We start from the raw sequence: 55,279 nt of genomic DNA, 5'->3' as shown, positions 1-55,279 counted from the left end.
CGCAGCAGGACGGCGCGACGCTCGGGAAGTCCGACCGCCTGCGCGCCGACGCGTGGCTCGACCTGCGCTGGCAGCCTCGCGAGGCGCCCCGGATCGTCGCGACGCCCGTGCCCGACCTCGGCATCGTGCACGACGACGCCGACATCGTCGTCGTCGACAAGCCCGCCGGCGTCGCCGCGCACCCGAGCGCGGGCTGGCAGGGCCCGACGGTCGTCGGCGCGCTGGCGGCGGCGGGCTTCCAGATCGCCACCTCCGGCGCCGCCGAGCGGCAGGGCGTCGTGCACCGGCTCGACGCCGGCACGAGCGGCCTGATGGTGGTCGCGAAGAGCGAGCGCGCCTACAGCGAACTGAAGGCCGCCTTCCACGACCGCGAGGTCGAGAAGGTCTACCACGCGGCGGTGCAGGGGCACCCCGACCCGCTGTCGGGCACGATCGACGCGCCGATCGGCCGCCACCCGGGCAGCGAGTGGAAGTTCGCGGTGGTCTCGAGCGGCAAGCACGCGATCACCCACTACGAGACGCTCGAGGCGTTCCGCGGCGGCAGCCTGCTCGAGGTGCACCTCGAGACGGGGCGCACGCACCAGATCCGCGTCCACATGGCCGCCCGGCGCCACCCCTGCATCGGCGACACCATGTACGGCGCCGACCCGACGGTCGCCGCCCGGCTCGGTCTCGAGCGGCAGTGGCTGCACGCGAAGCGGCTCGGCTTCCGGCACCCGGGCTCCGGCGAGCAGGTGGTCTTCGAGTCGCCCTACCCGGCCGACCTCGCGCGGGCGCTCGAGATCCTCCGCGAGGACTGATCCTGCCGCCGCGCCCGGCTCGGCGCGTGGGCCCCCGCCCGTAGGATCGAGGGGCCATGGCAGACTCCTTCGCGCACCTCCACGTCCACACCGAGTACTCCATGCTCGACGGCGCAGCTCGCATCACCGAGCTCATGCAGGCCGTGCAGCAGGAGGGCATGCCGGCGGTCGCGATGACCGACCACGGCAACGTGTTCGGCGCCTACGAGTTCTGGCGCGCGGCGAAGGCGCAAGGCGTCAAGCCCATCATCGGCACCGAGGCGTACATCACGCCCGGCACCCACCGCTCCGACAAGACGCGCGTCAAGTGGGGCGGCAGCGACGCCGCGCCCGGCGACGACGTCTCCGGCGGCGGCGCCTACACGCACATGACGCTCCTGGCCGAGAGCAACGAGGGGCTCGCCAACCTCTTCCGCCTCTCCTCCTACGCGTCGATGGAGGGCTTCTACTTCAAGCCGCGCATGGACCGCGAGCTGCTCGAGCGGCACGCGAAGGGCCTCATCGCCACCACCGGCTGCCCCTCCGGCGAGGTGCAGACCCGCTTGCGGCTCGGCCAGTTCGACCTCGCCATGGAGGCCGCCGCGAGCTACCGCGACCTCTTCGGCGCCGAGAGCTACTTCCTCGAGATCATGGACCACGGGCTCGAGATCGAGCGGCGCGTGCGCGACGGGCTGCTCGAGATCGGCAAGCGGCTCGGGCTGCCGCTGCTGGCCACCAACGACCTGCACTACACGCACGCCGCCGACGCGAAGAGCCACGAGGCGCTGCTGTGCGTGCAGTCCGGCTCGACGATGGACGACCCGAACCGCTTCCGGCTCGAGGGCGGCGGCTACTACGTGAAGTCGGCCGCCGAGATGCGCCACCTCTTCCGCGACCTCGACGGCGCGTGCGACAACACGCTGCTCGTCGCCGAGCGCTGCTCGGTCGAGTTCGACGAGTCGGCCAACTACATGCCCCGGTACCCGGTGCCGGAGGGCCACACCGAGGACACCTGGTTCCGCCACGAGGTCGCGGTCGGCCTCGAGCGGCGCTACCCGGGCGGCATCCCCGAGCGCGTGCAGCAGCAGGCGAACTACGAGATGGACGTCATCTCGAACATGGGGTTCCCCGGCTACTTCCTCGTCGTCGCCGACTTCATCAACTGGGCGAAGGACAACGGCATCCGCGTCGGGCCCGGCCGCGGCTCCGGCGCCGGCTCCATGGCCGCCTACGCGATGCGCATCACCGACCTCGACCCGCTCGAGCACGGCCTCATCTTCGAGCGCTTCCTCAACCCCGACCGCGTCTCGATGCCCGACTTCGACATCGACTTCGACGACCGGCGCCGCCCCGAGGTCATCCGCTACGTCACCGAGAAGTACGGCTCGGAGCGCGTCGCCCAGATCGTCACCTACGGCACGATCAAGTCCAAGCAGGCGCTGAAGGACGCATCCCGCGTGCTCGGCTTCCCCTTCGGCATGGGCGAGCGGCTCACGAAGGCGATGCCGCCCGCGGTCATGGGCAAGGACATCCCGCTCTCGGGCATCTTCGACTCGTCGCACGAGCGCTACAAGGAGGCCGGCGACCTCCGCGCGCTCATCGAGACCGACGCCGAGGCGAAGACGGTCTTCGAGACCGCGCGCGGGCTCGAGAACCTCAAACGGCAGTGGGGCGTGCACGCGGCGGGCGTGATCATGTCGTCCGAGCCGCTCATCGACATCATCCCGATCATGAAGCGCGAGCAGGACGGCGCGATCATCACGCAGTTCGACTACCCTGCGTGCGAGGCGCTCGGCCTCATCAAGATGGACTTCCTGGGGCTGCGCAACCTCACGATCGTCTCCGACGCGCTCGACAACATCCGCGCCAACCGCGGCGAGGAGCTCGACCTCGAGACCCTGCCGCTCGACGACCGCGGGGCGTACGAGCTGCTCGGCCGCGGCGACACGCTCGGCGTCTTCCAGCTCGACGGCGGACCGCTGCGCTCGCTGCTGCGCCTCATGAAGCCCGACTCGTTCGGCGACATCTCGGCCGTCATCGCCCTCTACCGGCCCGGCCCCATGGGCGCCGACTCGCACACGAACTACGCGCTGCGCAAGAACGGCCTGCAGCCGATCACGCCCATCCATCCCGAGCTCGAGGAGCCGCTCGCCGACATCCTCGACGAGAGCTACGGCCTTATCATCTACCAGGAGCAGGTGATGGCGGTCGCGCAGAAGGTCGCCGGCTACACGCTCGGCCAGGCCGACATCCTGCGGCGCGCGATGGGCAAGAAGAAGAAGGCCGAGCTCGACAAGCAGTTCGAGGCGTTCTCCGGCGGCATGCGCGAGCGCGGCTACTCGGCCGGCGCCGTCAAGGCGCTGTGGGACATCCTGCTGCCCTTCTCCGACTACGCCTTCAACAAGGCGCACTCCGCCGCCTACGGCGTCATCTCCTACTGGACCGCCTACCTGAAGGCCCACTACCCGGCCGAGTACATGGCCGCGCTGCTCACGAGCGTCGGCGACTCCAAGGACAAGATGGCGATCTACCTGTCGGAGTGCCGGCGGATGGGCATCACGGTGCTGCCGCCCGACGTCAACGAGTCGTCGCTCTACTTCACGGCCGTCGGCGACGACATCCGCTTCGGCCTCGGCGCCGTGCGGAACGTCGGCGAGGGCGTGGTCGACGGCATCATCGCCGCGCGCACGCGCGAGGGCGCCTACACGTCGTTCCACGACTTCCTGAAGAAGGTGCCGCTCGGCGTCGCCAACAAGCGCACCGTCGAGTCGCTCATCAAGTCGGGCGCCTTCGACAGCCAGGGGGCGACGCGGCGCGCGATGCTCGAAATCCACGAGGATGCGGTCGACGCGGCCGTCTCGATCAAGCGCAACGAGGCGAACGGCCAGGTCGACCTCTTCGGCGACATCTTCGACGACCTCGACGCGGTCGCCGACCGGGTGCCCGACCGGCCGGAGTGGGGCAAGCGCGACAAGCTCGCGTTCGAGCGCGAGATGCTCGGCCTCTACGTCTCCGACCACCCGCTCGCGGGCCTCGAGCTCGAGCTCGCGAAGCACGCGACGCATCAGATCCAGGACCTCGCCGAGACCGCCGAGGACGGCGACACCGTCACGCTCGCGGGCCTCATCACGAGCGTCCAGCACCGCGTGGCGCGCAACTCCGGCAACCAGTACGGCATCTTCGCGCTGCAGGACTTCGGCGGCGAGCTCGAGGTGATGGTGCTCGGCAAGTCGTACACGGAGTTCCGCACGAGCCTGCAGCCCGACCAGGTCGTCGTGGTGCGGGGCCGGGTGCGCACGCGCGACGACGGCTTCACGGTGCACGCGAACAGCATCGACACGCCGGATGTGCAGCCGGTCGACGAGACGCGGCCGCTCGAGCTGCGCATCCCGGAGCGGCGCGCGTCGATGACGGTCATGCGCGAGCTGCGCGGCCTGCTCGAGCGGCACTCCGGGCCGACCGACGTGCGCCTGGCGCTCGAGCGGCCCGAGGTCGAGCGGGTGTTCTCGCTGCCGCAGCGGGTGCGCGTCTCGAGCGACCTCTTCGGCGAGATCAAGTCGCTGCTGGGCCCCGCCTCGATCGCCTGACCCGCCCCCCCGCTCGGCGCAGGGGGCGTCGCGCGGAGAGGGGACCGCGGCGCGGCGGGCGCTGCGCGGTCGCCGTACGATGGAGGCCATGCTCCGACGACTCGACCTGACGACGCTGCCCGACGAGCACGAGCTGCGCGCGCTGCTGCCGCGGCCCGCCGTCGACGTCGACCGCGCGCTGCCGGCCGCCCAGGAGCTCATCGCCGACGTGCGCGAGCGCGGCGCCGAGGCCCTGGCCGCGCAGGCCGAGCGCTTCGACGGAGTGCGCCCCGCCGAGCTGCGGGTGCCCGCGGCCGCGCTCCAGGAGGCGCTCGCCGCGCTCGACCCGGCCGTGCGCGCCGCGCTCGAGACGGCGATCGAGCGTGTGCGGATCGGCTCCGCCGCGCAGGTGCCGGCGCCGACCGCCGTCGAGCCCGCCCCGGGCGCCGCGGTCGAGCTGCGCTGGCAGCCCGTCGACCGCGTCGGGCTGTACGTGCCCGGCGGCAAGGCCGTCTACCCGTCGAGCGTCGTCATGAACGTGGTCGCCGCGCAGGCCGCCGGCGTCCGCTCGATCGCCGTCGCGAGCCCCGCGCAGGCCGAGCACGACGGCCTGCCGCACCCGACCATCCTCGCCGCGTGCGCGCTGCTCGGCGTCGACGAGGTCTACGCGATGGGCGGCGCCGGCGCGGTCGGCGCCTTCGCCCACGGCGTGCCCGGCATCGGGCTGGCTCCGGTCGACGTCGTCACGGGCCCCGGCAACGTCTTCGTCGCCGCGGCGAAGCGCGCCGTCGCCGGCAGCGTCCGCGTCGACTCCGAAGCCGGCCCCACCGAGATCCTCGTGATCGCCGACGGCACCGCCGACGCCGAGCTCATCGCCGCCGACCTCGTGAGCCAGGCCGAGCACGACGAGCTCGCGAGCGCCGTGCTCGTCACCGACGACGCCGCGCTCGCCGACCGCGTCGACGAGGCCGTCGCGCGCCGCGCCGCCGCCACGGCGTCGAGCGCCCGCGTCGGCGCCTCGCTCGCGGGCGAGCAGTCGGCGATCGTGCTCGTCGCCGACCTGACCGCCGCCGCGCGGGTGAGCGACGCGTACGCACCCGAGCACCTCGAGATCATGACGGCCGACGACGACGCCGTGCTCGCGCGCATCCGCCATGCCGGTGCGATCTTCCTCGGCGCGCACACGCCGGTCAGCCTCGGCGACTACGCCGCCGGCTCCAACCACGTGCTGCCGACCGGCGGCCAGGCGCGGCGCGTCGCCGGCCTCGGGGCCGCGACGTTCCTCCGCCCCCAGCAGGTCGTGCGCTACGACCGCGCGGCGCTCGCCGCGGTGCGGGCCGACGTGGTCGCGCTCGCCGCCGCCGAGGGCCTGCCCGCGCACGGCGAGGCCATCGAGGCGCGCTTCGAGGCGGGGGAGGCCTGATGCACTGCCCCTTCTGCCGCAACCCCGACTCCCGCGTCGTCGACTCCCGCACGAGCGACGACGGCACCTCCATCCGCCGCCGGCGCCAGTGCACCGAGTGCGGCCGCCGCTTCACCACCACCGAGACGGCGAGCCTGTCGGTCGTGAAGCGCTCCGGCGTGCTCGAGCCGTTCCGCCGCGAGAAGGTCATCGAGGGCGTCCGGAAGGCCGTGCGCGGCCGGCCCGTCACCGACGCCGACCTCGCCGGCGTCGCGCAGGCGGTCGAGGAGACCATACGCGCGACCGGCGCGAGCCAGATCGACGCGAACGAGATCGGCCTCGCGGTGCTGCCGCCGCTGCGCGAGCTCGACGAGGTGGCCTACCTGCGGTTCGCGAGCGTCTACAACGCCTTCGACTCGCTCGACGACTTCGAGGCCGCCATCCGGGCCCTGCGCGAGGATCAGGCGCACGCCGTCGACGCGGAGGAGGAGCGATGACCGCGTACGACCAGCTCTTCCGGCACGGCTTCCGCCACGTCGACCCCGAGCGGGCGCACCACCTCGGCGCGGCCGCCATCCGGGCGATCGGGCTCGCGCACCCCGGTGTGCGCACCGACCCGGCGCTGCGCACCCGCGCCCTCGGCCGCGAGCTGCCGACGCCGTTCGGCATCGCGGCCGGCTTCGACAAGGACGCGACGATGATCGCGGGCCTCGGCGCGCTCGGCTTCGGCCACGTCGAGGTGGGCACGATCACGGCGCGCCCGCAGCCCGGCAACGACCGGCCGCGCCTGTTCCGGCTCGTCGACGACCGAGCCCTCATCAACCGGATGGGCTTCAACAACCAGGGAGCGGCGGTCGCCGCCGAGCGCATCGCCGTCGCCCGCGAGGCGCGCTCGCGCCCCGTGATCGGCGTCAACATCGGCAAGAGCCGCGTGGTCGACGCCGACGACACCGCCGCGGTCGAGCGCGACTACCTGCACTCGGCGCGCCTGCTCGCACCGGTCGCCGACTACTTGGCCGTCAACGTCTCCTCCCCGAACACACCCGGCCTGCGCGGCCTGCAGGAGACGCGCGTGCTCGAGCCGCTGCTCGCGGCGATCCGCGCCGAGGCCGGTGACGTGCCGGTGCTCGTGAAGATCGCGCCCGACCTCGACGACGAGCAGGTCGAGGGCATCGCCGCGCTCGCCGAGCGCCTGGCGCTCGCGGGCGTCATCGCCACGAACACCACGATCCGGCGCGACGGCCTCGTGAGCGATGCGGATGCGGTGGCGCGCGCCGGCGCGGGCGGGCTGTCGGGCCCGCCGGTGGCCGCGAGGTCGCTCGCGGTGCTGCGCCTGCTGCGCGCGACGCTGCCCGAGGCGATCGACGTGATCTCGGTCGGCGGCGTGGAGACGGCCGCGCAGGTGCGCGAGCGGCTCGACGCCGGCGCCGCCCTCGTGCAGGGCTACACCGGCTTCATCTACCGCGGGCCGGGCTGGGCGCGCGAGATCAACGCGGGGCTGCTCGCGACGTAGCGCTCGCGCTCCCGCTCGCGCGCAGGGGTGAGGCGGCGGCTCGCGCCACAGCGCTCACTCCGGCTGCTGGAAGAGCTTGGTCTTGGGCTTCGGCATGCGCATGAACGGCAGCTGCACGGCGCGCATGGTGGCGTACCAGCCGTGGCCCTTCGCATCCTTCTCGCCGAACTTCGCGCGCAGCGCGCGGCGCAGCTGCCACGCCATCACGACCGAGTCGAGCACGACGACGGCGACGAAGCCCCACAGCACGAGGTTGGCGATGAGGCGCCACTGCGGGTCGTTGACGAACGTCATGACGAGCACGACGATCATCATCGGCATCGCGGCGGTGCCGATCGAGAGGCGGGCGTCGACCCAGTCGCGCACGTAGCGCCGCACCGGGCCCTTGTCCCGCGCCGGCAGGTACTTCTCGTCGCCGGACTCGAAGCCGCGGCGAGCCTTCTCGCGCTCGCTGCGCATCTTCTCCTGCACCTGGCGCCGCGCCTCCTTGCGGTCCTCGGGGACGAGGGGGCGGCGGTTGCGGGCGACCTGCTCCGACTGCTTCGGCGTGCGACGCACCTCGGTCCCCGGCTGGGGCTGCTTGCTGGCGTCGGAGCGGCTGAACAGCGGCACGTGGAGGTCCTTCTCGCTGGGGGCTGGATCGACCCATCCTACCGCCGCCGCCCTCCCGCCGACGCCTAGGATCGTGCGCATGACTGCTTCCCCCGCTGACTCTCTCCCCGCGCGCCCGGGCGCCGAGCTCTCCGAGCGCGACCGGGCCGTCCTCGCCGCCGTCGATGCCGGCTTCGACCGCGCTGTCGACGACCTGAAGGCGCTCGTGCGCATCCCGAGCGTGTCGTGGGACGCCTACGACGCGGCGCACGTGCAGGCGAGCGCGGAGGCGGTCGCCGCCCTCGCGGAGGGGACGGGCGTGTTCGAGCGCGTCTCGATCGAGCGCGCCCCGATCGGCGACACCGACGAGCTCGGCCAGCCGGCGGTGCTCGCGACCCGACCCGCCCGCGCCGGCCGCCCGTCGATCCTGCTCTACGCCCACCACGACGTGCAGCCCTGGGGCGACGAGGCCCTGTGGCGCACGCCGCCGTTCGAGCCGACCGAGATCGACGGGCGCCTCCACGGCCGCGGCGCCTCCGACGACAAGGCGGGCGTCATCGCGCACATCGCCGCGATCCGCGCGCTCGCCGAGGTCGTCGAGCCCGAGGTGGGCCTCGCGCTGTTCATCGAGGGGGAGGAGGAGCACGGCTCGCGCTCCTTCCAGCGCTTCCTCGAGCAGCACGCCGAGGCGCTCGAGGCCGACGTGATCGTCGTGGCCGACAGCGACAACTGGTCGACCGAGGTGCCGTCGCTCACCGTGGCGCTCCGCGGCAACGTCGCGCTCAACGTGCGCATCACGACGCTCGGCCACGCGAGCCACTCGGGCATGTACGGCGGCGCGGTGCCCGACGCGATGATGGCGTTCTCGAAGCTCGCCGCGACCCTCTGGCACGACGACGGCTCGGTCGCCATCGAGGGCCTCACCGAGGCCGACCTCGACGTCCCCGAGCAGTCGGAGGAGCACCTGCGCGCCGAGGCGGCGCTGCTCGACGGCGTGCAGCTCGTCGGCACCGGCCCGCTGCTGGCGCGCCTCTGGGCCAAGCCGTCGGCGACGATCACCGGGGTCGACGCGCCCAGCGTGCCCGACGCATCCAACACCATCCTCCCGACGATGCGGTTCCGGCTCTCGACGCGCATCGCGCCGGGCCAGTCGGCCGCCGACGCCTTCGCCGCGATCGAGCGCCACCTGCGCGCGCACGCCCCGTTCGGCGCGCACATCGAGCTCGACAGCATCGACCTCGGAGACCCCTTCCTCGTCGACGCGAGCGGCTGGGGCGCGACCGAGGCCAAGCGGGCGATGGCGGATGCGTGGGGCGCGGAGGCGGTCGAGACCGGCATCGGCGGCTCCATCCCGTTCATCGCCGACCTCGTCGCGCAGTTCCCCGGCGCGCAGATCCTGGTGACGGGCGTCGAGGACCCGGGCACGATGGCGCACAGCCCCAACGAGTCGCAGCACCTCGGCGTGCTGCGGCGCGCGATCGGCGCGGAGGCGCTGCTGCTCGCGCGGGCCGGCGACCGCGCGGAATAGACTGGACGGGTCGGGCGTTGCCCCGACGGAGACCGGAGAGGAGCCGCAGATGACCGATCTCGCGACCCATGGCGTCATGCTCACGGAGACGGCCGCCGACAAGGTGCGCCGCCTGCTCGACCAGGAGGGCAGGGACGACCTGCGCCTGCGCGTGGCCGTGCAGCCCGGCGGATGCTCGGGGCTGATCTACCAGCTCTACTTCGACGAGCGGAAGCTCGACGGCGACGTCGTGCGCGACTTCGACGGCGTCGAGGTCATCGTCGACCGCATGAGCGTGCCCTACCTCGACGGCTCGACGATCGACTTCGAGGACTCGATCCAGAAGCAGGGCTTCACGATGGACAACCCCAACGCGCAGGGCAGCTGCGCGTGCGGCGACTCCTTCCACTAGGCCGCGCGAGCAGCCCGCAGCGACACGCCGCCGATCCCTCGGGATCGGCGGCGTCGTCGCGTTCCAGGGGCGCCTCGGAGGCGCGTGGCAGGAGCCTGAGCGCCCTCTGTGGGTACTAGGATCGGAGGTGACTGCTCACCGACTCGGAGGAAGACATTGCGCAATCGTCGATCTCGTTGGATCGCCGCCCCGGTCGCGGTGGTCGTCGCCCTTGCGCTCGCCGGATGCACCCAGGCGCAGCTGCAGGGGTGGATGCCGACCGACCCGGGTCTGACGAACCACGTGGACCGCATCATGGGCCTGTGGACGACCTCCTGGATCGTGCTGCTGGGCGTCGGCATCATCACGTGGGGCCTCATGATCTGGGCCGCGATCGCGTACCGCCGCCGCAAGGGCCAGACGGGCCTGCCGGTGCAGCTGCGCTACCACATGCCGATCGAGATCTTCTTCACGATCGTCCCCGTCGTCCTCGTCGCCGGCTTCTTCGCCTTCACGGCGCGCGACCAGGCGATCATCGAGGAGCCGATCGACGACCCCGACTACTCGCTCACCGTCTACGGCAAGCGCTGGGCATGGGACTTCGTCTACGAGCGCGACGGCCAGGACCCGGTCTACTACCAGGGCATCCAGGCGCAGAACGACCCTGAGTCGAACCTCATCGACGCGAGCTCGCTCCCGACGCTGTACCTCCCGACGAACTCCACGATCGAGATCACGCTCGAGTCGCGCGACGTCGCCCACTCGTTCTGGGTGATCGAGTTCCTCTACAAGAAGGACATGCTCCCGGGCGTCACGAACCACATGTACTTCGAGACCGGCGACCAGGAGGGCATCCTGCGCGGCAAGTGCGCCGAGCTCTGCGGCGAGTACCACTCGCTCATGCTCTTCAACGTCGAGCTCGTGAGCCCCGAGGAGTACGACGCCTACCTCGAGAGCCTCGAGGCCGAGGGCAACGTCGGCGCCATCGACGAGTCGGTCAACGCCTTCACCGGTGACGACAACATCGACCCGGGTCACGACGAGAGCGTCGACACCACCAACGAAGGCGAGGAAGACTGATGACCGCCACGGCGACGCGCCCCGCGATCAGCCGCAGCGCTGAGCGCAAGGGCAACACGCTGGTCAAGTGGATCACCTCCACCGACCACAAGACGATCGGGTACCTGTACCTCGGCACCTCGTTCATCTTCTTCCTCATCGCCGGCGTCATGGCGCTGCTCATCCGCGCGCAGCTGTTCGCGCCGGGCCTCGAGATCGTGCCCACGGAGGAGCAGTACAACCAGCTCTTCACGATGCACGGCACGATCATGCTGCTGATGTTCGCGACGCCGCTCTTCGCCGGCTTCGCCAACGTGCTCATGCCGCTGCAGATCGGCGCGCCCGACGTCGCCTTCCCGCGCCTCAACGCGCTCGCGTACTGGATGTTCACGTTCGGCTCGCTCATCGCGATCGGCGGCTTCCTGACGCCGCAGGGCGCCGCCTCGTTCGGCTGGTTCGCCTACACGCCGCTGAGCACCACCGCGTTCTCGCCGGGCATCGGCGGCCACCTGTGGGTCCTGGGCCTCGCGCTGTCGGGCTTCGGCACGATCATGGGCGGCGTCAACTTCATCACCACGATCATCACGATGCGCGCGCCCGGCATGACGATGTTCCGCATGTCGATCTTCAGCTGGAACATCCTCATCACGTCGCTGCTCGTGATCATCGTCTTCCCGGTGCTCGCGGCAGCCATGTTCGGCCTGGCGATCGACCGCATCTTCAGCGGCCACATCTACGACCCCGCCAACGGCGGCGCCGTGCTCTGGCAGCACCTGTTCTGGTTCTTCGGGCACCCCGAGGTCTACATCATCGCGCTGCCGTTCTTCGGCATCATCTCCGAGGTCATCCCGGTCTTCTCGCGGAAGCCGATCTTCGGCTACAACACCCTCGTGGGCGCGACGATCGCGATCGCGGCGCTGTCGGTGACGGTGTGGGCGCACCACATGTACGTCACGGGCACCGTGCTGCTGCCGTGGTTCTCGCTCATGACGATGCTCATCGCGGTGCCGACCGGTGTGAAGATCTTCAACTGGATCGGCACGATGTGGCGCGGCTCGATCACGTGGGAGTCGCCCATGCTGTGGGCGTTCGGCTTCCTCGTGACGTTCACGTTCGGCGGCCTGACGGGCGTCATCCTCGCGTCGCCGCCGCTCGACTTCCACATCTCCGACACGTACTTCGTGGTCGCGCACTTCCACTACGTCGTCTTCGGCACGGTCGTGTTCGCGATGTTCTCGGGCTTCTACTTCTGGTGGCCCAAGTGGACCGGCAAGATGCTGAACGACCGCCTCGGCCACGTGCACTTCTGGATGCTCTTCATCGGCTTCCACATGACGTTCCTCGTGCAGCACTGGCTGGGCGTCATCGGCATGCCGCGCCGGTACTACACGTACCTGGCGGAGGACGGCTTCACGTGGATGAACCAGCTGTCGACCGTGGGCGCGATGATCCTCGGCCTGTCGATGGTGCCGTTCCTCTGGAACGTGTGGATCACGGCCCGCACGGCGCCGCGCGTGACCGTCGACGACCCGTGGGGCACCGGCCGCTCGCTCGAGTGGGCGACGAGCTGCCCGCCGCCGCGCCACAACTTCCACGCCATCCCGCGCATCCGCTCGGAGTCGCCGGCGTTCGACCTGCACCACCCGAACGCGGGCCCGCAGTACGGCGTCGGACCGCTGAAGGACGCCCCGAACCGACCCGTGGTCGACCTGCAGAAGGACGAGGTCCGCTGACATGCGCTCGAACATCGTCATCCTGACGGTCATCGCCGTCTTCTTCTACCTCTGCGCCGCCGTCTACACGGTGTGGCACATGGGGTCGTACGACGGCCGCATCGAGTGGGCGGGCACGCTGGGCATGGCGCTCGTGGGCGTGATGTGCACGCTCATCGCCTTCTACCTCGTGCTCGTGCGCCGCGGCCAGCACGGCGAGCTCGCGATGGACCGCCTCGACGCCGAGCTCGACGAGGACGACCCCGACCAGGGGCACTTCTCGCCGTGGAGCTGGTGGCCGATCGCGCTCGCCGGCGCCCTCGCGGTGATGTTCCTGTCGCTCGCGGGCCCCACGTTCCTCATCCCCATCGGCGCGGGCCTGCTGGCCATCGTCATGGTCGGCTGGGTGTACGAGTACTACCGCGGCAACTTCAGCCGCTGACGACCCGACAGGAGCGCCCCGTCCCGAGCGGACGGGGCGCTCTGCCGTCCGCGCCTCAGACCGCGCGGCCGGCGCGGAGGCCGGTGTGCAGGCAGCCCCCGAGGAAGGTGCCCTCGAGCGCCCGGTAGCCGTGCACGCCGCCTCCGCCGAAGCCGGCCGCCTCGCCCACGGCGAAGAGGCCGGGCACCGGTGCGCCGTCGGCGCCGAGCGCGCGCGAGTCGAGGTCGGTCTGGATGCCGCCGAGGGTCTTGCGGGTGAGGGTGCGCAGGCGCACGGCGATGAGCGGCCAGTGGCGCTCGTCGAGGATGCGGTGCGGCGCCGCGGTGCGCACGAGCCGGTCGCCGAGGTACTCACGGGCGCGGCGGATCTCGACCGCCTGCGGATCGTGGGAGGCGGGGTCGGCGACGGCCGCGTCGCGCTCCTCGATCGCGGCGACGACGGCGGCCCGGTCGAGCGCGCCGTCGCCGCCGAGCCGCTCCATGCCGTCGAGCAGCTCGGTGAGGCTGCCCGCGACGACGAAGTCCTCGCCGTGGTCGAGGAACGCCTGCACGGGCGCGGGCGCACCGGGCAGCACCCGCTGCAGCAGCCGCGGGATGCTCCTGCCGGTCAGGTCGGGGTTCTGCTCGGAGCCCGAGAGCGTGAACTCCTTCTCGACGATCGACTGCGTGAGCACGAACCACGAGTGCTCGGCGCCGACGGAGCGCAGGTGCTCGAGCGTCGCGAGCGTGTCGAAGCCGGGGTAGTTGGGGGAGGGCAGCCGGTGGCCCCGGTGGTCGAGCCAGAGGCTCGAGGGTCCGGGGAGGATGCGGATGCCGTGGTCGGGCCAGATCGGATCCCAGTTGGCGATGCCCTCGGTGTAGTGCCACATGCGGTCCTCGTTCACGAGTCGCGCGCCCGCATCGACGGCGAACCGGAGCCCGGAGCCGTCGACGTGCAGCGGCACGCCGCGCACCGCCTCGCGCGGCGCCGCGCCGAGGCGCGCGGGCCAGAGCGCCCGCACCCGCTCGAGCTCGCCGCCGATGCCGCCCGTCGCGACCACCACCGACTCGGCGCGCACCTCGAACGCACCGATGGCCTCCCGGCTCGACGGCTCGCCGCGCACCGTCAGGTCGTCGGCCAGCCGGTCGCCGGCGACGCCGACGACCCGGCCGTCCTCGACGAGCAGGCGCGTCGCGCGGTGGCGGAAGGAGAGCCGCGCGCGCCCGTCGGCGACCGCGTCGCGCAGCCGGCGCGTGAAGGGCGCCACGAGGCCGGGACCGGTGCCCCAGACGATGTGGAAGCGCGGCACGGTGTTGCCATGGCCGCCAGGCGTGCGGGCGCCGCGCTCGGCGTGCCCGACGACCGGGAAGAGGCGCACGCCGAGCGAGCGCAGCCAGGGGGAGAGGTCGCGGTGGGCGAACTCCAGGTAGGCCTCCGCCCACCGCCGGCCCCACGCATCCTCGTCGCGGTCGAAGCCGGCGCTGCGCGCCCAGTCGGCGCGCGCGAGCTCGAGCGAGTCGTGGATGCCGAGGCGGCGCTGCTCGGGGGAGTCGACGAGCAGCAGACCGCCGAACGACCAGAACGCCTGCCCGCCGATCGAGCGGGGGCCCTCCTGCTCGACGATGCGCACCGTGCGGCCGCGGTCGAGCGCCTCGCACGCGGTGACGAGGCCGGCGAGGCCCGCTCCGATGACGACGACGTCCTCTGCTGCGGCCACGGCGGTCTCCTCGTCAGCGTATGAGCGGGTTGCGGTTGAGCATCGCCGTCGCGGCGCGCTCGAAGTAGTCGTCGAGCTCGGCGCGGTGCAGCGGCGCGGGGTCGACCGCGTCGAGCGCGCCGCGCATGCACGCGAGCCAGCGCTCGCGCGCGTCGGGGTCGACCGGGAACGGCGCGTGGCGCATGCGCAGCCGCGGGTGCCCGCGCTGCTCGCTGTAGGCGGTCGAGCCGCCCCAGTACTGCTCGAGGAACATGCGGAAGCGATCCTCGGCGCCGGCGCGGTCGTCCTGCGGGTACATCGGGCGGAGCACGTCGTCCTGCCAGACGCGCTCGTAGAACTCGTGCACGAGGCGCGCGAAGAACGGGCTGCCGCCGACGGCGTCGTGGAGGGTCTGCGTCATGCCTGCCCGCCCTTCGCCGGCGGCTGCTCGCCGAGCCCCTGCACGACGACCTTCTGCAGCGACGGCAGCTCGACGCCGAGGTCGTCGAGCCCCGCCTTGACGCGGCGGCGCAGCTCGCGCGCGACGTCGTCCTTCGCGCTCGCGCGGGTCTTCACCACGAGCCGGATGACGACCGCCTCGGCCGACACCGACTCGATGCCCCACGTCTCGGGCTTGTCGATGATGCGGCCGACCCACTCGGGCGACTCGCTCATCTCGGTGGCGACGTCGAGCAGGCGCTGCTCGACCGCGTCGACGTCGGCGTGGTACGGCACGGCCTGGTCGATGATCGCGCGCGCCCAGCCCTGCGACTTGTTGCCGACGCGCACGATCTCGCCGTTGCGCACGTACCAGAGCGTGCCGTGCACGTCGCGCACCTGCGTCACGCGGATGCCGACCGACTCGACGACGCCGGAGGCCTCGCCGAGGTCGACGACGTCGCCGATGCCGAGCTGGTCCTCGAACACCATGAACAGGCCGTTCAGGAAGTCCTTGATGACGCCCTGCGCGCCGATGCCGGCGGCGGCGCCGAGGAAGCCCGCCATCGCGACGAGCGACCCGGCGTTCACCCCCAGGATGCTGAGGATCAGGATGAGCGCGAGCGCCGTGATCACCCAGGCGACCATCGTGTTCAGCACGCTGCCGATCGCGCGGGTGCGCTGCACGACGCGCACCTGCGCGAGCGGCGAGCTGCTGAGCGCCTCGGTGTCGGCGGCGTCGGCCCGGCGCTTCACGCCGGTGACGACCTCGTGGACGACGCGGCCGATGACGGCCTTCACGATCCAGAACGCGATGAAGGCGCCGACGACGACCAGCAGCACGCCGATCGGCGCGCCCCAGGTCTGCCACCACTCGCCGAACGAGCTCCAGCTCACGTCACCCACGAGGCCCTCCGGTCACGCGTCCCGCTGCTGCGCCTTGAGCGCCCGCTCGACGCCGGCGAGGTGCTCGACCACGATGCGGCGCAGCGCCGGCACGGCCGACTCGTTGTCGGCGAGCCACGCGCGCGTCGCCTCCGCCAGTCGCTCGTCGGCGAGCACCGCCGGGTAGAGCCCGACGAGCAGCCCCTCCGCCACCTGGTAGGTGCGCGAGTCCCAGATCTGCTGGATGGCGTCGTGGTAGCGGGCGACGAGCGGCTCGAGCGAGGATGCGTCGTTCACGTGCTGCAGGCCGAGGCCGGTGTAGCGCACGATCATGTTCGACGCGCCCGCCTCGTCCGCGACCGACGCGAACGCGGCCTCCTTGCCCTCGGCCGTGGGGACGGTCGCGCGCGCCCGGGCGGCGAACTGCCGGCCGGTCGCGGTGTCGTCGCTCGCGAGCTCCGCGGCGATCTCCTCCTCGCCGGCGGCGCCGTTCAGCACGAGGCCGTCGAGCAGCTGCCACCGCAGGTCGGCGTCGATCGCGAGGCCCTCGAGCGTGCGGCTGCCGTCGAGGAGGCCCCGCAGCGCCGCGACGTGCGCGTCGGTCGAGGCGAGCCCGGCGAAGGCGCCGACGAACTGGAACTGCGCGTCCGAGCCGGGCTGAGCCTGCTCGGCGAGCTGCCACAGCGCATCGCCGACACGCTCGATCGTCGCCGCGCGGCGCTCGGGGTGCACGTAGGTGCGGGCGGCCTGCGCCAGCTGCGCGAGGGCGAGGCGGATGGTCGTCGACTCGGTCTCGGCGCCGATGTTCGCGAGCACGAGGTCGACGTAGTCGCTCGCCGGGGTCTCGGCGTCGCGGGTCGCGTCCCAGGCCGCGCCCCACACGAGCGCACGGGCGAGGGGCTCCTCGATGTCGCGCAGGTGCTCGATCGCGGTGGCCATCGACTCGTCGTCGAGGCGGATCTTCGCGTAGGCGAGGTCGTCGTCGTTCAGCAGGATGAGCGCGGGCCGCAGGTGCCCGGCCAGCTGCGGCACGTCGGTCGACTCGCCGTCGATGTCGAGCTCGACGCGGTGGGTGCGGCGCAGCACCTCGTCCTCGAGCTCGTAGAAGCCGACCGCGACGCGGTGCGGGCGCAGGGTCGGCCACTCGGCCGGCGCCGTCTGCTCGATCGCGAACGACGAGATGATGCCGTCGGCGGTGAGCTCCATCTTGGGGCGCAGCGTGTTGACGCCGGCCGTCTCGAGCCACTTGCGGCTCCAGTCGCCGAGGTCGCGGCCGCTCGCGGCCTCGAGCTCCGAGAGCAGGTCGGTGAGCTCGGTGTTGCCCCACGCGTGCTTGCGGAAGTAGGCGCCGACGCCCTGCATGAACGACTCGAGGCCCACCCAGGCGACGAGCTGCTTGAGCACCGAGCCGCCCTTGGCGTACGTGATGCCGTCGAAGTTGACCTGCACGTCCTCGAGGTCGCGGATCTCGGCGACGATCGGGTGCGTCGAGGGCAGCTGGTCCTGACGGTACGCCCAGGTCTTCTCCATCGCCTGGAACGTCGTCCACGCGCCCGTCCACTCGGTCGCCTCGGCGGTGGCGAGGGTCGACGCCCACTCGGCGAACGACTCGTTGAGCCACAGGTCGTTCCACCAGCGCATCGTCACGAGGTCGCCGAACCACATGTGGGCCAGCTCGTGCAGCACCGTCACGACGCGGCGCTCGCGGATGGCGTCGGTCACCTGCGCGCGGAACACGTACGACTCCGTGAACGTCACGCATCCGGCGTTCTCCATCGCGCCCGCGTTGAACTCGGGCACGAAGAGCTGGTCGTACTTCTCGAACGGGTAGGCGACGCCGAACTGGTCCTCGAAGAAGGCGAAGCCCTTGCGGGTGATGTCGAACAGGTAGTCGGCGTCCATGTGCTCGGCGAGCGACGCGCGGCAGAAGATGCCGAGCGGGATGGTGCGGCCGTCGCTCGAGGTGAGCTCGGAGCGGGTGACCGTGTAGGGGCCCGCGACGAGCGCGGTGATGTAGCTCGAGATGCGCGGCGTCGGCTCGAACGCCCAGGTGCCGGTGTCGCCCTCGACGACCGGCTCGGGCGTGGGCTGGTTCGACACGACCTGCCACGCGGCGGGCGCCGTGACGGTGAAGCGGAACTCGGCCTTGAGGTCGGGCTGCTCGAACACCGCGAAGACGCGGCGCGAGTCGGGCACCTCGAACTGGGAGTAGAGGTAGGCCTCGCCGTCGACCGGGTCGACGAAGCGGTGCAGGCCCTCGCCGGTGTTGACGTACATCGCGTCGGAGACGACGGTCAGCTCGTTCTCGGCCTGGAGGCCCTCGAGCTGGATGCGCACGCCGTCGTCGACAGCGGCGACGTCGAGCTCGGCGCCGTTCAGCGTGACCGAGTGCACCTGCTTGGAGATGTGGTCGATGAACGTGGATGCGCCGTCCTGGGCGCGGAAGCGCACCGTCGTCGTCGAGCGGAACACCTCGTCCCCGGTCGTCAGGTCGAGCGCGACGTCGTAGCCGTCGACCTCGACGAGCGCTGCGCGCTCCTGGGCTTCGGTGCGGGTGAGGTTCTCTCCGGGCACGCGGGACTCCTTCGGCAGTGTGTGCTGGTGCGCTCCAGCGTAGTGGCGCGGCGGCGGGCGCCCGCCGTGCCCTCGGTAGCATCGAGCCATGACGATCGAGGCTCCCGCAGACCAGCCGCAGCGCGTGCGCATGTGGTTCGACCCGACCTGCCCGTGGGCGTGGATGACCAGTCGCTGGCTGGGCGAGGTCGCCGACGTGCGCGGGCTCGACGTGGACTGGCAGGTGATGAGCCTCGCGGTGCTCAACGAGGGTCGCGACCTGCCCGAGTCGTACGCCGCGCGCATGCCCCGCTCGATGCGCCTCACGCGCCTCGTCACCGCCGCGCGCGCCGCGGGCGGCGACGCCGTCGTGAAGCCCCTGTACGACGCGCTCGGCACGCGCATCCACCCCGAGGGCCGCGAGGACGACGACGCGATCATCGCGGAGGCGCTCGCCGAGGTGGGGCTCGACGCCGCGCTCGCGAGCGAGACGGATGCGCACGACGAGGCGCTGCGCGACAGCCACGGCCGCGCCATCGAGCTCGTCGGCGACGACGTCGGCACGCCCGTGATCGCCGTCGACGACGTCGCCTTCTTCGGCCCCGTCGTCAGCCCCGCGCCCACCGGCGAGGAGGCGCTGCGCATGTTCGACGGGATCGTCGCAGCCGCATCTGTCGACGGCTTCTTCGAGCTCAAGCGCTCGCGCACCCGCGGGCCGGTCTTCGGCGCAGAGGAGGCGTGATGCGCGTCCACGTCGCCACCGACCATGCCGGCTTCGAGATCTCGAAGCGGCTCGTCGCGCACCTCGAGGCCGCCGGCCACGAGTCGGTCGACCACGGGCCGGCCGACTACGACGCCGAGGACGACTACCCGTCGTTCTGCATCAATGCGGCGCGCGCGGTCGTGCGCGACCAGCGCGACGGCGTCGAGGCGCTCGGCGTCGTCTTCGGCGGCTCGGGCAACGGCGAGCAGATGGCGGCGAACAAGGTCGAGGGCGTGCGCGCGGCGCTCGCCTGGAGCCTCGCGACCGCGCAGCTCGCGCGCGAGCACAACGATGCGAACGTCGTCGCCGTCGGCGCCCGCCAGCACACCGAGGAGGAGATGCTCGAGATCATCGACGCCTTCCTCGCCACACCCTTCTCGGGCGCCGAGCGGCACGCGCGCCGCATCGCGCAGCTCGGGGAGTACGAGAGCACGGGCGGCATCGCGGGCCACGAGATCCGCTGATGCCGGAGGGGCACTCCGTCCATCGCATCGCCCGGCAGTTCGGCGCGAACTTCGTCGGGCGCACCGCCCGGGTGACGAGCCCGCAGGGGCGGTTCGAGGTGGGCGCCGCCGAGCTCGACGGGCTCGAGATCACCTCCTCCGAGGCGATCGGCAAGCACCTCCTGCTCGGCTTCGGCGGCACCGCTGCCCAGCCCGCGCACGTGCTGCACGTGCACCTCGGCATCTACGGCGCGTGGGACTTCGCCGGCGCCATCAGCGTCGACCCCACGATCCTCGCCGCGGTCGGGCGGATGGGCCAGACCGGCATGCGCGGCATCCCCGAGCGCGCCGGCGTCGACGGCGAGCACGAGGACTCGATCGCCTCGATCGGCGCGCCTCGCCTCGCGCGGCTGCGGGCGGGGGAGCAGGAGACGGCGACGGAGGCCGTGGACTTCCCGCCGGAGCCCGTCGGGCAGGTGCGCGTGCGCATCCTCACCGACACCGCCGTCGCCGACCTGCGCGGGCCGACCGTGTGCGAGGTGCTCGAGCCGGCCGAGGTCGCGGCGCTCGCCGAGCGGCTCGGGCCCGACCCCGAGGCGCCGACCGAGTCGCGCCGCAAGGCCGAGGACCGCTTCGTCGCGCGAGCGTCGCGCTCCAACCAGCCCATCGGGCAGCTGCTCATGGACCAGTCGGTCGTCGCCGGGATCGGCAACGTCTACCGGGCCGAGCTGCTGTTCCGCGCCCGCATCGACCCGCACCGGCCGGGCAGCGCCGTCACCGACGACGAGCTGCGCGCGCTCTGGCGCGACTGGGTGAAGCTGCTGCGCATCGGCGTCGAGACGGGCCAGATGCTCACGATCGACGGCCTCCGCGGCGCGCGGCGGGCCGCGGCGCTCGCGAACCGCGCCGACCGCCACTGGGTCTACAAGCGCGAGGGGCTGCCGTGCCGCCGCTGCGGCACGAGCGTCGCGCTCGAGACGATGCAGGGGCGCAAGCTGTACTGGTGCCCCGGGTGCCAGCTGTGAGGGCTCAGCCGAACCGGTAGACGGTGCCCGGCTCGAGCGTGCCGCGGTCGTTCGTCGTGAACACCCAGCTGCCGGTCGTCGCGGCGTCGTCGCGCACGGCGACGATCACCTGCACCGACTCGCGGTCGCCGGGCGCGAAGTCCCACACGTAGCCGAGGTCGTTCGGGGCGGCTGCCGTGGAGGCGGAGTTCTGATCCGACAGCGGTGCGCCGTCGGGCTGATAGCCGATCGTCATGTCGTGCATGGGGTGCGTCGTGATGACGCCGACGTTCTCGATCTCGAGCTCGAGCACCACGAAGCGCTCGTTCGCCCGCGGGGTCGAGCCCGTCTGCAGCGCGAGCGAGTCGGCCGGGTCGATCGACCGCAGCGCCGTCACCTCCCACGTGGAGCCGCGCTCGGTGTGGATGACGACCGTCTCGCCGTAGGCGAAGTCGCCCGGCGCCGTCGTGGGCACGGGCGGCTCGGTGGGCCCGTTGGTCGTCGGCGGGGGAGCGAGGTCGGTGAAGGCGGGGGATGCCGTGGTCGGGATCGCGGGATCCTCCGGCGTCTCCGGCGGCAGGGCCACGCACGCGGCGAGCGTCAGCGCGGCGGCGGCGACCATCGCCGCGCCGAGCCGGGGCGAGCCCTGGCGGCGGGGGCGGGTCCGCAGTCGCGCATGCACACCGGCACGCTACCGGCAGCGGCTGTGGCTGCGCCTCGCACGCCGGCCGATGTGGTCTCGACTCGGCCGCTGCGCGGCCGGCTCGACCAGCGGGGGCACGGCGGCCGGTGTGGTCTCGACTCGGCCTCTGCGCGGCCGGCTCGACCAGCGGGGATGAGGGAGCGGGCGACGGGAATCGAACCCGCGTAATCAGTTTGGAAGACTGAGGCTCTACCATTGAGCTACGCCCGCGCGCCCCGAGCCGTGTGCCTCGGGACTGCACGAATCTACCGCATCGGCGCCCGCGCATCCGCCCCGATACGCTTCTCGGGTGCAGCGCAGCATCCCAGCAGACCTCATCCTCGGCGGCGCGACCGCCGCCTACCAGATCGAGGGCGCCGCGGCCGAGGACGGCCGCCGCCCGGGCATCTGGGACGCCTTCGCCCGGGTGCCGGGCGCCGTGATCGACGGCCACACCGGCGACGTCGCGTGCGACCACTACCACCGCATGCCACAGGACGTCGCGCTCATGCGCGAGCTGGGCCTGCAGACGTACCGCTTCTCGACGAGCTGGGCGCGCGTGTGCCCGGACGGCGGCGCTCCGAACGCGAAGGGCCTCGACTTCTACTCGCGGCTCGTCGACGAGCTGCTGGGCGCCGACATCCTCCCGTGGCTGACGCTCTACCACTGGGATCTCCCGCAGGCGCTCGAGGAGGCCGGCGGCTGGCCCGAGCGCGACACCGCGAGCCGCTTCGTCGACTACGCGCTCGCGGTGCACGAGCGGCTCGGCGACCGCGTGCAGAACTGGACGACCCTCAACGAGCCCTGGTGCTCGTCGTTCCTCTCCTACACGGCCGGCGCGCACGCGCCGGGCCGGCAGAGCGTCGCCGACGGCCTCGCCGCCGGCCACCACCTGCTGCTCGCGCACGGCATGGCGGTGCAGGCGCTCCGCGAGGCCGGCGCCGAGCGGCTCGGCATCACCCTGAACCTCACCGTCGCCGACCCGGTCGACCCCGACAGCGCATCCGATCGCGACGCCGCCCGCCGCATCGACGAGCAGTTCAACCGCTTCTTCATCGATCCGATCCTGCGCGGCAGCTACCCCGAGACGCTGCTCGCCGATGTCGGCCACCTCGGCCTCGACGCCGTGGTGCAGGAGGGCGACCTCGCGATCATCGGCTCGCCGATCGACGTGCTGGGCGTGAACTACTACCACGGCGATGCGTGCTCGTTCGAGCCGCCCGCCGAGCCGCTGCTGCAGGACGCCCCGACCGACCGCGCCGTCGGCAGCCCGTACCCCGCCGCCGACGGCGTGCACATGCACCCGCGCGGCCTGCCCACGACGACCATGGGCTGGGAGGTGCAGCCCGAGGGGCTCACCCGGCTGCTGCGACGCGTGCACGAGGAGTACGCCGGGCCCAGGGGCGTCGAGATCTGGGTGACAGAGAACGGCGCCGCCTACGACGACGAGGTGGTGACGGATGCGGCGACCGGCGAGGCGCGGATCCACGACGCAGAGCGGGTCGAGTTCCTCCGCGCGCACGTCGGCGCGATCCTCGACGCCATCGACGCGGGCGTGCCGGTCAAGGGCTACATGTACTGGTCGCTGCTCGACAACTACGAGTGGGCGTGGGGCTACCACAAGCGCTTCGGCATCGTGCGGGTCGACTACGACACGCAGGAGCGCACCGTGAAGGACTCCGGGCTCGAGCTCGCGCGGATGATCCGCGAGCGGACGCTGTAGCGGCGCGGCCCGGGAACGGGACCCCGCCGACCGAACGGGACCCGGTGCACCGGGTCCCGTTCGGTGCAAGGGGTCCCAGTTCCACCGCCGCTCGCGTGCGGCGGCGTTGGCGTGCGCCGATAGACTTCCCCGTCGTACGGGAGCGATCCCGACGGGGCGTAGCTCAGCTTGGCTAGAGCGCCCGCTTTGGGGGCGGGAGGTCGCAGGTTCGAATCCTGTCGCCCCGACGTGCGTGCCGGGATGGGGAGTCGGGCCGGGGGCAGCGACGCGCCGACCCGCGGGTTCGCATCCTGTCACCCCGACATGGGTTCGGAGACGGCGGCGCAACGCACGCTGCTCGTCGGATGCGGCCAGGTCGGCACCCGTCTCGGCCTGCGCCTCGTCGAGCGCGGCGGCGAGGCCGTCGCGCTCCGCCGCCGCACCGAGGCGCTGCCCGCAGCGCTGTCGCCGCTCGCCGTCGACCTCGGCGAGCCGGTGCCTCGCGGGCTGCTGCCGGAGGTCGACGCGATGGTCGTGACGCTGCCGCCCGGCCCCGACGACGACGCGTACGTGCGCTCGCTGCAGCACCTCGCCGACGCGCTGCCGGAGCCGCCGAGCCGCGTGGTGCTCGTCTCCTCGACGCGCGTGCTCGAGGGCCTCGCCGGCGCGGAGGTGCGCACGGAGGCGGATGCGCCGGCGCCGGTCTCGGCGCGCGCCAGGACGCTGCTCGAAGGCGAGCGCGTCGCCCGCGAGCGGCTCGGCGCGCTCGTGGTGCGTCCCGCGGGCATCTACGGCCCCGGCCGGGAGCGGCTCGTGCGCACGGTGCTCGAGCGCACGCCCGTGCAGCACGCGCAGCGCACCAATCGCATCCACGAGACCGACCTCGTGCGCGCCCTCGAGGCGATGCTGATGGCCGCAGACCCGCCGCATCTGCTGCACGCGGTCGACCGGCGCCCGGCGCCGCTCGGCGAGGTGGTCGGCTGGATCGCCGCGCGGCTGGGCGTCGAGCCGCCGCCGCGCATCCTGCCGGAGGTCGCCGGCGGCACGGTGCTCGCCGGCGACCGGCTGCTGGCGCTCCTCGGCGACCTGCGGTTCCCCTCCTTCGAGGAGGGCTACGGCGCGATGCTCGACGCCCGCGCGGGCGGCGCTCCGCCGACCGGCCGGGCCTGATCGCCGGGCCAGCGCCCGGCGAACGGCCCCCTCAGACGGCGACGGCCTCGGCCCGCTCGGCCTGCGCCGGCGCCGGAGCGGCGCAGCAGCCGCCGCCGAAGTCGCCCGCCCCGCCGCACACGCCGGTCTCGGGCAGCACGAGCTCGTTGCGGGCGGCCGCCTCGTGGTCGCCGGCCAGGTGCGCGACGACGCTGCGCACCTGCTCGTAGCCCGTGAGCGCGAGGAACGTCGGCGCGCGGCCGTAGCTCTTCGCGCCGATGACGAACAGGCCGGGCTCGGGCTGCGCGAGCTCGGCGACGCCGGTCGCGGCGACCGTGCCGCACGAGTGGACGTTGGGGTCGATCTCGGCGGCGAGGCCGGCGACCGCGTCGAGCGACGGGTCGACCGCGACGCGCACCTCCGACAGGATCGACAGGTCGGGGCGGAAGCCCGTGAGCGCGAAGAGCCGCGCGACCGGGCCCACCTCGCGGCCGTCGTCGCCCACGAGCACGATCCCGTCGCCGGCGCGGCGCACCTCGTCGAGGCGGAAGCCGGTCACGACCTCGACGAGGCCCTGCTCGATCGCCCTCCTCGCTCGCGAGCCGAGCGCGGCCCGCTGGGGGAGCGCATCCGCCTCCCCGCCGCCGAGCGCACCCTCGGCCGATGCGCGCCGCAGCAGCCACGTCACGCGCGTGCCGGGGCTGCGCTCGGCGAGCTCGGCGAGCCGCAGCACGGCGTGGGTCGCGGAGTGGCCGGCGCCGACGACGGCGACGTGCGCGCCTGCCAGCTCGGCGACGTCGGCGGGGATGCGGTAGTCGATGCGGTCGGCGGCGGCGCGCTCGCCGAGCGCGGGGGTGCCGTCGGCGCCGGCGGGCGCCGGCGTGCGCCAGGTGCCGGATGCGTCGAGCACGGCCTGGGCGAGCAGGCGCCGCTCGACGCCGTCGCGGTCGATGGTGCGCACGACGAACGGCTGCTCGGCGCGCCCGGCGTCGACCACCTTGTCTCGCCCTCGGCGGCTGATCGAGACGACCTCCTGGCGGTAGCGCACGCGCTCGCCGAGCGCCGCGGCGAGCGGCTGCAGGTAGTCGCGCACCCAGGCGGCGCCCTTGGGGTAGCCGCGCGTCGGGATGGGTGTGCCCGCGGCCTCCAGCAGGCGCCGGCTCGCCGTGTCGACCAGCTCGTCCCACGCGGAGAAGAGCCGCACGTGGCTCCACTCCGAGACGGCGGCGCCTGCCGCGTCGCCGCGCTCGAGCACGAGCGGCTCGAAGCCGCGCTCGAGCAGGTGCGCGGCGGCGGCGAGGCCCTGCGGGCCGGCGCCGACGACGATGACGGGAAGGTCGTGCATGGCTGTCTCCTCATCGGGACGAGTCGTATCGAAGGTGATCGATGCGTTGATCGTGCACGACGCATCGACGTTTGTCAATCTGTGTGGCAGACTGCCCGCATGACGATCACCGACGCCCCGATCGACGCTCCCGCGGCCGACGGCTGCTGCGCGCCCGAGGCCGACGCCGGCATGCCGCGCGACGAGGCCGAGCGCCTCGCGAAGGTCGGGAAGGCGCTCGGCGACCCGACGCGCGTGCGGCTGCTGTCGCTCATCGCGGCAGGCGAGCGCGGCGAGGCGTGCGTCTGCGACCTCACGGCGCCCGTGGGGCTCTCGCAGGGCACCGTGTCGCACCACATGCGCGTGCTCGCGGAGGCCGGGCTCGTCGAGCGCGAGCAGCGCGGCAAGTGGGCGTACTACTCGGTCGTGCGCGGCACGCTCGAGCAGACCGCCGCCGTGCTGCGCGGGCTCTGACGCGGGGCCGCCAGTGAGCGGCCGCGCCGTCGCCGCGCGCGCCGAGCGCCGCTCGCCCGGGCCCGTCGCGCGGCTCGCGGCGCTTTCGGTCGGCCAGGTCGTCAGCTGGGGCATCCTGTACTACGGGCTCATCGTCGCCGCGCCCGCCGTCGCGGCGGACACCGGCTGGGGACTGCCCGTCGTGATGCTGTGCTTCTCGGCCGGCCTCGTCGCATCCGCCGCCGCCGGCATCGTCGTCGGCCGCTGGCTCGACGACCGCGGCCCGCGGCTCGTCATGACGCTCGGCAGCCTCGTCGGCGCCGGCGGGCTCGCGATGGCCTCGGCCGCGACCACCGTGCCCGGGTTCGCCGTGGCGTGGGTGGTCGTGGGCCTCGGCCAGTCGGCGGTGCTCTACCAGGCGGCGTTCACGGTGCTCACGCGGCGCCACGGCGATGCGCAGGGCGGCGGCGCGTGCCGCCGGGCGATGACGGTCGTCACCCTCGCCGGCGGGCTCGCCTCGACCGCGTTCGCCCCGCTCACCGCCGCGCTGCTCGGCGTGCTCGACTGGCGCGCGACGCTGCTCGTGCTCGCGGTCGTGCTCGTCGCGGTCACGACCCCGCTGCACTGGTGGTCGCTCGAGCGCTCCTGGCCCGCCCGCGAGGCGAGCGGCGAGCACGCGCCGCCGCCGTCGGTCGCCGCGGTGCTGCGCACCCGCCGGTTCTGGATGCTCGAGGTCGCCATGATCGCGGTGGCCGCGGCCCTGTACATGGTGACGCTCGCCGCCATCCCGCTGCTCACCGAGAAGGGGCTCACGTACGAGCTCGCCGCGTGGGGCCTCGGCCTGCTGGGCGCGGGCCAGGTGGCCGGGCGGCTGCTCTACGTGGCTTTGCCGCGCGCTGCGTCGCCGTGGGTGCCGCTCGCGACGACGGCGGGGCTCGCGGCGATCGTGCTGGCGCTGCTGTCGCTCGTGCCCGGCCCGCCGTGGCTGCTCATCGCGATCGGCGTCGCCGCGGGCGCCGTGCGCGGCGCGCAGACGCTCGTGCAGGGCTCCGCGGTCGTGGAGCGCTGGGGGCCGCGCGGCTACGGCGCCCTGAACGGCGCGTTCGCCGCGCCCATCACCGCCGTCACCGCGCTGGGCCCGGCGCTCGGCCCGCTGCTGGCCGTCGCGACCGGCTCCTACGCGGCGATGGGGCTGCTGGCCGCGGGGCTCGCGCTCGTCGCGCTCGCGCTCGCGCGCTGGACCTGAGCGCGGCGGAGCAGCCCGAGCTCGCCGCGATCGACGCGGTGCTCGCGCGCGCGTAGCCGGCACGGAGCCCCTTGCGGGGACGGGCGCGCGGGCATAGCGTCGCGCTGCAGGCCGAGGGCGATCGTCGAGGAGGCTCCGTGGCCGATCCGCGAGTCGTCGAGCTCCACCGCCTGCACGCCGCCGGCTGCTTCGTCATGCCGAACCCGTGGGACCTCGGCAGCGCCCGCATCCTCGAGCGGCTCGGCTTCCCCGCGCTCGCGACCACGAGCGCCGGCGCGGCGTGGGCGCTCGGCATGCAGGACGCCCGCCTCGCGCTCGACGAGTCCCTCGCGCATCTCCGCGCCGTCGCGGCCGCGGTCGCGGTGCCCGTGAGCGCCGACTTCCAGGGCGCCTACGCCGTCGAGCCCGACGCCGTGGGCGGCACCGTGGCGGTCGCGGTCGAGACCGGCGTCGCGGGGCTCTCCATCGAGGACGCGACCGGCGACGCCGGCTCGCCGCTGCACGAGCGCGCGCTCGCCGTCGATCGCATCCGCGCCGCGCGGGAGGCGATCGACCGCAGCGGCACCCGAGTGCTCCTGACCGCGCGCTCCGAGGGCTACGTCGTCGGGCATCCGGACCTCGACGACACGGTCGCCCGGCTCGTCGCGTACGCCCAGGCGGGCGCGGACTGCCTCTACGCGCCGCGGATCTCGACGCGCGCCGAGATCTCGGCCATCGTGGAGGCGGTGGCGCCGAAGCCCGTCAACCTGCTGGTCAACGCGCCCTGGATCACGGTCGCGGAGGCCGCCGCGCTCGGCGTGCGCCGCATCAGCGTCGGCGGCACGCTCGCACGGGCGGCGTGGGGCGGATGGCTCGGGGCCGCCCGGGAGATCGCCGAGCAGGGGACCTTCGGGGGCTTCCGCGGCCTGCCCGACGTCGAGGCGCTGCTCGCCGACGAGGGCTGAGCGCGGTCAGGCAACGGACGCCCGCCGCTGCGCCGTCAGCACGATCGCCACGCCCACCGCGGCGACCACGAGCCCGGCGATGCCGAGCGGCGCGATCGGCACGCCGAAGAAGAGCCACACCCACAGCATCGTCGTCGGCGGCGTGAGGTAGAGCATGGTGCTGACGAACGTGGCGCCGTGCGAGCGCGTGACGGTGACGTACAGCACGTAGCCGCCGAGGCTCGCGAGCACCACGAGCCAGAGGATCGCGCCCCAGACGTCGAGGCTCGTCGGCGGGGCGGCGTGGCCGCGCACGAGCGCGACGAGCATGAACGCGGCGCCCGCGACCACCGACTGCATCGTGATGGTCTGCAGCAGGTCGTCGTGCATGTGCCAGCGGCGCTGCAGCACGGTGCCGGTCGCGAGGCACAGCACGCCGACGAGCGGCAGCGCGTGCGCCCACAGCGGCGCGCCGGAGCCGCCGATCTGCCCGGAGACGACGAGCGCGACGCCCGCGAGCCCCACGACCATGCCGAACCACATCCACCCGTTCGCGCGCTCGCCGAGGAAGCGGCCGGCGACGGTGGCGACGAGCATCGGCTGCAGCGCGGCGATGAGCGCGGCGGTGCCGCCGTCGACGCCGAAGCGCACGCCCTCGAAGATCATCAGCAGGTAGCCGGCCTGGCTCAGCAGCGCGATCGCGCCCTGCCGCAGCCAGCTGCGGGCGCCCGGCCAGCGGCGGCGCAGCACGAGCATCGTCGCCACGAGGATCCCCGCGAGCACGACGAAGCGCCACGCGAGCACCGTGATGGGCTCGCCGTCGGCGCGAGCGGCGAGCTCGGCGCCCACGAAGCCCGAGCTCCAGGTGATGACGAGGGCGATCGACGCGACGACGATCGCCGTCCGGCCCAGGCGGCCGCGCGACGACGCGCTCGAGAGGTCTGACACCGCTCGATCATCCCAGCCCGGCCCCGCGCATCCGCCGCCGACACGGGCGGCGGATGCGTCAGGTCTCGACGACGAGGATCGGATCGGTGGTGGGCGCCTCGGAGCCGCCGGCCGGCTCGACCGTGACGCCGACGACGGCGCCGGCCGAGAGCTCGCCCTCGAGCACGATCGCGGTGGAGTCGCCCTCGGAGTCGAAGACGCCCGCGTCGTGCGGGCCCGCGGCGTCGATGTACCAGGCCTGGTAGGTGCGGCCCTCGGGCGCGGCGCCCAGGCCCTCGAAGAGGATCGCCGACTGGCCCTGCTCGGCCGACCAGATCACCGTCGCGACGGTGCCGTCGGCCAGCTCGACCTCGCTGCGCTGCGCGTCGGACGCGCTCACGACGGCACCGAGCGCCTCCTGCCGCGGGTCGTCGCCGAGCTGCGTGCCGATGGCGATGCCGCCGACGAGCAGCGCGGCGCTCGCGGCGACCGCGCCGAGCACGCGCATCGGCTGCCAGCGCGCGCGGGCGCGCCGCTCGGCCGGTCCGAGCCGGCGGCCGGCGTCGCCTGCCGGGGCTGCGGCCGGGGCGGAGGCGCCGAGGCCGGATCCGGATGCGTCGGTGCCGGTCGCGTCGGAGCGCGCGGCGAGCGGGGCTGCGGGAGCTGCGGCGCGAGGCGCGTCGTCCGTCGCGGGCAGCTGCGGCTCGCGCGCGATGGCGTCGAGCACGCTCGCGCGGAGGCTCGGCGGGGGAGCGGCCTGGTCGCCGCCGAGCAGCGTGGCGGTGTCTGCGAGCGCCGCGGCCTCGGCACGCGCCTCGGGCGAGGCCTCCGCCTCGAAGCGCGCGCGCTCCTCGGGCGTCAGCGCGTCGAGCGCGTACGCCGCGGCCAGGTCGTCGACGGACCGGCGGTCGTCGCTCATGTCGTCACCCCCAGGATGCCGCGCAGGCGTGTGAGCCCGTCGCGCATCCGCGTCTTCACCGTGCCGAGCGGCGCCCCCAGGCGCTCGGCGATCTCGGTCTGCGTGAGCCCGTCGAAGTAGGCGAGCTCGATCGCCTCGCGCTGGGCGTCGCTCAGCTGCCCGAGCGCGCTGCGCGCCCTGGCGGCGTCGAGCGAGACCTCGGCCTGTTCGGCGACGACGTCGACCGGCACCGCGGTGTCGCGGATCCCGATGCGCGCGTCGCGGTCGCGCTGCGCCTGCGAGGAGCGCACGCGGTCGACCGCGCGCGCGTGCGCGATCTGCAGCAGCCAGCTGATGGCGGCGCCGCGGCTCGGGTCGAAGCGCTTCGCCTGCCGCCACGCCTCGAGGAAGACCTCCTGCGCGACCTCCTCGGCCTGCGCGCGGTCGACCAGGATGCGCAGCACGAGGCCGAACACGCGCGGAGCGGTCGCGTCGTAGAGCGCGGCGAACGCGCGCTGGTCGCCGTCGGCGGCGCGCACGAGGCACTCCTCGACGTCGATCTCCACAGGTCCCCTCTCCACGTGCACGCGGCGCACGTGCGCGCGCGCCATCGGCCTGAGTATTGCAGGCCGAGGCGCGAGGGCGAGGGAGGTCATGCCGGTGGTTCGCAGCCGCGGCCCGGACGGATTGGGGATGCGGGCGCACGGGCCGGTAGACTCGGGCGGTGGTCCGCCCTCTCGCGGCGGATCTGGCGCGCCAGCGCGGCCCAGGGCCCGCGCCGCACAGGCCCGACCACCATCAACCTCAGGAGACCCCCTCGTGAAGACCACGGTCGAGAAGATCGAGAACACGCGCACGAAGCTCACCATCGCCGTCGAGCCCCAGGAGCTGCGTCCCGCGATCGACCAGGCGTACAAGACCGTCGCCGAGCAGATCAGCGTGCCCGGCTTCCGCAAGGGCAAGGTGCCTGCGGCGATCATCGACCAGCGCGTCGGCCGCGAGGAGATCCTCAACCAGGCCGTGTCGCAGTCGATCGACGAGTTCTACCGCCAGGGCGTCGCCGAGGCCGGCATCCGCCCGCTCGGCCGCCCGCAGGCCGACGTGACCGCGTGGCCCGAGGTGAAGGACTTCTCGGGCGACCTCGTGCTCGAGATCGAGGTCGACGTCCGTCCCGACTTCGACCTCCCCGAGGTCGAGGGCCGCACGATCACCGTCGACGCCATCGAGGTCGGCGACGACGCCGTCCAGAAGGAGCTCGACGAGCTGCGCGCCCGCTTCGGCACGCTCGTGACCGTCGACCGCCCGGCCGCGAAGGGCGACTTCGTCACGCTCGACCTCACCGCCTCGATCGACGGCGAGCCCGTCGACACGGCGAGCGGCATCTCCTACGAGGTCGGCTCGGGCGAGCTCATCGACGGCATCGACGAGGCCGTCGAGTCGCTCACCGCGGGCGAGGAGACGACCTTCACGTCGACCCTGGTCGGCGGCGACCACGCCGGCAAGGACGCCGAGGTGAGCGTCACCGTGCAGGCCGTCAAGGAGCGCGAGCTGCCCGAGGCTGACGACGACTTCGCCCAGATGGCGAGCCAGTTCGACACCATCGACGAGCTGAAGGCCGACCTGCGCGAGCAGGCGGGCCGCTCGAGCCGCCTCGGCCAGGCCGAGCAGGCGCGCCAGCGCCTGCAGGACGAGCTCATCGAGGCCGTCGAGATCGAGGTCCCGTCGCAGGTCGTCGAGGACGAGGTGGCCCGCCACCTCGAGGCCGAGAACCGCTCCGAGGACGCCGAGCACGGCGAGGAGGTGCGCCAGGAGACGCAGAAGCTGCTCAAGCAGCAGATGCTCTTCGACCGCTTCGCCGAGGAGGAGGACCTGCAGGTCACGCAGCAGGAGCTCACGCAGATCATCGTGCAGCAGGCGGCGCAGTACGGCATGGCTCCGCAGGAGCTCGTCCAGGCGCTCGAGGCCAACGGCCAGCTGCCGGTGCTGCTCGGCGACATCCTCCGCGGCAAGACCCTCTCGACCCTGCTCGGCCGCGTCACGGTCGTCGACGACAAGGGCGAGACGGTCGACCTGTCGGACTTCCTGCCGAAGGCGGAGGCCGACGAGGACGACATCGAGGGCGCCATCCGCGAGGCGGAGGCGAACCTCGCGAAGCAGCACGCCGAGGACTGATCCCACGCGAAGGGGCCGGGCGCGAGCCCGGCCCCTTCCGCATGCCTCCGCCTGCGGCGAACACGGCCGAGCGCGCCGCGCCGCTCGCCTAGGGTTGGAGCGAACCGAGAGAAGGAGTCACCTGTGGCTGAACCCGTCTTCGCGCCTTCGGTCTTCGACCGACTGCTGCGCGATCGCATCATCTGGCTCGGCGAGGAGGTGCGCGACGAGAACGCGAACGAGATCTGCGCCAAGATCCTGCTGCTCGCCGCGGAGGACCAGAACAAGGACATCTACCTCTACATCAACTCGCCCGGCGGCTCGATCACGGCCGGCATGGCGATCTACGACACCATGCAGTTCGTGCCGAACGACATCGTCACCGTCGGCATCGGCATGGCCGCGTCGATGGGCCAGCTGCTGCTGACCGCCGGCACCGCCGGCAAGCGCTACATCACGCCCAACGCGCGCGTGCTGCTGCACCAGCCCCACGGCGGCTTCGGCGGCACCTCGAGCGACATCCAGACGCAGGCGCAGCTCATCCTCGACATGAAGAAGCGCCTCGCCGAGATCACCGCCGAGCGCACCGGCAAGAGCGTCGAGCAGGTCAACGCCGACGGCGACCGCGACCGCTGGTTCACGGCGCAGCAGGCGCTCGAGTACGGGTTCGTCGACCACGTGCGCGAGTCGGCGGTCGACGTCACCGGCGGCGGCGGCACCGACCAGGAGGACGGCCACTCCGCCCTCGACGACAGCACCGGCCAGGAGGGTGGCAACTGATGGAGACTCCCACGTTCCAGGCGGGCGGCAGCGCCCTCCAGATGCCCGGCTCGCGCTACATCCTGCCGAGCTTCGAGGAGCGCACGGCCTACGGCTTCAAGCGCCAGGACCCGTACGCGAAGCTCTTCGAGGACCGCATCATCTTCCTCGGCGTGCAGGTCGACGACGCGTCGGCCGACGACATCATGGCCCAGCTGCTCGTGCTCGAGTCGCAGGACCCGGATCGCGACATCGTCATGTACATCAACTCGCCCGGCGGCTCGTTCACGGCCATGACGGCGATCTACGACACGATGCAGTACATCCGGCCCGCGGTGCAGACGGTGTGCCTCGGCCAGGCGGCGTCCGCCGCGGCCGTGCTGCTCGCCGCCGGCGAGCCCGGCAAGCGCCTCGCGCTGCCGAACGCCCGCATCCTCATCCACCAGCCGGCGACGTCCGACGCCGGCCGCGGCCAGGCATCCGACATCGAGATCCAGGCGCGCGAGGTGCTGCGCATGCGCGGCTGGCTCGAGGAGACGCTGTCGAAGCACTCGAAGAAGGAGGTCGAGCAGGTGTCGAAGGACATCGAGCGCGACACCTTCCTCTCGGCCGAGGAGGCGCTGGAGTACGGCCTCATCGACCAGGTGCTCACGAGCCGCAAGACGGCGCCGCAGCTGCTCGGCTGAGCAGCGCGCGAGACGAAGGCCCGGCGCCCCTCGAGGTGCCGGGCCTTCGCCGTGCGTCAGGCGCGGTCGCGTCGGGTGCGCGAGCCGCGGTTGATCGTGTACGCGATCACCGCGAGCACGCCGAGCACCGCGAGGATGCCGATCGCGACGAACGGGAACTGGCCCTCCGCCTCGGCCGGCTCCTCAGTGCCCGTGCCCTGGTCGGCGGATGCGGTGGCGGCCGGGGCGTCGGAGGTCGCCTCGGGCTCGGCGGGCTCCGTCGCCGCGGGGGTCTCCTCGGCGGCGGCCTCCCCGCACACCGGCGCGGTCTCGGCGCCGGGGGTGCCCTCGGCGCCGGTTTCGGGCTCGAACGCGAACGCGACGGTGCCGTCGACCGGGTGGCCGTCGGCCGAGACGATCTGGTAGGTGAGCGTGTAGTCGCCCGCCTCGCCGAGCTCGGCGTCGAGCGAGAGCGTGTCGCCGTCGACGGCGAGGCAGCCGTCGCCGTAGAAGCGGCCCTCGGCGTCGGTCAGCTGCATCGCGTTGCCGCCGTCGGCGCCCTCGAGCGCGAGGATCTCCTCGTTCATGACGACGCTGAACGTGCCCGGCTGCGCGGTCAGGGTGTCGCCGTCGGCGGGCGTCGACCCGATGACGGATGCGTGGGCGGGCAGGAGGAGGACGGCCGCGAGCGCGGCGATGGCGGCATGCATGCCTCCAGCCTACGGTCCGGATCTGCGCGCGGGCGGCGTGGTCGGTCGCGCTGTCACCGCCCTCGTCTAGGCTTCATGCACGGGCGCGGCCTGCGCCCCAGAGGATGGTGAGAGCGAGATGGCCCGACTCGGAGAGAGCGGCGACCTGCTGAAGTGCTCCTTCTGCGGCAAGAGCCAGAAGCAGGTGCAGCAGCTGATCGCCGGCCCTGCGGTGTACATCTGCGACGAGTGCGTCGAGCTGTGCAACGAGATCATCGAGGAGCGCGCCGCCGAGGCGGGCGAGGCGAGCGAGCACGAGGGGTTCACGCTGCCGAAGCCGCGCGAGATCTTCGCGTTCCTCGAGGAGTACGTCGTCGGCCAGGAGAGCGCGAAGCAGTCGCTCTCGGTCGCCGTCTACAACCACTACAAGCGCATCGCCGCCGCGCAGCAGCTGGCCTCGGCCGACGCCGCGGGCGACGCCGTCGAGATCCAGAAGTCGAACATCCTGATGGTCGGCCCGACGGGCTGCGGCAAGTCCTACCTCGCGGCGACGCTCGCGAAGCAGCTCAACGTGCCGTTCGCCGTCGCCGACGCGACAGCCCTCACCGAGGCCGGCTACGTCGGCGAGGACGTCGAGAACATCCTGCTGAAGCTCATCCAGGCCGCCGACTACGACGTCAAGCGGGCCGAGACGGGCATCGTCTTCATCGACGAGATCGACAAGGTGGCCCGCAAGGCCGAGAACCCGTCGATCACGCGCGACGTCTCGGGCGAGGGCGTGCAGCAGGCGCTGCTGAAGATCATCGAGGGCACGGTCGCCTCGGTGCCGCCCCAGGGCGGCCGCAAGCACCCGAACTCCGAGTTCATCCAGATCGACACGTCGAACGTGCTGTTCATCGTCGCCGGCGCGTTCGCGGGCCTCGAGGACATCATCGCCAACCGCTCCGGCAAGCGCGGGATCGGCTTCGGCGCCCCGGTGTCGTCGCTGAAGCCCGACCTCAACGTCTACCAGGACGTGCTGCCCGAGGACCTCCACAAGTTCGGGCTCATCCCCGAGTTCATCGGGCGCCTGCCGGTGATCGCGACGGTGTCGCCGCTCGACCAGGCTGCGCTCGTCGAGATCCTGAGCGAGCCGCGCAACGCGCTCGTCAAGCAGTACCAGCGCATCTTCGAGATCGACGGCGTGAAGCTCGACTTCGAGCCCGAGGCGCTGCAGGCGATCGCCGACCTCGCGGTCGACCGCAAGACGGGTGCGCGCGGCCTGCGATCCATCCTCGAGACGGTGCTCGCGCCGGTCATGTTCGAGGTGCCCTCGAAGGAGGGCGTCGAGCGCGTGATCGTGACGAAGGAGTCGGTGGCCGGCACCGAGCAGCCGATCATCCTCACCGCCGACGACATCCAGGAGCTCTCCGCCTAGCGCCGACGGAATTGCCTCCGGGGGTGAGGTAAGGCTATCCTTACCTCGTGACCTTCCCGGAGCCGGACGCCCTGCGCGGCACCGACGTGAGCCTCGCCTACGGGCGCGACGAGATCGTCCACCGCGCCTCCATCGCGCTCGCGCCCGGATGCGTCACGGCCCTCGTCGGCCCGAACGGCAGCGGCAAGTCGACGCTGCTGCGCGGCCTCACGGCGCTGCACCGCCCGAGCGAGGGGGCCGTCGTCTTCGCCGACGGGGCCGACGCCGCGTCGCTGGGGGAGCGGGAGCTCGCCCGCCGCATCGCGCTGCTCGCCCAGTCGCACCCCGACCCGTCGGGCGTGCGCGTGCGCGAGGTCGTCGCCTACGGCCGGTTCGCGCACCGCGGCCGCTTCCGCGGCGGCGACCCGCGCGGCGACGACGTGATCGCCCGCGCGATGGCCGCGACCGGCATCGCCGAGCTCGCCGAGCAGCCGGTCTCGCAGCTCTCCGGCGGCCAGCGCCAGCGCGTCTGGCTCGCCACGTGCCTCGCGCAGGAGACCGGCATCGTGCTGCTCGACGAGCCCACGACCTTCCTCGACGTGCGCTACCAGCGCGAGATCCTCGAGATCGTCCGCGACCTCGCCGACGACGGGGTCGCCGTCGGCATCGTGCTGCACGACCTCGAGCAGGCGGCCGAGGTCGCCGACGAGGTCGTCCTGCTCGTGCACGGCCGCATCGTCGCGGCCGGCACGCCCGAGGAGGTCCTCACCGCCGAGCGGCTGAGCGCCGCCTACGAGGTGCCCATCGATGTCGAGCCGTCGTCCGACGGCCTCCGCATCCGGCCGCAGCGGCTCCGCCGTCGGCCGGTCGTGTCGCGCGCCGCGTGACCCCCCACCCCGTCGGGCCGTGCGCCCGAGGAAGGATCCCCATGTCCCAGCGAACCCCGCTGTCCCGATCGCTGCTCGCCGGCGCGGCAGCGCTCACGGCGCTCACGCTCGCCGCGTGCGGCACGACCGAGCCCGCCGCCGAGACGACCCCGGCCGAGCCGGAGGCCTCCGCGGTGACGGTGACGGATGCGCGCGGCGAGGCCGTCGAGATCCCCGCCGGCGTCGAGGACGTCGTCGCGCTCGAGTGGGTCGCCGTCGAGCACCTGCAGACCGTGGGCATCGAGCCGGTGGGCGTCGCCGACGTCGCCGGCTACGAGGACTGGGCCGGGGTCGGCGCGCCGCTCGAGGGCGAGCCCGCCGACGTCGGCACGCGCACGGAGCCGTCGATCGACGCGATCGCGGGCCTCGCGCCCGACCTGATCGTCGCCGTCGCGGGCCGTGACGACGCGGCCTACGCCGACCTCGAGGCCATCGCGCCCGTGCTCGTCCTCCAGGGCGCCGACGCATCCGCGCCGCTCGAGACGATGCTCGACGACCTGCGCCTCGTCGGCGAGGCCACCGGCGGGCTCGAGGCTGCCGAGTCGGCGATCGCCGACTTCGAGGCGCACGTCGCCGACGTGGCCGCCGAGGTCGAGGAGGCGGGCCTCGCGGGCACGTCGCTCGCGCACATGGACGGCTACGAGACGGGCGGCCAGGTCGAGATCCGCCCCTACGCCGACGGCGCGCTGCTGCCGGCCGTGTTCGAGGAGGCGGGCTTCGTCAACGGCTGGCCCGGCGAGGGCGACCCGCAGTACGGGCTCGGCGCCACCGACGTCGAGGGCCTGACGGCGCTCGGCGACGACACGCACATCATCTACATGACCGTGGGCGAGCGCGACGTGTTCCGCGACCAGCTCGCCTCGAACGAGATCTGGACGGGCCTGCCCACCGTGCAGGCGGGCAACGTGCACCGCCTGCCCGACGGCATCTGGCTCTTCGGCGGCGTCGACTCGATGGCCGCCTACCTCGACGCGATCGTCGCGTCGCTCGCGCCCACGCCGTGACCCGCGTCCGACCGGGAGGGCTCGCGCTCGGCGCGGCCCTCCTCGTCGCACTCGTCGCGCTCTCGGCCTGGCACGCCACGCAGGGCACCACGCAGCTCGGCGCCGCAGAGCTGCTCGCGTGGCTCGGCGGCGACCAGGGCAACGCCTCGGTGATCGTCGAGAGCCGGCTGCCCCGCATCGCCGCCGCGATCGTCGTCGGGCTCGCGCTCGGCGCCGCGGGCTACGCGATGCAGACGCTCACCGGCAACCCGCTCGCGTCGCCCGACACGCTCGCGGTGAACGGCGGGGCGGGCGCGGCGATCGGCATCGCCGCGATGCTGGGGGTGAGCCTCCCCGGGCTCGGCGGCGCGGGCCTCGCCTTCGCCGGCGGCCTCGCCGCGGCGCTCGCCGTCGTCGCGATCGGCCGGGGCCGCGGCTCGACCACCCAGATGGTGCTCGTCGGCACCGCCCTCGCGCTCGCGCTGCAGTCGGTGACGACGGTGGCGATCATCCTCGCCGAGGAGGAGAACGCGGGGCTCTTCGCCTGGGGCGTCGGCCGGCTGTCGCAGAACGGCATCGGCACGGTCGCGCAGCTGCTGCCGGTCGTGCTCGTCGGCATCGCGGTGCTGCTGCTGCTCGCCCGCAGGCTCGACGTGCTCGCGCTCGGCGAGGAGGCGGCCACGACGCTCGGCGTCGGCGTCGGCCGCCTGCGGCTCGGCACGCTCGTCGCCTCGGTCGCGCTCGCCGCCGCGGCGGTCGCGATCGCCGGCCCCATCGGATTCGTCGGGCTCGCGGCGCCGATCGTGGTGCGGCTGCTCGTCGCCCGGATCCCCGGCGCCGCGCGCCACAGCACCGCGATCCCGCTCGCCGCGCTCGCGGGCGCGGTGCTCGTCGTCGGCGCCGACGTGCTGCTGCGCGCGGTGCTCGGCGGCACCGGCTCGCTCGACGTGCCGACGGGCGTCGTCACGAGCCTCGTCGGCGCCGTCTGCATCGTCGTGCTCGCGCGCACCGTCGCGGGCGCGGCCGAGACCGAGTCGATGTCGGTGCTCGGGGCGCGCACGCTGTCGCGCCGCGGGTGGCCGCCGATCGCGGTCGCCGCGCTCGTGCTCGTCGCGCTCACGGTGGGCGCGGTGCTGCTCGGCGACCGCATGCTGCTGCTCGGCGACGTCGCCAACTGGCTCGCCGGCCGCGCGGGCGACGCGGTGCGGGTGACGCTCGACACGCGAACGCCGCGCGTGGCGGCAGCCGTGCTCGCCGGCATCGCGCTCGCGCTCTCGGGCGCGCTCGTGCAGGCCGTCGCACGCAATGCGCTCGCCGATCCGTACCTGCTCGGCGTCGCCGGCGGGGCGGGGCTCGGCGCCGTCGGCGTGATCACGCTCGTGCCCGTGGCGGTCGGATGGCTCGTGGCCGCGGGCGCGCTGGCCGGCGGCGCGCTCGCGGGAGCCCTCGTGCTCGCGCTCGTCGGCTGGCGACGCCTCGGGAGCCTCCGGCTCGTGCTGACCGGCATCGCGCTCTCGGCGGCGACGGCGGCGCTCACGAGCCTGCTCATCGTCGTCACCGACCCCTGGAACCGGGGCAAGGCGATCGTGTGGCTCGCCGGGAGCACCTACGGCCGGGGCTTCGAGGACGTGCTGCCGGTCGCGACGGCGATCGTCGTGGCCGTGGGGGCGCTCGTGTGGATGCACCGCGACCTCGACCTCGCCCAGCTCGACGAGGCGACGCCGCGCCTGCTCGGCGTGCGGCTGTCGGCGGTGCAGGTCGTGGCGCTCGCGCTCTCGGTGGCGCTCGCCTCGACGGCGGTCGCGGCGATCGGCGTCGTGGCCTTCGTCGGCCTCGTCGCGCCCCACGCGGCGCGGGCGATCGTCGGCGCCCGCCACCGGGTGCTACTGCCGCTCGCCGCGCTCCTCGGCGGCACGCTGACGCTGCTCGCCGACACCCTCGGGCGCACGCTCATCGCCCCCGCGCAGCTGCCCGCCGGCGTGATGACCGCGCTCGTGGGCATCCCGTACTTCATCTGGCTCGTGCTGCAGGCGGGCCGGGCCCGATAGGGGCCCGGCCCAGCAGCGGGTCAGGCCGCGGTCAGCCCGCGGCGCTCGAGCAGCGGCTGCAGCTCGGCGTCGCGGCCGCGGAAGTCGCGGAACGCCTCGAGCGGGTCCTTCGAGCCGCCCACGCCGAGCAGCCGGTCGCGGAAGCGCTGGCCCGCCTCGCGGATCGACGGCTGCTGCTTGAACCACTCGACCGTGTCGGCGTCCATCACCTCCGACCAGATGTAGGAGTAGTAGCCGGCCGAGTAGCCGCCCGAGAAGACGTGCTGGAAGTAGCCCGTCGAGTAGCGGGTCGGCACGGTGTCGCTCAGCAGCCCGACGCTGTCGAGCGCGTCGCGCTCGAAGTCGGCCACGTCGACGACGGTGTCGCCGGCGACGCGCGCGTGCCACGCCTGGTCGAGCAGCGCCGCGGCGAGGTACTCGCTCGTGTCGTGCCCCTGGTTGAAGGTCTCCGACGCCTGCAGCCGCTCGATGACGTCGGCGGGCAGCGGCTCGCCGGTGTCGATGTGCCGCGCGTAGTGCTCGACGATGCCGGGCCACAGCATCCACATCTCGTTCACCTGGCTGGGGAACTCGACGAAGTCGCGGAAGACGTTCGTGCCGCCGAGCGACGGGTACGTGACCTGCGCGAACAGGCCGTGCAGGGCGTGGCCGAACTCGTGGAAGAGCGTCGTCGTCTCGTCGAAGGTGAGGAGCGTCGGCGTGCCCGCGGGCGGCTTCGGCACGTTGAGGTTGTTCATCACGACGGTCGGGTGCCCGAGCAGCGCGTTCTGCTGGATGAGCGAGTTCATCCACGCGCCGCCGCGCTTCGCGTCGCGCGTGTACAGGTCGAGCAGGTACAGCCCGACCTCGCTGCCGTCGTCGTTGCGCACCTCGAACACGCGCACGTCGGGGTGGTAGCCGACGAGGTCGTGCCGCTCCTCGAACGTGACGCCGTAGACCTGCGTCGCGGCGTGGAAGACGCCGTCCTGCAGCACGCGCTCGGCCTCGAAGTAGGGGCGCAGCGCCGCGGTGTCGACGTCGAAGCGCGCGGTGCGCTCCTTCTCGGTCCAGTAGTCCCAGTCCCAGGCGGCGAGCTCGTAGGACTCGCCGGCCGCGTCGATCTGCGCCTGCAGGGCGGCGGCCTCGGCGCGCGCGTTCGCCGCGGCCGGGGCGGCGAGCCGGGTGAGCATCGCGAGCACCGCCTCGGGGGTGCGCGCCGTCTCGTCGGCGGTGACGGCGTGCGCGTGCGTGGCGAAGCCGAGCAGCTGCGCGCGCTCGGCGCGCAGCCCCGTGAGCTCGAGCACCGTCTCGCGGTTGTCGTGCTCGTTGCCGCGCGTGCCGCGGGCGAGGGATGCCTCCATGACGCGCCGGCGGACGTCGCGGTTCGTGAGCGACGCGAGCCACGGGTGGCCCGAGAACAGCGGCAGGGTGATGAGCGCCTTGCCCTCGAGCCCGCGGTCGGCCGCGGCGGCCGCGGCGGCCGAGCGCTCGCCGTCGCTCAGCCCGTCGAGCTCGGCCGGGTCGTCGATCACCACGGCGAGGTCGTTGGTGTCGGCCTGCAGGTGCTTGTCGAAGCGGGTCGTGAGCGTCGCGATCTGCTGGTTGAGCTCCTTGAGGCGCTCGCGGGCCGCGTCGTCGAGGCCGGCTCCCGCGACCGTCATCTCGGTGTGGCGGCGCTCGACGAGGTAGCGCTGCTCGGGCGTCCACGACGCATCCGGAGCACTGTGCAGCGCAGCCACGCGCGCGTACAGGCGCGGGTCGAGGGTGATCGAGTCGGCGTGCGCCGCGAAGCGCGGCGCGTAGCGCTCCTCGAGCTCCTCGAGGAAGGGCGTCGAGTCGGTCGAGGTCATGCTCCAGAAGACGTGCGCGACGCGCGAGAGCGTCTGGCCGCTGCGCTCGAGCGGCTCCATCGTGTTCTCGAACGTGGGCGCATCGGCCTGCTCGACGATCGCGCGCACCTCGGCAGCCTGCTCGGCGAATCCGGCCTCGAAGGCCTCCTCGTAGTGCTCGTCGCGGATGTCGGCGAACGGCGGCAGCTGGTACGGGAGCGCGCTCGGCGCGAGGAAGGGGTTGGTCATGGCACCACCCTAGGCGGCGCATCCGACCGGCCCCCGAGGACGGGCCGACGTACACTCGGGCATGGCTCCCGCCGTCTACTCGCACGGCCACCACTCGAGCGTCGTGGCCGCCCACGCCGCCCGCACGGTCGCGAACTCCGCCGCCTACCTGTCGCCGCTCGTCGAGCCCGGCATGCGCATCCTCGACGTCGGCTGCGGCCCCGGCTCGATCAGCATCGACCTCGCGCGGCGCGTGGGCGACCGCGGGCGCGTCGTCGGCATCGACATGAGCGCCGAAGTGGTCGAGACCGCGCGCGCCGCGGCGGCGCAGGCGGGGGTGTCGAACGTCGAGTTCCTCGTCGGCGACGCCTACGACCCGCCGGGGGAGCGCTACGACGTGGTGCACGCCCACCAGGTGCTGCAGCACCTCGGCGACCCGGTCGCGGCGCTCGCCGCGTGGCGCGCGGCGGGCGACCTCGTCGCCGCACGCGACGTCGTCTACTCGGCCACGGTCATCCACCCCCTCACGCCGCCGCTCGCGCGCTGGCGCGAGCTCGTCGTCGCGCTGCAGGCCGCGAACGGCGGCGACGGCGACGCGGGCGCGCGGCTCAAGGCGTGGGCGCGCGCGGCCGGCTTCGCGAGCGTCGAGACGGATGTCGAGACCTGGTGCTTCGAGTCGCCCGCCGGCCGCGCCTTCTGGGGCGGGCAGTGGGCCGAGCGGGCGCTGCACTCGGCGTTCGCCGACGGCACCGAGCGGCACGGGCTCGCGGATGCGTCGGAGCGGGAGGCGATCGCGGCCGCGTGGTCGGCGTGGGCCGACGACGACGACGGCTGGATGGCCATGCTGCACGGGTGGATCCTCGCTCGCGGATGAGCCCGATAGCTGTCTGACACCGCTTGCAAAGAGACCTTTGCAAAGAGTATGCTGGACGCATGCTCGACGCCGCCGTCGACGGTTCCGGCGGCGAGAGCGAGGCCCCGGCGGCCGTCGACCTCGATTCCCTCAAGGCCCTCGCTCACCCGCTCCGCGTGCGCATCCTGCACGTGCTCACCACGCGCGGCCCGCAGACCGCCTCGTCGCTCGCGACCGCGCTCGGCGAGTCGACCGGATCGACGAGCTACCACCTGCGCCAGCTCGAGGCGAAGGGCTACATCGCCGAGGACGCCGACCGCGGCACGGCGCGCGAGCGCTGGTGGCGGCGCGCCATCGACCAGGTCGAGGTCTGGACGAAGGAGCTCGCCGACGCGCCCGAGGGCCGCGCCGCGACCGCGACCGTGCTCGGCGCGTGGACGCAGCACGACGCCGCGCTGCTGGCCGCCTACATCGCCGGCGGCGAGGAGCGCTACGACGAGCCCACGCTCGACGCGGCCCGCGTCTCGTCACGCTCGGCGACCCTGCCGGCGAGGGAGCTGCGGCGCCTCACGCGCGACGTCGAGCGGCTCATCCGCGAGCGGCTCGCGGCCGCTGCCGCCGCGTCGCCGGCCGACCCCGACGAGCCCGTCCACCGCATCCAGATCCAGTTCAACGCCTTCCCGATCGACTGATCGGGAGCCAACCTCCGAGGAGCCACCATGCCGAAGCCCGACGCCCATCCCGTCACCATGCCCATCGCCGTCATCAACGACAGCTACGCGATGGCGCAGATCCTCACGCGCCCCATGCGGTAGCGCCCCCAGACCTCCGTGCAAGGAGAAGGGCCCCAGGCAGTCGCCTGGGGCCCTGTTGTCGTTCCGCGTCGCCTCGGAGCTCAGTCCTCGCGCGTCACGAGCGCGTCGTCGCCCTCGAGCCGGATGGTCGTGCCGTCGTCGAGCTCGACCACCGGCGCGCCCTCGAGCCACGTGAGGGTCCAGCGCCAGCCCGAGGTGTCGGCGCCCAGCTCGGCGAGCGTGCGCTCCTCATCGTCGATCGCCGCGCGCATCGCGATCGGCACCGACTGGGGCGGCTCGCCGCCCACGGCCCAGCGGGTGCCGATCTGCATCAGGCCTCCTCGAGCACGATGTCGCCGACCGCGAGCTCGTCGGCCTCCACGAGCGACAGCTCCCGGATGCGCCCGACGGCCTTGAGGTCGGCGGTCGCCGCCTCGAGGTGCTCGCGCAGCGCCGCCGGCACGGCCACGACGGCCGACGCGACGGGCGTCTTCTGGCTCGCCTTCGCATCCGTCTTCGCCCGGCGGATGCCGATGAGCGCCTGGCCCACCGTCGCGAGCATGCCGGTCGAGCCGGAGCCGTCGCCGACCTCGGCGGCCTCGGGCCACGGTGCGAGGTGGATCGAGGTGTCGTGCGACCACGACCACACCTCCTCGGTCGCGAACGGCAGGAACGGCGCGAGCAGCCGCAGCTGCACGTCGATCGCCTGGCGCAGCGCCGCGATGGCCGAGCCGCGCCCGGCCGCGTCGCCCGAGTAGGCGCGCTCCTTCACGAGCTCGAGGTAGTCGTCGCAGAAGGTCCAGAAGAACGCCTCGGTCGCCTCGAGCGCCTTCGCGTGGTCGTAGCCCTCGAACGCGCGGGTCGCGGTGCGCACGACCGTCGCGAGCTCGGCGAGCATCTCGCGGTCGAGCCGCTCGGTGACCTCGCCCGGCTCGCCTTCCATCGACAGCACGAAGCGCGCCGCGTTCAGCACCTTCATCGCGAGCCGGCGGCCGATCTTGATCATCTTCGGGTTCTGCGGGTCGAGCGTCGCGTCGACGCCGAGGCGCGACGAGGCGGCCCAGTAGCGCACGCCGTCGGAGCCGTGCTCCTCGAGCATGCCGAGCGGCGTGACGACGTTGCCCTTCGACTTCGACATCTTCTTGCGGTCGGGGTCGAGGATCCAGCCCGAGAGCGCGGCGTGCTTCCACGGCGCCCGGCCGTCCTCGAACATCGAGCGCAGCAGCGTCGAGAACAGCCACGTGCGGATGATGTCCTGGCCCTGCGGGCGCAGGTCGAACGGCGTCAGCTGCTGCCAGCGGTCGGCGCCGTCGGCCCAGCCGCCCGCGAGCTGCGGGGTGAGCGACGACGTCGCCCACGTGTCCATGATGTCGACCTCGCCGACGAAGCCGCCGGGCACGCCGCGCTGCGCGGCGTCGTAGCCATCGGGCACGTCGCTCGTCGGGTCGAGCGGCAGCTGGTCGGGGCGGGGGAGCAGCACGCGGTCGAAGTCGGTCTGGCCCTCCTCGTCGAGCGCGTACCAGACCGGGATCGGCACGCCGAAGAAGCGCTGGCGCGAGATGAGCCAGTCGCCGTTGAGGCCGTGCACCCAGTTCTCGTAGCGCGTGCGCATGTGCTCGGGGTGCCAGGCGATCTCGCGGCCGTGCTCGACGAGGCGCTCGCGCAGCTGCTCGTCGCGGCCGCCGTTGCGGATGTACCACTGGCGGGTCGAGACGATCTCGAGCGGCTTGTCGCCCTTCTCGTAGAACTTCACCGGGTGCTGGATGGGCTTGGGGTCGCCGATCATGCGGCCCGAGGCCTGCAGCTGCTCGACGATCGCCTTCCGCGCGCTGAAGACCGTCTTGCCGGCCATCTCGGCGTACGCCGCCTGCGCCTCGGGCGACGAGAGCGCCTCGGGCGCCTCGGCGGCGAACCGGCCGTCGAAGCCGATCACCGAGCGGTTCGGCAGGTCGAGCTCGCGCCACCAGGTGACGTCGGTGACGTCGCCGAAGGTGCAGATCATCGCGACGCCCGTGCCCTTGGCCTGCTGCGCGAGCTCGTGCGCGACGAACGGCACCTCGACGCCGAAGACGGGGGTCGTCACCGTCGTGCCGAAGAGGTGCTGGTAGCGCTCGTCGTCCGGATGCGCGACCACGGCCACGCAGGAGGGGAGCAGCTCCGGGCGGCTCGTCTCGATCCGCAGGTCGCCGTCGCCGCTCGTGAAGAGCAGCGTGTGGTACGCGCCGGGCTGGTCGCGGTCCTCGAGCTCGGCCTGGGCCACGGCGGTGCGGAACGTCACGTCCCACAGGGTCGGCGCATCGGCCTGGTACGCCTCGCCGCGCTCGAGGTTGCGCAGGAACGCGAGCTGCGAGGTGCGGCGCGCGTCGTCCGAGATCGTGCGGTAGGTCTGCGACCAGTCGATCGAGAGGCCGAGCGTGCGCCACAGGTGCTCGAACTTCTCCTCGTCCTCCTCGGTGAGGCGCTCGCACAGCTCGATGAAGTTGCGGCGGGAGACGGGCACCTGGTCGGCGGCCTTCGAGCTCTTGCCCTCGCCGCCCTCCTGCGGGGGCGTGAAGTCGGGGTCGTAGGCGAGCGTCGGGTCGACGCGCACGCCGTAGTAGTTCTGCACGCGGCGCTCGGTGGGGAGGCCGTTGTCGTCCCAGCCCATCGGGTAGAAGACGTGCTTGCCGCGCATGCGCTGGAACCGGGCGATGAGGTCGGTGTGCGTGTACGAGAACACGTGCCCGACGTGCAGGGAGCCGGATGCGGTCGGCGGCGGCGTGTCGATCGAGTAGATCGCGTCGCGGTCGAGCCCGGCGCCGTCGAAGCGGTAGGTGCCGGCCTCCTCCCACTGCTGGCCCCACTTGGCCTCGAGGCCTTCGAGGGCGGGGCGCTCCGGGATCCCGGGCGTGGTGGGCATGGCGCTCATGGCGTCTCGCTTTCGATGTGCGCGGCATCGCGTCGGTGCCGAGAGCTGTCTCGGCGTGATGCCTGGTTGTTGCTCGGGCCAGTCTAGGCCCGCCCGTGCCGGGCTCCGCCGCTCAGCGGCCGCGGCGCATCCGCCACTGCAGGAGCGCCGTGACGGCGAGCGCGCCGGCCGCGACGAGGAAGAGCGTGCGGGCCAGGGTGTCCTCCTGCAGCAGCGCCGCGCCCGCGAAGCACGCGGCGGCGACGATCCAGAGCCAGAGGGGAGCGGGCGTGCGCGAGACGGGCATGCGACCACGCTACGCGCGCTCCCCGGGCTCCAGCCGAGGCGGGCGTGCCAGGCTGGCGGGATGGACGTCGTGAAGCGCGCTCCCGCCGACGCGGCGCACGCGCTCGCCATGGAGGCGGCGGGCCTCGCGTGGCTCGCCGAGGCCGAGGCAGCCGGCGGCACGCGGATCGCGCGGGCGCGCCTCGCCGGCGGCGCGCTGCACGTGGCGCGCGTGGCGGAGGCGCCGCCCACGCCGGCGCGCGCCGAGGCGCTCGGCCGCAGCCTCGCCGCGCTCCACGCTGCCGGGGCGCCGTGGCACTGCTGCCCGCCGGACGGGGCCCAGCCGCCGCTCGAGTGGGGCTCGTCGCGCGTGCCGATGGCTCCAGAGCCCGTCGCCGGCTCCTGGGGCGCGGCGTGGGCCGCGACCGCGGTGCGGCCGGTGCTCGAGCGGTGCGTCGAGCACGGTCGGCTGGATGCGTCGGGGGCGCGGGTCGTGGAGCGGGCGGTCGACCGCATGGCGGCCGGGGCCTTCGACGCGCCCCAGCCCGCCGGCGCGGGCGCCGTCGCGCGCATCCACGGCGACCTGTGGAGCGGGAACGTGCTGTGGTCGGACGTCGACACCGGCGCGGTGCTCATCGACCCGCACGCGCAGGGCGGGCACGCTGAGACCGACCTCGCGATGCTCGCGCTCTTCGGCCTGCCGAGGCTCGAGAGGGTGCTCGCCGCCTACGACGAGGCCGCGCCGCTCGCCGACGGCTGGCGCGAGCGGGTGCCGATGCAGCAGCTGCAGCCGCTGCTCGTGCACACGCTGCTGTTCGGCGGCGGCTACGCGGCGCGCGCCGTGGAGGTCGCGCGCTCGCTCGCGTGAGCCGCGCGCGCCGCCGAGCGGGGCGGCTGCGCCCGACCGGGGCCGGCGCGCCGTGCCCGCTCGGGCGCAGCCGCCCCACTCGCGCGCTGCGCGCCGCGCGCGGATCACACCGGCGCGGGCGCCTCCTCGCGCACGACCGCCTGCGCGGCGTCGGCGTCCTCGTCGCCGAGGTGGCGCATCCGCTGGGCCGCGAGCGCACCGACGAGCGTGAGCGCCGACAGCAGCGCGAGCACGAGGCCGGGGTGCCACCACGCGCTGTCGGTCGCGGTGCCGAGCCACGCGGTGATCGACGGGATGAAGCCCGAGAGCACCGCCGCGATCGCGTACGCGACCGAGAGCGCCGAGTAGGCGTGGCGGCCGCGGAACAGCTCCTGCATCGTGCCGCCGAGCGCCGCCCACGACGCGGTCGGCAGGATGCCGCCGACCACCATGAGCGCGACGAGCACCGCGAAGGTCGCGCTGCCGAGCAGCCAGTAGATCGGGAAGGCGATGAGCAGCGTGCCGATGGCGCCGAGCGCCACCACGCGCGCCGAGCCGATGCGCGTCGCGAGCCAGCCGAACGCGGGCACGGTGACGAACTGCAGCAGGCCGCCGATGGTCGCCGCCGTGAGCAGCTGCATCTCGTCGAAGCCGAGCGCGGTCACGCCGTAGCCCATCGTGTACGTGTTCATGAGCGAGTAGGAGCCGATGCCCAGCAGCGCCACGAGGATGGCGACGCCGAAGGCCGCGGGCTGGGTGCGCACGGCCGCCCAGACGGGGTTCTTCTCGCGCTGGCCGCTCGCGGCGAGCTCCTTGAAGACCGGCGTCTCGTCGATCGACCAGCGCAGGTAGAGCGAGACGGCGATGAGCGGGATGGCGATGAGGAACGGGATGCGCCAGCCCCACGCGGCCATGGCCTCGGGCCCCAGGCCGAAGAACATCGCGAGCATGAGGCCACCGGCGGCGACGGAGCCGATGGGGGAGCCCAGCTGCGGCAGCGACGCGAAGAACGGTCGGCGGCGGGCGTCGGCGTGCTCGGTGGCGAGCAGCACCGCGCCGCCCCACTCGCCGCCGAGCGAGAGGCCCTGCACGATGCGCAGCACCACGAGCGCGACCGCGCCGAAGAGCACCCAGTCCTCGCCCGTCGGCAGCAGGCCGACGAGGCCGGTCGCGACGCCCATGAGCGCGATCGTGATGAGCAGCGTGGAGCGGCGGCCGATGCGGTCGCCGAGGTGGCCGAAGACGATCGCGCCGATCGGCCGCACGACGAAGGCGATGCCGATCGTCGCGAAGGAGGCCAGCAGCGCGCCCGCCTCGCCGAGCGCCGAGAAGAAGAACGGACCGGCGAAGAATGCGGCGAAGTACGAATAGGTGTAGAAGTCGTACGACTCGAGCGCGGTGCCGACGGTCGCGGCCGCGGCGACGCGACGGGTGCTGGTGCGCGGGCGCGCGGGGGTGGTGATCACGGGGGCTCCTCGGGAGCGCCCGGGTGGCGCTCGTTGTCGTACCGGGTGCAACATTAGCGGCGAGAGAGGATTCCCATGGCATCGAGGCGAGGCCCAGGACGACCGCGCGCATCCGACGCCGCGACGATCCACGAGGCCGCCCTCGAGCTGTTCCTCGAGGCGGGCTACGACGCGGTGAGCGTCGACGACATCGCGCGCCGCGCCGGCGTCTCCCGCGGCACCGTCTTCAGCTACTGCGCCTCGAAGGCCGACGCGCTCTGGGTCGCGCTCGACGCGGCGATCGCGCGTGCCGCCGACGCGCTCGAGCAGGGCGCTGCGGATGCGGTGCCGCAGCGGGACGCGCTGGCCCGGCTCGTCGACGCCATCGCGCACGCGGTGCAGCCGTGGGGCACGACGCCACCGACCGCCCTGCGCGACGCGGCGGCGATGGGCGCGGAGCCGGCCCTGCGCGACGGCGCCGCCGCGCACCTGCAGCCGCTCGTCGACCGCGCCGCACTCGCGCTCGCGCTCGAGCGCGACGCGCTGCCGGAGGCGGCGGCGGCGGCGGTGGCGCCGGTCGCCATCGTCGCCGCCGCGTGCGCGGCGCTCGTCGCATGGACGCATGAGCCGGGCCGCCCGCCCGCGGCGCAGGCTGTGCGCGCCGCGCTCGAGCCGATCGCCGCTGCATCACGGATCCACAACGATCCGGCGGTCTGACGCCGCGCCTCTCGCGCTCGCCGCCATCGGGGCGGATCATGTCCCCCATGAGGCGCGGGTCTCGCATCCTGACCGCCGCCGCGGTCCTCATCACGGGCGCGGCGGTCGCCGGGTGCGGGCCGACGGCGCCGCCGCCCGTCACCGTCTCGCCGCCACCGCCGCTGCCGACGCAGGACGCCTCCGTCGTCTCCCCGCCGCTCGCGGGCCCGGTGGGCCAGCCGGAGGGGGTGCCGCGGCCGACCGCGCCGACCGTGCACTACGACGGAGCGCCCACCGCCTCGCCGCCAGCAGTGCCGGACCCGGAGCCCGAGCCCTCCGCCGCACCCGTCGGGACGCCCGCTCCCACGACGCCTCCCGGGCCGAGACCGACGCCGAGCCCCGATCCCGCTGAGTCCGCCGCGCTGCTCGACCTGCTCCTCGACCCCGCGGCGCTGCCTCCGCTGCGCTGGAGCGGTCCGGACGGCGAGGCCGAGGCGGCCTGGACGCGGCTCGCGCCCTCCGCCGAGGTCGAGCCCGCTGACGCGATCGCGCACCTCGGCGTCGCGCGCAGCATCGGCGGCGACTGCGCCGCGGCCGCCGACGCCGTCGACGGCGCGGCGACCGAGGCCGCGCTCGTGGCGCTCGCGGCCGAGCCTGCGCCCGGCGGCCCCATGAACGTGGTGCTGCTGCGGTACGGCTCCGAGGCGGCGGCCGCCGGGGCCGCGACCGCCCTGCACGCCCTCGGCATCGCGTGCGACGGCGAGGTCGCCGAGGCCGGCGCGCTCGGCACCGGCGACGGCGCGCACACCGCCATGGTCCTGCTCACCGGACCCGTCGCATCCCTCATCGTCGAGGCGGACGCGCATGGCGCCCTGCTCGTCGCGGTGGTGCACCAGGTGGCGCCGCCCGAGGCGGTCGAGCAGCTGCTGCGCGCCCAGGTCGAGCGCCTCGGCTGACGCCGCGGGCGCTCTGCCGCCCGAGACGCCTCGGTCGCCTCAGACGTCGAGCACGCGGCGCAGCTCGGCGTCGAGCGGCGAGCGGGGGAGCGGCTCGCCGTCGACGCTCGTGACCGTCGCGAGCAGCCGGCCCGACGACAGCAGCCAGGCGCCGTCTGCGGCCCGCAGGTCGTCGGGCGTGAGCGACGCGAACGCCACCTGCATCTCCGGCGGCGCGTCGCGCATGAGCTGCTCGAGCGTGATGGAGGCGAGGATGCCGTCCTGCTTCGGCGTCAGCAGCCGGCCGCCGCGGTCGATGACGAGCGTCGAGGTGGGCCCCTCGAGGAGCGCGCCGGACGGCGCGACGAAGACGACGTCGTCGAAGCCGTGCTGCAGCGCGTGCCGCTTCGCCGCCATGTTGATGGAGTACGAGAGGCTCTTCGCGCCCGGCAGCAGCCATGGCATCGCGGCGACCTCGTCGCCGTCGTGCCCGCGGCCGAGGAGCGTGATCGCGACGCCCTGCTCGCGCTCGCGGACCGCGGATGCGGCCAGCGGCGCCATGAGCGCGAAGGCCGTCGGGTCGCCGCCCGACTCGGGCCCGCGCGTGAGCACGAGCCGGATCAGCGCCTCGGGGTGCGCGGCGAAGTCCCACGCGGCGACGAGCGCGTCGATCGCGCGCTCGAAGCCGGCGCGGTCGGGGGCCGGCAGCTGCAGGATGGCCGCGCTGCGCTCGAGCCGGTCGAGGTGCGACTGCTGATCGCGCACGTGGGGCGCGCCGTCGGCGCCGAGGCGCACGAGGGTGGCGTCGAAGACGCCGTCGCCGCGCACGACGCCGAGGTCGTCGGCGCGGACGATCGGATGCGCGACGTCGACGAGCCTGCCGTCGAGCGTCGCGAGGAGGGGAGCCTGCATGCGCCCAGCGTACGAGCGGCGGCCGACGCCGGCGTCAGAGCACGCCGGCGCAGGGCAGCAGCGCCGAGGGCGCCGCGAGCGCCACGATGGGGGAGAGGATCGTGACGCTCAGGTCGTTGCGCGATGCGACGGCCTCGGTGAGGTCGGCGATCGGCTGGTCGAGCTCCCGGAAGCTCTCGGCGAGCGCCGGGCTCGTGGTCTCGGCGATGAACGCGTCGCGCATGACGGGCAGGTCGGCGACGACGGCGTCGGCCGCCGCCCAGTCGGGGCTGCCCTCCGCGGGCACGGCGTCGAGCACCTCGGTCGCGCGCTCGACGATCGCCGCGAGCGCCTGGTCGGCGGCGGCGCACTCCTCGGCCGTCGGCTGCGGCTCGCTCGGTGCGGGTTCGCTCGGCGCGGCCTCGGTCGCGGTCGGCGTGGGGGTCGGCTCGGCGGTGCTCGAGGCCGAGGGCGTCGCGGTCGGCGTCGCGACGACGGGCGGGGCGGCCGTCGGCAGCGGCGGCGGGAGGATCACGCATCCGGTCGTGAGCAGCGCGAGCGCGACCAGCAGGGCGCCCTGCGCGCCGCGGGCGGTGCGGGCGCTCATGCCGTGCCCGCGCAGAACTCCTGCAGCGACGAGACCTGCTCGAGCAGCTCCGTCACTCCCGCAGTGACCCGCTCGACGCCGGCCGGGTCGCCCGCGGCGAGCGACGACTCGGCCTCGGCCAGCAGCGCCTCCCAGCCGGCCTGGATCTCGCCGATGCGCTCGAGCAGCGCCGGGTCGCTCACGCTCGTCTGCAGGTCGCCCACGCGGCCCGAGACGTCGGCGAGCAGCGCGAGCGCCTGCAGCGGGTTCGCGGCGAGCAGCTCGCCGACCCGGCCGACGTCGGTCGCGATCGCCTGCACGTCGGCCATCACCTGCGCGCACTGCTGCGCCTGCGACTGCTCGCCCGCGCCGCCCGACTCGGCCGGCGCCTGCGAGGCGGTCGGCGCGGGCGCCGGCGCGCTGCCGCAGCCGGCGAGCAGCAGGGCGGCGGCCGCGAGCAGCGCGGCCGCGGCGGTGCGCGGCGCTCGGGATCTCGTGCGGGTGTCGATCATGCGCCGAGGGTACCGCCGGGCGCTGTGGCGACGGCGTGGGGCCACGGCGGGAGGCCACCGGGGGATAGCCCCCGCAGGTGCGGCGCGCATCCCCCGTGCCGCGCGCTCGGCCCGGTCCTAGCGTGGAGCCATGCACCGCATCCGCCCCCTGCTCGCGACCATCGCGCACCTCGCGCTCCTCGGCGCCGTCGGCCTGCCCGCGCTCTCGGGCATCGTCATCCTCGCCGGCACCGGGGTCGCGACGCTCGTCGTGCTCGTCGGCGTGCTGCTGCTCGCGCTCGCGATCCTGGCCGTCTTCGCGTTCGCGTGGTTCGAGCGCGAGCGCGTCGCCGGCCTCTACGGCGCACCCGTGCCGCCGGCGGTGCTGCGGCGCTCCGGCCGCACCGACTGGCTGCGGGTGCCGCACACGCTGCTGCGCATCGTCTCCGACGGCGCGCACTGGCGGGCGCTGCTCAGCTTCTTCCTCGCGAGCCTGTTCGGCGCGTTCACGCTGCCGCTGCTGTCGCTCGTCGGGCTCGGCGTCCCGCTCGCGCTCGCCGGCCTCGGCGACGCCGAGACCGTGACCATCCCGCTCACCTCGCTCGCAGCCCCCGTCGAGTGGGCGCCGCTGCTCGGCCTCGTCGCCCTCGCCGCCGGCGTCGCGGGCACGATCGGCCTCGCCATCGCCCACCGCAACGTGACCCTCGGGCTGCTCGTGCCCGACGACCGCGCGCGGCTCGAGCAGGAGGCGCGCGCCGAGCGCGAGCGCCGCCACGGCGCCGTGCGCGCCGCCGACCTCGACCGCACCCGGATCGAGCGCGACCTCCACGACGGGGTGCAGCCGCGGCTCGTGTCGATCGCGATGCAGCTCGGCATGGCACGCGACCGCATCGACACCGACCCCGAGGGCGCGCGCCGGCTCATCGACGAGGCCCACGCGTCGTCGAAGGCGGCCGTCACCGAGCTGCGGCAGCTGGCCCGCGGCATCCACGTCGCCGTGCTCGACGACCGGGGGCTCGACGCGGCGGTGTCGGCGCTCGCCGCCCGCAGCGCCATCCCGGTCGAGGTCGACGCGCGCATCGAGCGCCGCTGCTCGCGCGACGCCGAGACCGCGGTCTACTTCGCGATCGCCGAGGCGCTCACGAACGCCCACAAGCACGCGCGCGCCAGCCGAATCCGCGTCGCCATCCGCACCCGCCAGCCCGCCGACGCCCCGCCGTCGCTCTGGGCGCGCGTCGAGGACGACGGCATCGGCGGCGCCGAGCGCCAGCCCGGCGGCGGCATCGACGGCCTCGCGCACCGCGTGGCGGGCGTCGGCGGCGCCCTCACCCTGACCAGCCCCGTCGGGGGCCCGACCGCGATCGAGGTGGACGTCCCGTGCGCATCCTGATCTGCGAGGACAGCGTGCTGCTCCGCGAGGGCATCGCCCGCCTCCTCACCGACGCCGGCCACGACGTGGTCGCGCAGCTGCCCGACGCCACCGCGCTCGAGGCCGCGATCGCCGCCGCCGACCCGGATCTCGCGATCCTCGACGTGCGGATGCCGCCGACTCGCACCAACGAGGGCATCCTCGCCGCGATCGGCATCCGCGGCCGCGGCGACCGCCCGCGCGTCCTGGTGCTGTCGCAGTACGTCGAGGAGCGCTACGCGGCCGACCTCATCGCGAGCGGCCCCGCCGGCTTCGGCTACCTGCTCAAGGACCGCGTCGCCGACGTGCGCGACTTCCTCGCCGCCGTCGAGCAGGTCGCCGCGGGCGGCACGGTGCTCGACCCGGAGGTCGTCAGCCAGCTGCTCGCCCGGCGCCGCCGCGACGCGCGCACCGAGCGCCTCACCCCTCGCGAGCGCCAGGTGCTCGCGCTCATGGCGGAGGGCGCGTCCAACCAGGCGATCGCCGACCGCCTCTACGTCTCCGCGGGCAGTGTCGAGAAGCACATCACCGCGGTCTTCCAGAAGCTCGAGCTCGAGCCCGAGGACGGCAACCGCCGCGTGCTCGCCGTGCTCGCCCACCTCGACGCGCCCCGCACCGGCGGCGGCGCTCCCGACGCCCCCGGAGGCATCCGATGACCATCACGACCCCCTCCCGTCCCGGCCGCTGGCTCAGCGTGCTGCTCATCGTGCTCGGCTCGCTCGGGGCCGTGTACGCGATCGGCGGCGGCGTCGTGCGCGGCGTCGCCGCCCACGCCGCCACCAGCCAGAGCTGGACGGCCGACGCCGACGGCGTCGCGGCGCTGCGCATCGACACCTCGGCGGCCGCCTTCCAGGTGCGCTACGCCGACGTCGACGAGGCGACCCTCGACGTCACGACCGACGGCGGTCCCGTGCAGCAGTGGCGGCTCGAGCGCAGTGGCGACGCGCTCGTCGTCGACGCCGACCGACGCTGGCGGTGGTTCGGCTTCGGCATCATGTTCGCCGACCGCGCCGGCGAGGAGCGGGCGGTGCTGACGCTGCCGGCCGCGCTCGAGCGCGACGAGCTCGACCTCGAGGCGTCGGTCGCCGCCGGCAGCCTCGAGGCCGACGGCTCCTGGGGCGCCGTGGTCGTCGAGCTCAGCGCCGGATCGGCCGAGCTCGCAGGCGCCGCTGCCTCGCTCGACCTCGACGTGTCGGCCGGCGAGGCGCGCCTCGACCTCGCGGATGCGCGCACCGTCGACCTGCAGGTGAGCGCCGGCCGCATCGTGGGCGCGCTCACCGGCGACCAGCCCGACGCGATCGTCGCGTCGGCGAGCGCCGGCAGCGTCGAGCTCGCGATCCCCGACGGCACCTACGACGTCACCGAGGACGCCTCGGCGGGCGACGCGACGATCGACGTCACCGACGAGGCGGGCGCGGCATCCACGATCGACGTCGACGTGAGCGCCGGCAGCGTGACGCTGCGGGGCGAGGCGCGGTAGG

At 73.8% G+C, this 55,279-nt stretch carries 52 protein-coding genes and 2 tRNA genes (1 of these 54 running past the window's edge); 34 read left to right on the top strand and 20 right to left on the bottom strand.

From position 1 onward, the window contains the following. From J2X49_RS10455 to J2X49_RS10435, 5 genes are all read left to right on the top strand, one after another. Nucleotides 1-800, top strand: partial view of an RluA family pseudouridine synthase gene (locus J2X49_RS10455; RefSeq protein ID WP_310125783.1) — the 3' portion only. The gene continues 121 nt to the left of window position 1, outside the view; the window shows 800 of its 921 coding nt (coding positions 122-921); the start codon falls outside the window, past its left edge; it ends in the stop codon at nt 798-800. A 56-nt stretch (nt 801-856) separates the two neighbouring features. After that, nucleotides 857-4,366, top strand: coding sequence for a DNA polymerase III subunit alpha (gene dnaE / locus J2X49_RS10450; RefSeq protein ID WP_310125781.1), 3,510 nt, complete (start codon nt 857-859; stop codon nt 4,364-4,366). Nucleotides 4,367-4,454: 88 nt separating this feature from the next. After that, nucleotides 4,455-5,768, top strand: coding sequence for a histidinol dehydrogenase (gene hisD, locus J2X49_RS10445; protein WP_310125779.1), 1,314 nt, complete (start codon nt 4,455-4,457; stop codon nt 5,766-5,768). Further along, nucleotides 5,768-6,244 (top strand): transcriptional regulator NrdR, encoded by a 477-nt coding sequence (gene nrdR / locus J2X49_RS10440; protein ID WP_146357552.1) that lies wholly within the window; start codon nt 5,768-5,770, stop codon nt 6,242-6,244. Before hisD ends, nrdR begins: the two co-directional genes overlap by 1 nt. Then, the gene (locus J2X49_RS10435) at nt 6,241-7,260 is read left to right on the top strand and encodes a quinone-dependent dihydroorotate dehydrogenase (protein WP_310125774.1); all 1,020 of its coding nucleotides are present in this window, start codon (nt 6,241-6,243) and stop codon (nt 7,258-7,260) included. The genes nrdR and J2X49_RS10435 overlap by 4 nt, the downstream gene beginning before the upstream one ends. A 54-nt stretch (nt 7,261-7,314) precedes the next feature. Here J2X49_RS10435 and J2X49_RS10430 read toward each other — a convergent pair whose 3' ends face one another. Next, nucleotides 7,315-7,872: a DUF3043 domain-containing protein gene (locus J2X49_RS10430; RefSeq protein WP_310125772.1), complete on the bottom strand. Its 558-nt coding sequence runs from the start codon at nt 7,870-7,872 to the stop codon at nt 7,315-7,317. Nucleotides 7,873-7,951: 79 nt separating this feature from the next. Between J2X49_RS10430 and J2X49_RS10425 the strand changes: the two genes are divergently transcribed. The 5 genes from J2X49_RS10425 to J2X49_RS10405 all read left to right on the top strand — a co-directional run bounded on the left by J2X49_RS10425 (nt 7,952) and on the right by J2X49_RS10405 (nt 12,962). Further along, nucleotides 7,952-9,379, top strand: coding sequence for a M20/M25/M40 family metallo-hydrolase (locus J2X49_RS10425; protein ID WP_310125769.1), 1,428 nt, complete (start codon nt 7,952-7,954; stop codon nt 9,377-9,379). 49 nt (nt 9,380-9,428) lie between these two features. Then, nucleotides 9,429-9,770 carry an iron-sulfur cluster assembly accessory protein gene (locus J2X49_RS10420; RefSeq protein WP_128188502.1) on the top strand — a complete coding sequence of 114 codons (342 nt, stop codon included), beginning with the start codon at nt 9,429-9,431 and terminating at the stop codon, nt 9,768-9,770. A 156-nt stretch (nt 9,771-9,926) separates the two neighbouring features. After that, nucleotides 9,927-10,829, top strand: coding sequence for a cytochrome c oxidase subunit II (gene coxB / locus J2X49_RS10415; protein WP_310125764.1), 903 nt, complete (start codon nt 9,927-9,929; stop codon nt 10,827-10,829). Next, nucleotides 10,829-12,541 carry a cytochrome c oxidase subunit I gene (gene ctaD / locus J2X49_RS10410; RefSeq protein ID WP_310125763.1) on the top strand — a complete coding sequence of 571 codons (1,713 nt, stop codon included), beginning with the start codon at nt 10,829-10,831 and terminating at the stop codon, nt 12,539-12,541. Before coxB ends, ctaD begins: the two co-directional genes overlap by 1 nt. A 1-nt stretch (nt 12,542) precedes the next feature. Continuing rightward, nucleotides 12,543-12,962: a cytochrome c oxidase subunit 4 gene (locus J2X49_RS10405; protein ID WP_310125761.1), complete on the top strand. Its 420-nt coding sequence runs from the start codon at nt 12,543-12,545 to the stop codon at nt 12,960-12,962. 55 nt (nt 12,963-13,017) lie between these two features. Here the strand turns inward: J2X49_RS10405 and J2X49_RS10400 are convergent, their stop codons facing one another. Genes J2X49_RS10400 through pepN form a run of 4 tightly spaced genes read right to left on the bottom strand, consistent with a single transcriptional unit; the run spans nt 13,018 to nt 18,534 of the window. After that, the gene (locus J2X49_RS10400; protein WP_310125757.1) at nt 13,018-14,658 is read right to left on the bottom strand and encodes an FAD-binding dehydrogenase; all 1,641 of its coding nucleotides are present in this window, start codon (nt 14,656-14,658) and stop codon (nt 13,018-13,020) included. Nucleotides 14,659-14,671: 13 nt separating this feature from the next. Beyond that, nucleotides 14,672-15,058, bottom strand: coding sequence for a globin (locus J2X49_RS10395; RefSeq protein WP_246990804.1), 387 nt, complete (start codon nt 15,056-15,058; stop codon nt 14,672-14,674). Further along, on the bottom strand, nt 15,055-15,981 hold the full coding sequence (locus J2X49_RS10390) for a mechanosensitive ion channel family protein (protein WP_128188497.1): 927 nt from the start codon (nt 15,979-15,981) through the stop codon (nt 15,055-15,057). Before J2X49_RS10390 ends, J2X49_RS10395 begins: the two co-directional genes overlap by 4 nt. Before the next feature lie 12 nt (nt 15,982-15,993). Next, complete coding sequence (gene pepN, locus J2X49_RS10385) at nt 15,994-18,534, bottom strand: aminopeptidase N (RefSeq protein ID WP_310125753.1); 2,541 nt, start codon at nt 18,532-18,534, stop codon at nt 15,994-15,996. Between the two features lie 88 nt (nt 18,535-18,622). Between pepN and J2X49_RS10380 the strand changes: the two genes are divergently transcribed. The 3 genes from J2X49_RS10380 to J2X49_RS10370 are packed head-to-tail and all read left to right on the top strand — an operon-like array spanning nt 18,623 to nt 20,744. Then, on the top strand, nt 18,623-19,255 hold the full coding sequence (locus J2X49_RS10380) for a DsbA family protein (protein ID WP_310125750.1): 633 nt from the start codon (nt 18,623-18,625) through the stop codon (nt 19,253-19,255). Next, a complete protein-coding gene (locus tag J2X49_RS10375) occupies nt 19,255-19,740 on the top strand; it encodes a ribose-5-phosphate isomerase (RefSeq protein ID WP_310125748.1) in 486 nt (161 codons plus the stop codon). The genes J2X49_RS10380 and J2X49_RS10375 overlap by 1 nt, the downstream gene beginning before the upstream one ends. Next, nucleotides 19,740-20,744, top strand: coding sequence for a DNA-formamidopyrimidine glycosylase family protein (locus J2X49_RS10370; RefSeq protein WP_310125745.1), 1,005 nt, complete (start codon nt 19,740-19,742; stop codon nt 20,742-20,744). Before J2X49_RS10375 ends, J2X49_RS10370 begins: the two co-directional genes overlap by 1 nt. 4 nt (nt 20,745-20,748) lie before the next feature. Here the strand turns inward: J2X49_RS10370 and J2X49_RS10365 are convergent, their stop codons facing one another. Then, nucleotides 20,749-21,405: a hypothetical protein gene (locus J2X49_RS10365; RefSeq protein WP_310125743.1), complete on the bottom strand. Its 657-nt coding sequence runs from the start codon at nt 21,403-21,405 to the stop codon at nt 20,749-20,751. Nucleotides 21,406-21,565: 160 nt separating this feature from the next. After that, nucleotides 21,566-21,636, bottom strand: a tRNA-Gly gene (locus tag J2X49_RS10360). 79 nt (nt 21,637-21,715) lie between these two features. Here J2X49_RS10360 and J2X49_RS10355 point away from each other — a divergent pair. The 3 genes from J2X49_RS10355 to J2X49_RS10345 all read left to right on the top strand — a co-directional run bounded on the left by J2X49_RS10355 (nt 21,716) and on the right by J2X49_RS10345 (nt 24,277). Beyond that, a complete protein-coding gene (locus tag J2X49_RS10355; protein WP_310125741.1) occupies nt 21,716-23,128 on the top strand; it encodes a GH1 family beta-glucosidase in 1,413 nt (470 codons plus the stop codon). A gap of 152 nt (nt 23,129-23,280) precedes the next feature. Beyond that, nucleotides 23,281-23,355, top strand: a tRNA-Pro gene (locus J2X49_RS10350). A 76-nt stretch (nt 23,356-23,431) separates the two neighbouring features. Next, complete coding sequence (locus J2X49_RS10345; protein WP_310125740.1) at nt 23,432-24,277, top strand: sugar nucleotide-binding protein; 846 nt, start codon at nt 23,432-23,434, stop codon at nt 24,275-24,277. A gap of 31 nt (nt 24,278-24,308) precedes the next feature. Here the strand turns inward: J2X49_RS10345 and J2X49_RS10340 are convergent, their stop codons facing one another. Then, nucleotides 24,309-25,601, bottom strand: a complete 1,293-nt coding sequence (locus J2X49_RS10340) for an NAD(P)-binding domain-containing protein (RefSeq protein ID WP_310125737.1) — start codon at nt 25,599-25,601, stop codon at nt 24,309-24,311. 99 nt (nt 25,602-25,700) lie between these two features. Between J2X49_RS10340 and J2X49_RS10335 the strand changes: the two genes are divergently transcribed. The 3 genes from J2X49_RS10335 (at nt 25,701) to J2X49_RS10325 (ending at nt 28,223) form a co-directional block, all read left to right on the top strand. Next, entirely contained in the window at nt 25,701-26,054 is a 354-nt protein-coding gene (locus tag J2X49_RS10335; RefSeq protein WP_396131234.1) for an ArsR/SmtB family transcription factor, read from the top strand. Between the two features lie 13 nt (nt 26,055-26,067). Next, nucleotides 26,068-27,279 (top strand): MFS transporter, encoded by a 1,212-nt coding sequence (locus J2X49_RS10330; protein ID WP_310125734.1) that lies wholly within the window; start codon nt 26,068-26,070, stop codon nt 27,277-27,279. Between the two features lie 137 nt (nt 27,280-27,416). Then, nucleotides 27,417-28,223 (top strand): isocitrate lyase/phosphoenolpyruvate mutase family protein, encoded by an 807-nt coding sequence (locus J2X49_RS10325; protein ID WP_310125731.1) that lies wholly within the window; start codon nt 27,417-27,419, stop codon nt 28,221-28,223. Between the two features lie 6 nt (nt 28,224-28,229). Here the strand turns inward: J2X49_RS10325 and J2X49_RS10320 are convergent, their stop codons facing one another. Genes J2X49_RS10320 through sigK form a run of 3 tightly spaced genes read right to left on the bottom strand, consistent with a single transcriptional unit; the run spans nt 28,230 to nt 30,638 of the window. Then, complete coding sequence (locus J2X49_RS10320) at nt 28,230-29,150, bottom strand: DMT family transporter (protein ID WP_310125729.1); 921 nt, start codon at nt 29,148-29,150, stop codon at nt 28,230-28,232. A gap of 58 nt (nt 29,151-29,208) precedes the next feature. After that, entirely contained in the window at nt 29,209-30,048 is an 840-nt protein-coding gene (locus J2X49_RS10315) for an anti-sigma factor (protein ID WP_310125726.1), read from the bottom strand. Continuing rightward, nucleotides 30,045-30,638: an ECF RNA polymerase sigma factor SigK gene (sigK, locus tag J2X49_RS10310; RefSeq protein WP_310125725.1), complete on the bottom strand. Its 594-nt coding sequence runs from the start codon at nt 30,636-30,638 to the stop codon at nt 30,045-30,047. Before sigK ends, J2X49_RS10315 begins: the two co-directional genes overlap by 4 nt. A 208-nt stretch (nt 30,639-30,846) precedes the next feature. On the opposite strand from sigK, the gene tig reads away from it, so the two are divergent. The 3 genes from tig to J2X49_RS10295 all read left to right on the top strand — a co-directional run bounded on the left by tig (nt 30,847) and on the right by J2X49_RS10295 (nt 33,623). Further along, complete coding sequence (tig, locus tag J2X49_RS10305) at nt 30,847-32,199, top strand: trigger factor (RefSeq protein WP_310125720.1); 1,353 nt, start codon at nt 30,847-30,849, stop codon at nt 32,197-32,199. A gap of 123 nt (nt 32,200-32,322) precedes the next feature. Beyond that, nucleotides 32,323-32,958, top strand: coding sequence for an ATP-dependent Clp protease proteolytic subunit (locus J2X49_RS10300; RefSeq protein WP_310125717.1), 636 nt, complete (start codon nt 32,323-32,325; stop codon nt 32,956-32,958). Then, entirely contained in the window at nt 32,958-33,623 is a 666-nt protein-coding gene (locus tag J2X49_RS10295; RefSeq protein ID WP_146357513.1) for an ATP-dependent Clp protease proteolytic subunit, read from the top strand. Before J2X49_RS10300 ends, J2X49_RS10295 begins: the two co-directional genes overlap by 1 nt. A 56-nt stretch (nt 33,624-33,679) precedes the next feature. Here J2X49_RS10295 and J2X49_RS10290 read toward each other — a convergent pair whose 3' ends face one another. Continuing rightward, on the bottom strand, nt 33,680-34,312 hold the full coding sequence (locus tag J2X49_RS10290; RefSeq protein ID WP_310125713.1) for a copper resistance protein CopC: 633 nt from the start codon (nt 34,310-34,312) through the stop codon (nt 33,680-33,682). Between the two features lie 118 nt (nt 34,313-34,430). Between J2X49_RS10290 and clpX the strand changes: the two genes are divergently transcribed. Genes clpX through J2X49_RS10270 form a run of 4 tightly spaced genes read left to right on the top strand, consistent with a single transcriptional unit; the run spans nt 34,431 to nt 39,644 of the window. Beyond that, a complete protein-coding gene (clpX, locus tag J2X49_RS10285) occupies nt 34,431-35,708 on the top strand; it encodes an ATP-dependent Clp protease ATP-binding subunit ClpX (RefSeq protein WP_310125710.1) in 1,278 nt (425 codons plus the stop codon). 47 nt (nt 35,709-35,755) lie between these two features. Further along, nucleotides 35,756-36,574, top strand: a complete 819-nt coding sequence (locus J2X49_RS10280) for an ABC transporter ATP-binding protein (RefSeq protein WP_310125707.1) — start codon at nt 35,756-35,758, stop codon at nt 36,572-36,574. A 41-nt stretch (nt 36,575-36,615) separates the two neighbouring features. Next, complete coding sequence (locus J2X49_RS10275; RefSeq protein ID WP_310125705.1) at nt 36,616-37,617, top strand: iron-siderophore ABC transporter substrate-binding protein; 1,002 nt, start codon at nt 36,616-36,618, stop codon at nt 37,615-37,617. Beyond that, on the top strand, nt 37,614-39,644 hold the full coding sequence (locus J2X49_RS10270) for an iron ABC transporter permease (RefSeq protein WP_310125703.1): 2,031 nt from the start codon (nt 37,614-37,616) through the stop codon (nt 39,642-39,644). The genes J2X49_RS10275 and J2X49_RS10270 overlap by 4 nt, the downstream gene beginning before the upstream one ends. 20 nt (nt 39,645-39,664) lie before the next feature. Here the strand turns inward: J2X49_RS10270 and J2X49_RS10265 are convergent, their stop codons facing one another. Further along, nucleotides 39,665-41,701: a M3 family metallopeptidase gene (locus J2X49_RS10265; protein WP_310125699.1), complete on the bottom strand. Its 2,037-nt coding sequence runs from the start codon at nt 41,699-41,701 to the stop codon at nt 39,665-39,667. A gap of 61 nt (nt 41,702-41,762) precedes the next feature. On the opposite strand from J2X49_RS10265, the gene J2X49_RS10260 reads away from it, so the two are divergent. Beyond that, nucleotides 41,763-42,554, top strand: coding sequence for a class I SAM-dependent methyltransferase (locus J2X49_RS10260; protein WP_310125695.1), 792 nt, complete (start codon nt 41,763-41,765; stop codon nt 42,552-42,554). Nucleotides 42,555-42,613: 59 nt separating this feature from the next. Continuing rightward, a complete protein-coding gene (locus J2X49_RS10255; RefSeq protein ID WP_310125693.1) occupies nt 42,614-43,225 on the top strand; it encodes a winged helix-turn-helix domain-containing protein in 612 nt (203 codons plus the stop codon). A 203-nt stretch (nt 43,226-43,428) separates the two neighbouring features. Here the strand turns inward: J2X49_RS10255 and J2X49_RS10250 are convergent, their stop codons facing one another. The 3 genes from J2X49_RS10250 to J2X49_RS10240 form a co-directional block, all read right to left on the bottom strand. Further along, the gene (locus tag J2X49_RS10250; RefSeq protein ID WP_128190574.1) at nt 43,429-43,659 is read right to left on the bottom strand and encodes a hypothetical protein; all 231 of its coding nucleotides are present in this window, start codon (nt 43,657-43,659) and stop codon (nt 43,429-43,431) included. Next, entirely contained in the window at nt 43,659-46,235 is a 2,577-nt protein-coding gene (gene valS / locus J2X49_RS10245; RefSeq protein WP_396131233.1) for a valine--tRNA ligase, read from the bottom strand. The genes J2X49_RS10250 and valS overlap by 1 nt, the downstream gene beginning before the upstream one ends. A gap of 112 nt (nt 46,236-46,347) precedes the next feature. Beyond that, nucleotides 46,348-46,521 (bottom strand): hypothetical protein, encoded by a 174-nt coding sequence (locus J2X49_RS10240; protein ID WP_310125689.1) that lies wholly within the window; start codon nt 46,519-46,521, stop codon nt 46,348-46,350. 60 nt (nt 46,522-46,581) lie between these two features. Between J2X49_RS10240 and J2X49_RS10235 the strand changes: the two genes are divergently transcribed. Continuing rightward, on the top strand, nt 46,582-47,367 hold the full coding sequence (locus J2X49_RS10235) for a fructosamine kinase family protein (protein WP_310125687.1): 786 nt from the start codon (nt 46,582-46,584) through the stop codon (nt 47,365-47,367). A gap of 104 nt (nt 47,368-47,471) precedes the next feature. Here J2X49_RS10235 and J2X49_RS10230 read toward each other — a convergent pair whose 3' ends face one another. Beyond that, nucleotides 47,472-48,812 carry an MFS transporter gene (locus J2X49_RS10230; RefSeq protein ID WP_310125686.1) on the bottom strand — a complete coding sequence of 447 codons (1,341 nt, stop codon included), beginning with the start codon at nt 48,810-48,812 and terminating at the stop codon, nt 47,472-47,474. Nucleotides 48,813-48,887: 75 nt separating this feature from the next. Here J2X49_RS10230 and J2X49_RS10225 point away from each other — a divergent pair, with 75 nt between their 5' ends. Together J2X49_RS10225 and J2X49_RS10220 are read left to right on the top strand one after the other, a co-directional pair. Next, a complete protein-coding gene (locus tag J2X49_RS10225) occupies nt 48,888-49,508 on the top strand; it encodes a helix-turn-helix domain-containing protein (RefSeq protein WP_310125683.1) in 621 nt (206 codons plus the stop codon). Nucleotides 49,509-49,555: 47 nt separating this feature from the next. Further along, the gene (locus tag J2X49_RS10220; RefSeq protein ID WP_310125681.1) at nt 49,556-50,443 is read left to right on the top strand and encodes a hypothetical protein; all 888 of its coding nucleotides are present in this window, start codon (nt 49,556-49,558) and stop codon (nt 50,441-50,443) included. A gap of 39 nt (nt 50,444-50,482) precedes the next feature. Here the strand turns inward: J2X49_RS10220 and J2X49_RS10215 are convergent, their stop codons facing one another. The 3 genes from J2X49_RS10215 to J2X49_RS10205 are packed head-to-tail and all read right to left on the bottom strand — an operon-like array spanning nt 50,483 to nt 52,411. Further along, nucleotides 50,483-51,334 (bottom strand): aminotransferase class IV, encoded by an 852-nt coding sequence (locus tag J2X49_RS10215; RefSeq protein ID WP_310125678.1) that lies wholly within the window; start codon nt 51,332-51,334, stop codon nt 50,483-50,485. Between the two features lie 34 nt (nt 51,335-51,368). Then, nucleotides 51,369-51,920 (bottom strand): hypothetical protein, encoded by a 552-nt coding sequence (locus J2X49_RS10210; RefSeq protein ID WP_310125675.1) that lies wholly within the window; start codon nt 51,918-51,920, stop codon nt 51,369-51,371. Next, nucleotides 51,917-52,411, bottom strand: coding sequence for a hypothetical protein (locus tag J2X49_RS10205; protein ID WP_310125672.1), 495 nt, complete (start codon nt 52,409-52,411; stop codon nt 51,917-51,919). Before J2X49_RS10205 ends, J2X49_RS10210 begins: the two co-directional genes overlap by 4 nt. A 130-nt stretch (nt 52,412-52,541) precedes the next feature. Between J2X49_RS10205 and J2X49_RS10200 the strand changes: the two genes are divergently transcribed. Genes J2X49_RS10200 through J2X49_RS10190 form a run of 3 tightly spaced genes read left to right on the top strand, consistent with a single transcriptional unit; the run spans nt 52,542 to nt 55,278 of the window. Beyond that, the gene (locus J2X49_RS10200; RefSeq protein ID WP_310125670.1) at nt 52,542-53,780 is read left to right on the top strand and encodes a histidine kinase; all 1,239 of its coding nucleotides are present in this window, start codon (nt 52,542-52,544) and stop codon (nt 53,778-53,780) included. Beyond that, complete coding sequence (locus J2X49_RS10195; protein WP_310125667.1) at nt 53,768-54,454, top strand: response regulator transcription factor; 687 nt, start codon at nt 53,768-53,770, stop codon at nt 54,452-54,454. Before J2X49_RS10200 ends, J2X49_RS10195 begins: the two co-directional genes overlap by 13 nt. Then, entirely contained in the window at nt 54,451-55,278 is an 828-nt protein-coding gene (locus J2X49_RS10190) for a DUF4097 family beta strand repeat-containing protein (protein WP_310125664.1), read from the top strand. Before J2X49_RS10195 ends, J2X49_RS10190 begins: the two co-directional genes overlap by 4 nt. The last annotated feature ends 1 nt before the right edge of the window (nt 55,279 follow it).

It is taken from the genome of Agrococcus sp. BE272 (genome assembly GCF_031457935.1).
Taxonomy (GTDB): Bacteria; Actinomycetota; Actinomycetes; order Actinomycetales; family Microbacteriaceae; genus Agrococcus; species Agrococcus sediminis.
The sequence above is the reverse complement of the archived record's forward strand: the minus strand, read 5'-3'. Positions and strand labels throughout refer to the sequence as shown.

Excerpts from the sequence above, each read along its gene's own strand:
- valS (WP_396131233.1), bottom strand. The coding sequence starts at position 46,235 with ATGAGCGCCATGCCCACCACGCCCGGGATCCCGGAGCGCCCCGCCCTC.
- J2X49_RS10295 (WP_146357513.1), top strand. The coding sequence starts at position 32,958 with ATGGAGACTCCCACGTTCCAGGCGGGCGGCAGCGCCCTCCAGATGCCC.
- J2X49_RS10380 (WP_310125750.1), top strand. The coding sequence starts at position 18,623 with ATGACGATCGAGGCTCCCGCAGACCAGCCGCAGCGCGTGCGCATGTGG.
- J2X49_RS10290 (WP_310125713.1), bottom strand. The coding sequence starts at position 34,312 with ATGCATGCCGCCATCGCCGCGCTCGCGGCCGTCCTCCTCCTGCCCGCC.
- J2X49_RS10395 (WP_246990804.1), bottom strand. The coding sequence starts at position 15,058 with ATGACGCAGACCCTCCACGACGCCGTCGGCGGCAGCCCGTTCTTCGCG.
- J2X49_RS10315 (WP_310125726.1), bottom strand. The coding sequence starts at position 30,048 with ATGAGCGACGACCGCCGGTCCGTCGACGACCTGGCCGCGGCGTACGCG.
- hisD (WP_310125779.1), top strand. The coding sequence starts at position 4,455 with ATGCTCCGACGACTCGACCTGACGACGCTGCCCGACGAGCACGAGCTG.
- J2X49_RS10250 (WP_128190574.1), bottom strand. The coding sequence starts at position 43,659 with ATGCAGATCGGCACCCGCTGGGCCGTGGGCGGCGAGCCGCCCCAGTCG.
- J2X49_RS10275 (WP_310125705.1), top strand. The coding sequence starts at position 36,616 with ATGTCCCAGCGAACCCCGCTGTCCCGATCGCTGCTCGCCGGCGCGGCA.
- J2X49_RS10255 (WP_310125693.1), top strand. The coding sequence starts at position 42,614 with ATGCTCGACGCCGCCGTCGACGGTTCCGGCGGCGAGAGCGAGGCCCCG.
- J2X49_RS10240 (WP_310125689.1), bottom strand. The coding sequence starts at position 46,521 with ATGCCCGTCTCGCGCACGCCCGCTCCCCTCTGGCTCTGGATCGTCGCC.
- ctaD (WP_310125763.1), top strand. The coding sequence starts at position 10,829 with ATGACCGCCACGGCGACGCGCCCCGCGATCAGCCGCAGCGCTGAGCGC.
- J2X49_RS10225 (WP_310125683.1), top strand. The coding sequence starts at position 48,888 with ATGGCATCGAGGCGAGGCCCAGGACGACCGCGCGCATCCGACGCCGCG.
- sigK (WP_310125725.1), bottom strand. The coding sequence starts at position 30,638 with ATGGCGCGCGCGCACGTGCGCCGCGTGCACGTGGAGAGGGGACCTGTG.
- dnaE (WP_310125781.1), top strand. The coding sequence starts at position 857 with ATGGCAGACTCCTTCGCGCACCTCCACGTCCACACCGAGTACTCCATG.
- J2X49_RS10200 (WP_310125670.1), top strand. The coding sequence starts at position 52,542 with ATGCACCGCATCCGCCCCCTGCTCGCGACCATCGCGCACCTCGCGCTC.
- J2X49_RS10210 (WP_310125675.1), bottom strand. The coding sequence starts at position 51,920 with ATGAGCGCCCGCACCGCCCGCGGCGCGCAGGGCGCCCTGCTGGTCGCG.
- J2X49_RS10215 (WP_310125678.1), bottom strand. The coding sequence starts at position 51,334 with ATGCAGGCTCCCCTCCTCGCGACGCTCGACGGCAGGCTCGTCGACGTC.
- J2X49_RS10345 (WP_310125740.1), top strand. The coding sequence starts at position 23,432 with ATGGGTTCGGAGACGGCGGCGCAACGCACGCTGCTCGTCGGATGCGGC.
- J2X49_RS10235 (WP_310125687.1), top strand. The coding sequence starts at position 46,582 with ATGGACGTCGTGAAGCGCGCTCCCGCCGACGCGGCGCACGCGCTCGCC.
- J2X49_RS10260 (WP_310125695.1), top strand. The coding sequence starts at position 41,763 with ATGGCTCCCGCCGTCTACTCGCACGGCCACCACTCGAGCGTCGTGGCC.
- J2X49_RS10375 (WP_310125748.1), top strand. The coding sequence starts at position 19,255 with ATGCGCGTCCACGTCGCCACCGACCATGCCGGCTTCGAGATCTCGAAG.
- J2X49_RS10425 (WP_310125769.1), top strand. The coding sequence starts at position 7,952 with ATGACTGCTTCCCCCGCTGACTCTCTCCCCGCGCGCCCGGGCGCCGAG.
- J2X49_RS10265 (WP_310125699.1), bottom strand. The coding sequence starts at position 41,701 with ATGACCAACCCCTTCCTCGCGCCGAGCGCGCTCCCGTACCAGCTGCCG.
- J2X49_RS10420 (WP_128188502.1), top strand. The coding sequence starts at position 9,429 with ATGACCGATCTCGCGACCCATGGCGTCATGCTCACGGAGACGGCCGCC.
- clpX (WP_310125710.1), top strand. The coding sequence starts at position 34,431 with ATGGCCCGACTCGGAGAGAGCGGCGACCTGCTGAAGTGCTCCTTCTGC.
- J2X49_RS10335 (WP_396131234.1), top strand. The coding sequence starts at position 25,701 with ATGACGATCACCGACGCCCCGATCGACGCTCCCGCGGCCGACGGCTGC.
- J2X49_RS10370 (WP_310125745.1), top strand. The coding sequence starts at position 19,740 with ATGCCGGAGGGGCACTCCGTCCATCGCATCGCCCGGCAGTTCGGCGCG.
- J2X49_RS10205 (WP_310125672.1), bottom strand. The coding sequence starts at position 52,411 with ATGATCGACACCCGCACGAGATCCCGAGCGCCGCGCACCGCCGCGGCC.
- J2X49_RS10405 (WP_310125761.1), top strand. The coding sequence starts at position 12,543 with ATGCGCTCGAACATCGTCATCCTGACGGTCATCGCCGTCTTCTTCTAC.
- nrdR (WP_146357552.1), top strand. The coding sequence starts at position 5,768 with ATGCACTGCCCCTTCTGCCGCAACCCCGACTCCCGCGTCGTCGACTCC.
- J2X49_RS10190 (WP_310125664.1), top strand. The coding sequence starts at position 54,451 with ATGACCATCACGACCCCCTCCCGTCCCGGCCGCTGGCTCAGCGTGCTG.
- J2X49_RS10220 (WP_310125681.1), top strand. The coding sequence starts at position 49,556 with ATGAGGCGCGGGTCTCGCATCCTGACCGCCGCCGCGGTCCTCATCACG.
- J2X49_RS10340 (WP_310125737.1), bottom strand. The coding sequence starts at position 25,601 with ATGCACGACCTTCCCGTCATCGTCGTCGGCGCCGGCCCGCAGGGCCTC.
- J2X49_RS10435 (WP_310125774.1), top strand. The coding sequence starts at position 6,241 with ATGACCGCGTACGACCAGCTCTTCCGGCACGGCTTCCGCCACGTCGAC.